We start from the raw sequence: 57,671 nt of genomic DNA on the forward strand, positions 1-57,671 counted from the left end.
TCCAGAGACTTCAGCGCCATGTCACGCCGCTGCGGTATCGATCAGGGAACGTATTCCACCGACTCGGTGGCGCCGATCTGCGCCTTGGCGATTTCGGTGTAGTACTGCGCGGCTGCGGTCCTGTCGAGGAACGCGTTCGGCGCCCAGATCATCACGCCCTGGTAGCCGCCGTTGGCGACGTTCTGGGCGATGGTGTGCGCCTGCGACGCCGAGCTGAACTCCGGCGAGATGCCGAGGAACAGGCTGGACTTGCTCATGCCGTAGCCGACGTACGGCGTCAGATAGCTGACGCTGCCGCCGTAGGTCATTTCATAGCCTTCGGTCAGCTGGTTGGCGGCGTTGTTGGGCGAGCGGAAGTACTGCGAGTCGGACCACAGCGCCTTGCTCAGGGTCTTGCCGGAAAAGTACGGGTTGCTGCGGATCGCCTTGAGCACCGAATAGAACGAGCTCGCGCTGCCCGAGCAACTGGAGTATTCGTCGTCGACGTTGATGCCGTCGAGGCCGTACTTCACCACGTCGGTCACCATCGCGTTGCCGAGGCGGGTCGCAGTCTTGGCGGTCATGTTGCACGACCAGCCCGCGTTCTGATGGTTGCCCAGATAAGAGATCTGGACCTTGATCCCGGCGTCCTGCAATTGGCGGACGGCGTCGATATTGTCCTTCAGGATCGCGCTCATCTCCGTGTTGTAGTACAGCACGGGCGTGTTGGGCGTGCTGCCGTTGATGTTGGCGGCGAACAACACGAGATCGGAGAAGAACGGCTGGCCGGTACTCTTGACCCGGTAGTGACCGACGTCCTTCACGTCCTGCGGCGATGGATTGTTCAAAAATACGACGTTGCGCGCGCAAGCTCCGAAGCTTGCGAGAAATGCGATTAGACCAGCAGCCAGAAGCGTAGATTTGCTAAGCATTGGCGAATCTCCTGTTCGGTTGTTTGGAATTTTCTTCGGTTTTTGCGGGCGCACGTGTCCTGCGTCGTTCGGGTTTCAGGCGCGTCCTGTCTAGAAACGAACGCGAGGGCCGCTCCCCTACATCGATCTTATGCGTCGGCTCGAACGCGAACCGTGAGCGAAGCGATATCGCGAACTTCCTCCGCCATGCGAGGCGTGCGCGAGAATGCGATTGCCGAGGGTCGGGATGAACGCCCAGCCGGCGTCGATCGCGTCGATGCGGCTTCGGTCGATGTTCGCGACATGATCGTCGAAGCCGCGATGACTGCGGTCACGATCTTCGGTTGCGCCGCTTCGATGAAGCAGGTGCGCGGCGAAGCCGACGGCGGCAGCGATGTGGATTGCGAAGCGGCAGGGTCGATCCGCAACAGGGTCGGTTGCGTGCCTGGACGGAGTGCGATTGCAGACTCCGGCCGCAAGACTGCCTTCGGCCGATATCGCCGCTACCCGCGGCTCAAGAATCGGGCAACACCATCGACACGCACAAGCCGCCGCCTTCGCGATTGAGCAGGGCGATGCGGCCGCCGTGCGCCTCGGCGATCTCGCGCGCCAGGGCCAGGCCCAGGCCGGTGCCGTTGCGCTTGGTCGAGTAGAACGGCAACAAGGCGTTGGACAGCACGGCGTCGTTCATGCCGCTGCCGCGGTCGAGCACGTCGATGCGCCAGGCATCCTGCACACGGCGCAGTTGCAGGCGTACTTCCTCGGGCTTGGAGCCGGATTCGTGGGCGTTCTTGAGCAGGTTGATCAGGCTCTGTTCGAGTTGCGCGGCGTCGACCCGCGCGATCGCTTCGCCCTGCACGCCGTCGTAGGCGAAATCGACCTGGCTGCGCAGTTGCTCGACGAAGCGCGACCACTCGATCGGCTGCAGGCGCGGCGAGGGCAGCTTGGCGAAGCGCGCGTAGTCGCGGATGAAGCCTTCGAGATGGCGCGCGCGTTCTTCGATCGTGGTCAACGCGGTCGGCAGACGCTCGTATTGGCCGCGGCGCAATAGCTCGGCGCCGGAGTGGGCGAGCGAGGCGATCGGCGCCAGCGAGTTGTTGAGCTCGTGGCTGATCACCCGGATCACCTTCTTCCAGGTCTGCACTTCCTGGCGCCGCAGCTCGGCGGTGAGCTGACGCAGCAGCACGAGTTCGTGGGCGCGGCCGTTGAGACGGAAGATGCGGCGCGAGAGGTGATAGATCTCTTCGTTCTCGATATCCCCGACCGAGAACATGCCGTCGCCGCCGCGCTCGAAGGCTTCCTGCATCGGCGTGGGCGCGCGCGACAACAGGTCGGCGAAACTCTGGCCCTCCAGGCGCCGGCCTTCGCCGAGCATTTTGCGCGCGGCGAGATTGCCGTGGACGATGCGTCGGGTCGGGTCGACCAGCATCATCGCCACCGGGGTGTTCTGGATCATGGTGTCGAGCAGCAGCTCGCGTTGCACCAGGCTCAGGCGTTGTTCGCGCAAGGCATCGCCGAGGCGATTGTGGCTGGCGACCAGGTCGCCGAGATCGCCCTGGCCGGTCCAGTTGAAGCTGATCGAATAGTCGCCGTCGCGATAGCTGGCGACCGAGCCGGCGAGGGCGCGGAACAACGAGTTCATCGGCGCGAAGGCACGATGGACGTGATAGATCAGCAGCGGCGCCAGCACCGCCACCACGATGGCGAGGGCAAGCCAGCGATTGGCGAGGTAGTCCGACAGCCACAGGGTCAGCGCCGCGCCGCCTGCGAGGTAGGCCAGGGCAATGACGCTGAAGACCAGACTCAGGGGAGGGCGGCGCATGATCGGACCTCAGTCGCGCTTGATGCCGAGCCGTTCGAGGCGGCGGTACAAGGCCTGCCGCGACAGGCCGAGTTCGCCGGCGGCTTGTGCGAGCACGCCGCCCGCGCGTTCGAGCGCGGCCTCGATGGCGATGCGGTCGGGCTCTTCGCCGCCGTTGGCCGCACTCGGCGGCGGCGCGACCGGCAGGCCGAGGTCGGCCGCGCCGATGCTGTCGCTGCGCGCGAGCAGGGCGGCGCGCTGCAAGGTGTTGCGCAGTTCGCGTACGTTGCCGGGCCAGGCATGCGCGTACAACGCGCTCTCGGCCCCTTCGCTAAGGCGCTTGCCTTGGGCGAGCGCGTTGTCGCGCAGGAAATGCCGCGCCAACGGCAGCACGTCGTCGCGGCGTTCGGCCAGCGGCGGAATATCGATCTGGATGGTGTTGAGGCGGTAGTACAGGTCTTCGCGGAAGCGGCCGTCGCGGATCATCGTCGGCAGGTCGGCGTTGGTGGCGCTGATCACCCGTACCTTGACCTGGCGCTCGCGGTTCGAGCCGAGCCGTTCGAAGCGCCCGGTTTCGAGCACGCGCAACAACTTCATTTGCCCCGCCGGCGGCAGGTTGCCGATTTCGTCGAGGAACAAGGTGCCGCCGTCGGCCGCCTCGAATTTGCCTTCGCGCATCTTGTTGGCGCCGGTGTAGGCGCCGGCATCGGCGCCGAACAGCTCGGCTTCGATCAGTTCGGTCGGCAGCGCGCCGCAGTTCAGAGTCACGAAGGGGCCGGACTTGACCGAGGAATTGGCCTGGATGATCTCGGCGATCTTTTCCTTGCCGGCGCCGTTGGGGCCGGTGATGAGCACGGGCACGTCGGCGCGCGCGACCTGGCCGGCGAGCTCGATCACCCGCGCCAGTTGTTCGGAACCGAACACCACCCCGCGCAGGTCGTAGCGCGCTTCGAGATCGCGTTGCAGCTTGCGCCGCTGTTCGTGCAGGCGCGACACCTCGCGGGTGCTGGCGCCGAGTTCGAGCAGGTTCTCGACGCTGGCGAGCAGCTTCTGGTCGTCCCATGGCTTGGCCAGGTAATCGGCGGCGCCGGCCTTGGCCAGGTCGACGGCGATGTCCAGGTGCGTCCACGCGGTCAGCAGGATGATCGGCAGGTCCGGATGGCGCGCGCGGATCGCGCGGAACAGCGCCACGCCTTCCTCGCCCGAGGTGGTGTCGGCAGTGAAGTTCATGTCCTGCAGGACCAGGCCGATGTCCTCGCGGGTCAGCAGTTCCAGGCCCTCCTCCGGCGACTGAGCGGTGACCACGCGGATCTCGCGCAGGCCGAACAGCAGGTCGAGCGCGGTGCCGACCGCCGGGTTGTCGTCGATGACCAGGACCGTGCGCATCAGGAATCCGTGTGGTTCGGGAGCGGGCGCCGGATCGCGGCGACTCGTTGTCGACGCAGTATACGGCGCGGGCTCGGCGGTGCAGGTCGGGCCGGCGAGGAACGGCCGGCGGCGTCGATGTTCGGCATGCGCCGATCGCGACAGCCCTTGGAAACGCCAAGTCCGCGAGCCGCGGATCGCCCCGGCTCCTCTCGCATGGCCGCGAGAGGAGCGGGGCCGGCCGTCGTCCGTCTGGGACGGGGTTCGCTTGCAGATGTTTACCGCGCGATGCTTACTTCGCGACCTTGGCCGGCGCCGCATCGGCCGGCACCGAGGCGATCCAGCGATCGATCCGTGTTTCCAGTTCGCGTAACGGCAAGGCGCCGCCGCCGAGGATCTGGTCGTGGAAGGCGCGGACGTCGAAGCGCGCGCCGAGCTTGGATTCGGCGCGGGCGCGCAACTCGCGGATCTTCAACTGCCCCATCTTGTAGGCCAGGGCCTGGCCCGGCCAGGCGATGTAGCGATCGGCTTCGGCCTGGATGATCGGGTCTTCCATATCGGAGTGGTCGCGCATCCATTGCACCATCTGCTCGCGGCTCCAGCGCTGGTGATGCACACCGGTATCGAGCACGAGACGGTTGGCGCGGATCAGTTCCTGCGAGAGGCGGCCGAAGTCGCTGTACGGATCCTGGTAGAGGCCGACTTCCTTGCCGAGATCCTCCGAGTACAGCCCCCAGCCCTCGATGTAGGCGAGCTGGCCGGTCAGGGTGCGGAACTTCGGCAAGGCCGGCAGGCCACGCGCGACCGACAATTGCAGGTGATGACCGGGCACGCCTTCGTGGTAGGCGATGGCCTCGACCGTGGTCAGCAGGCGCTTGTCGGGCTCGCCGGTGTTGACCGTGATCAGACCGGGGCGCTTGCCGTCCGGCGTGCCGGGCATGTACTGCGCCGACGAGGCTTCTTTTTCGCGCCAGGTTTCCACCGCCTGCACCTGCACCGCGGTGGTCGGCAAGGTGCCGAACAGGTCGGGCAAGCGCTTTTCCATGGTCGCGATGTACTGGCGATACAACTCGAGAATCTGTTCGCGCGATTGGGCGTGGCGGGCAGGATCGGCCGCTATCGCCTTGCGCGCGGTCTTCAGATCGGCATAGCCCAGGCGCCGGGCGATCTCGGTTTGGGCGCGTTCGATGCGTTCGACTTCGCTCAGGCCGAGGCGATGGATCTGCTCGGGCGTCATCGACGAGGAGGTGAACTGTTCGATCGCATAGCGGTACAGGCCATCGCCGTTCGGCACCGACCAGATGCCGTATTGCTCGCGGCCTTGCGGCGCGTATTCCTTGGCGACGAACTCGGCGAGGCGGCGATAGGCCGGTCGTATTTGCTGGTCGACGACTTCGAGGATCTGCTTGCGCAGGCGCTCGCGTTCTGCCGCCGGCACGCTGTCGGGAAACTTCTTCAGCGACGCGGCGAATACGCTGTCCTCGCCGGCGACGTCGGCGATGCCGTTGCATTGCGCGGCGACCTTGTCGAGCAGGTAGCGCGGCTGCATCAGGCCGTCCTTGGCGCCCTGGCGGGCGACCTCGGTGACCTGGTCGAGGATGCGCGGAATCCCGCGCAGACGGACGAGGTAGTCGTCGTACTGCTGGGTGTCGTTGAACGGGAACGCCTTGACCATGATGGTCAGGAACAGATGGGTGCCGTTGAACTGGTCCAGCGGCATCTGGTTGGTCTTGAGCTCGTAGCCCTGGATGTCGTTTTCGAGCCAGCGCACCAGCAGACGGTGATTGAGCAGATCGCTGTCGGCGAAGCCGGTGCTGTCGACCGCCTGGAGGCGGGCGAGCAAGCGGCGGGTCGCTTCGTTGTGGCGCTTGGCGCCGGCGAGGGAGAAATCGCTCCAGGCCGCGTTGTAGCGATAGTCGCCGAAGAAACTGGCCTGCTCCGGCAACTCGCGCATCAGGCCTTCCCAGTGCTCGTCGACCAGGGCGTTGAACTGGCGCGTGCGTGCGGCGACGTCGTTGGCCGCGGCCGGCGCGACGGTCGCGGCCCGGGCGGTCGCGGTGTTGCCGGCGGCATGAGCGGCGGGCAGGCAGATCGCGCCGACGAGCGCGGCCGACAGCGCGGCGATACGGAACGCGGAGCGCGAGCGGCGATAGGGGTACGCAAGAGTCATGGTGGGCTCCGTGGTGGCGAATGACGTTGGGGCGGGAAGCGAAGTCCCGGTCCCGTCCGGTGCCCGGACGGGGTTGATATCTACAGATACGGCCAAGGGCGGATCGGTGGCACGGCCGAGCGATTTTATTTTCCTGGCGGTGCGAGCGATCAGGCCGATCGCGTCGCCAGCGCCGGCGGCACCATCGCCGCGCGCCGGGCCGGGCCGTACACCGCGAGTTGCCCGAGCAGCCACAGGCACAGCGCGCCTAGCGGCAGATAAAACCCGGGCAGGCGCGGCAGTTCGTAATAGCGCATCAGGGCCAGGTTGATCGCGAACGCCAGCGCCATGCCCAGGCCGATGCCGATGCTGGTCAGCAGGAAGTTCTCGGTCTGGAAATAGCGCAGGATCTGGCCGCGGGTGGCGCCGAGCGCGCGGCGCACGCCGATCTGCTTGGTCCGTTGCTGCACCCAGAAGCTGGCCAGGCCGACGATGCCTAGCGCGGTCACGATCAGCAGGGCGATGCAGACCGAAGCGAGCAGCCAGACCATCGAGCGGTCGGTCTGATGGAACTTGTCGCTCATGTTCTCCAGGGTGTCGTTGTCGATGTCGAGGATGCGCACCGGGCCGTTCTTGCTCAGCGCTTCGGCGGCGCTCTTGAGCACTTCCTGGCGCCGCGACGGATCGGTACGGATCAGGTAGATGCCGCTGTTGTAGTCCACCTGGATCGGGAAGATCACCGAGTAGTCGGCGCTGGCCGGGCCGAAATGCTCGGTCGGGCGCAGCAGGTGTTCGACCACGCCGACCACGTGGGTCGGCGAGTCGCCCCAACCGTAGAACACCTTGCCGATCGGGTCCTGGCCGGGGAACAGCGCGTCGGCCAGCGAGCGGGTGACGATCGCCGAAGCGATCGGATAGTCCGAACCCGGCTCGCGGATCTTGCGGTAACTGAGCACTTCGTCGGCGTTGAAATCGCGGCCGGCGACCAGTTTGAGCCCCATGGTCTTGAGAAACTGCTCGTCGCCGAGATAGGTCGTGGCGTTGGCCGTCGGCACCGGTTGCCCGCGCTTGAGCTCCAGCCCGGTGTTCCACGACGAACTGCCGTAGCGTACCTGGTTGGTCACGGTCGCTGCCTTGACCCCTGGCAGCGAGCGCAGCACGGCCAGGTCCGACTGGGTCAACGAATCGGCGCCGTTTTTCTCGTTGATGCCGCTGATCGAGAACCGGATCAGTTCGTTCTCGACCATGCCACTGGGGCGCTGCATGCGGGCGATGCGGTTTTCGATCAGGAACACCGCATTGCAGATGATCGCGCAGGTCAAGGCGACTTCGAACACGATCAGCGCGGCGGCGGTCTTGTGCCGGCGCAGGGTGGACAGGATGGGGCGGATATCCATGGCGAGCCTCGACGGAAGATGGATCACTGACTCTTGAGCTGGATGGCCGGCGTCACCTGGCAGGCGCGCCAGGCCGGCAACAACCCGGCGAGCACGCTGGCGACGACGGCCAAAAGGAAGGTGACGAGCAACATGGTCGGGTCGAGGCGGGCGAGGGCGGCATAGCTGACCGGCTGCTGGCGCACCGCCCACAGGCCCAGTTGCGCCAAGAGCAGGCCGAGCAGGCCGCCGGCCAGGCCGACGGTGCCGGCTTCGACCAGGCATTGGGCGAAGATCGCCGTGCGGGTCGCGCCAAGCGCGCGGCGTACGCCGATCTCGCTGGAGCGGCGCAAGAACTTGGCCAGCAGCAGGCCGACCGTGTTGAGCAGGCAGACCAGCAGGAAGCCGAAGGCGAGCCAGGTCTGCAGGCGCACGTCGGCGGGCACGACGCGTTTGAAATCCAGCCACTGCATCAGGTCGTCGAGCTTCGGCGCGGTCGGGCGCTCGAAGCGCCCGGCGCTGCGTTGCTGGGCGACGTAATTCTGCAGGTACTGGCGATAGGCGGCGGCTTTTTCCGGCGTGGCCAATTCGACCCAGTACTGCACCCAGGCGCACTTGGCGTTGATGCTGCGGTTGCCTTCCTCGTCGACGTTGTTGTCGCCCCAGCAATCGATGTTGCCTTGCGAGCTCATGCGCAGGTCGCGGCTGGTGGAGAACGGCAGGAACAACGCCTCGGGTTCGCCGAAGCCTCCCGGGCCGGACAGCTCGTAGAAGGTCGGCTGCGGATGCCAGTCGCCGATCACGCCGACGATGCGGAATTCGCTCTTGTCGATCCACAGCGATTTGCCGACGCTGTTGCCGCCGCCGAACAGTTTCTCGTTGAGGGTATTGCTGATCACGGCGACGCGGGCGCGGCGCGCATCGTCTTCGCCCGGCCACGGGCCGCCGTACTGGAACGGCACGCCGAACATGGCGAAGAAGTCGGCCGAGGTGTAGCGCGAGATCTGGCGGAACGGCGGCAGGCCGTCGCGGCGCGGCTCGATGGCGACGTCGCCTCCGCTCATCAGCGCCTGGCGGTCGCCGCGCTTCTCGCGCAGCAGCGCCTCGGCATCGAAGCGGGTCATGTCCTCGTGCGGCTCGTCGCCGGGCGTGTAGCCGGCCATCGGGCGCGGATCCATGCGCGGATGGAACAGGTGCTCGCTCCTGCCCGGCAGCGGATCGCCGGACAGCACGTAGAACACGGTCAGGGTGGTCATCGCCGCGCCGATGCCGAGCGCGATGGCGACCACCATCAGCGCGGTCAGCACCTTGTTGCGCTTGAAGCTGCGCAGGGCGAGCTGGACGTAGTAGCCGAACTGGCTGTTTCCGGTCATGGCGACGGTCTCAGGCGAGGGTGGCGTCGGCATCGACGGAGGCCGTCGGCATCGGGGCGCGGATCAGGCTCGGCTCGGCCTTGAGGTCGGTGGCCATGCCGTCGACGATGTGGACGTTGCGCTGGGCGCGTGCGGCGAGTTCGGGGTCGTGGGTCACCATGATGATGGTCGTGCCCTGGGCGTTGATCTCTTCCAGCAACTCCATCACCCCGCGCGCCATCTGCGAATCGAGGTTGCCGGTGGGTTCGTCGGCGAGCAGCAGGCGCGGCGTGCCGGCGAGCGCGCGGGCGATCGCCGCGCGCTGTTGCTGGCCGCCGGACAGTTCGGCCGGGTAGTGCTTCATGCGCGAGCCCAGGCCGACCTGGGTCAGGGCCTGCTCGATGCGCTGGCGGCGCTCGGCGGCCGGCATCCGCCGATAGCGCAGCGGCACGTCGCAGTTGTCGAACAGGTTGAGGTCGGGAATCAGGTTGAAGCTCTGGAAGATGAAGCCGATCTTCTGGTTGCGCAGGCGCGAACGCGCATCGTCGGACAGGCCGCGCACGTCCTCGCCGTCGAGCCGGTACTCGCCGCCGCTGAAGGTCTCCAGCAGGCCGGCGATGTTGAGGAAGGTGGTCTTGCCCGAGCCCGAGGGGCCGGTCACCGCGACGAATTCGCCGTCCCGTACGTGCAGGTCCAGCGAGCGCAGGGCGTGGGTTTCGACGAGTTCGGTGCGGTAGACCTTGGTGACCTGGCGCATGTCGAGCATGACGTGTTTCCTTTGGCGGTGGGCTTCAGCGGATCGCGAACATCGGCAGCGCGCACGCGGCCAGGTAACGATGGATGCGGATCGGGCGGCGCGGTGCGGCTTGGTTGGCGCTGCGCGCGTCGCCGGCATCGCGGGCCTGATCGAAATCGATCAGCTGATGCAGGCGCAGCGGCACGGCGTCGGTCAGCTCTTGCGAGCTCCACTGCGGGGCGAACGGGAAGTCGGTGGCGTGGTGTTGGGTTTGCATGATCATTCTCCACTGATGCGGACGGTTTCGGCGTTTTCGAACTGGTCGCTGCCGGAGACGACGACACGCTCGCCCGGTTGCAGACCTTCGAGGATTTCCACGGCGTTGAGGCTGCTTACGCCGGTACGGATGCTGCGGCGGGTGGCGACGCCGTTGGCGACGACATAGGCGCTGTTGCCGCCGGCCTGCTCCAGGAACGGGCCGCGCTCGACCATCAGCGCGTTGCGGCGGGTGTCCAGGACGATGCGCGCGCTCAGGCGCTGGCTCTGGCGCAGGCCCGGCGGCTGCTTGCCGGTGAAACGCAGGCGGCTGACGACTTCGCCGTTGACGACTTCGGGCGAAACCGCGGAGATCTGCGCCGCGAACGGTTGGCCGTTGCCGCTGGTGACCTGCGCCGGAATGCCGATCGCCAGGTCGCGGGCGAAACTTTCCGGCACCTTGATCTCGACTTCGAACACGCTCAGGTCGACCACGCTCAACACCGGATCGTTGATCGCGACGTTGGCGCGCTGGGCGACCTGGACCTGGCCGACCTGACCGTCGAACGGCGCGCGCAGGGTCAGCGCTTCGACCTGGCGTTGCGCCTCGACCGCGATCGCGCGTTGGCGATCGGCGAGCAAGCGCTTGTTGCGGGTGTCCAGCGCGGCGCTGCGGCCCTGCCGGCCGAGGTCGCCCTGGGCGTGGCTCAGGCCGATGTCGGACTTTTTCAGGTCGTCCTGGGCCTTGGCGACGTCGACCTTGGCCACCGCGCCGCCTTCGAAGGCGCGCTGATAGCGTTCCAGATCGCGCAGGGCGGCGACGCGGGCAATCTGCGCTTGGTCGAGTTCCTTGCGTGCGGTCGAACGCGCCAGTTCGGCGTCGAGCTCGGCGCGGCTGGCCTCGGCTTCCAGGCTGGCCAGGGTGGCCTGTTCCTGGGCGAGCTTGCTGCGCAGTTCCGGACTGTCGATCTCGGCCAGCACCTGGCCTTTGCGGACCACGTCGCCGGCGACCACCTTCAGGTCGACCGAACCGCCGGCGATCGCATACAGGATCGGGCTGTTGGCGGCGATCACCCGGCCGTCGGCGGCGATGTCGCGGACCAGTTCGCCGCGCTTGACCTCGGCGATGCGCAAACGCTCGGCGTCGACCGAACGGCCACCCGCGCTCCAGCCCGACAGCAGCCACGCGCCCGCGCCCAGAGCGAGCACGCCGGCGCCGGCGCCGAGCAGCCAGCGGCGACGGTGCCGCCCCTGCACGGTGGCGGTGGCGACTCGGTGGTCCTGCGCAGAAGTGTCGCGGATGCTCATTTCGGTGGGACTCGGGCTTGGCGGTTTATCCATAACCCAAGCACAACGCGTGCCAACTGCAAGTTGTTGTTTTTTAAGGGCGGACACCGCCGTCCGGGTGTCCGTCCGGACGGACAATGCGTCCGCCGGACGTGTCCGCGACGGGGCGCGGATAGAATGCGGACATCCCCCAAGGAGTTGCCCCAGCATGTGCGGAATCGTAGGTGCGATCGCAGATCGTGACGTGGTACCGGTTTTGATCGATGGCTTGAAGCGACTGGAATACCGTGGCTATGACTCGGCCGGCATCGCCGTGTTCGACGGCGCCGACCTGCGCCGCGTGCGCCGGACCGGCCGCGTCGGCGAAATGGAAGCGGCCGCCCAGGCCGAAGGCTTCAACGCCTCGGTGGGCATCGGTCACACCCGTTGGGCGACCCACGGCGGCGTCACCGAAGCCAATGCGCATCCGCACATCAGCTTCGGCGAACTGGCCGTGGTCCATAACGGCATCATCGAAAACCACGACGAGCAGCGCGAGCGTTTGCGCGCGGCCGGCTACAGCTTCGAGTCGCAGACCGACACCGAAGTCATCGCCCATCTGATCCACTTCCACCAGTCGCAGGGGGGCGACTTGTTGGCGGCGGTGCAGAATGCGGTACGCGAGTTGGTCGGCGCCTATGCCATCGCCGTGGTCAGCAAGCGCGAACCCGATCGCATGATCGCCGCGCGCATGGGCTGCCCGCTGCTGATCGGCCTGGGCGAAGGCGAGAACTTCGTCGCCAGCGACGTCTCGGCGATCCTGCAGGCCACGCGCCGGGTGATCTTCCTGGAAGAAGGCGACACCGCCGACCTCACCCGCGCCCAGGTGCGCGTGTTCGACGGCAACGGCGCGGCGATCGAGCGCGAGGTGCACGTTTCCGACGTGTCGCTGGCCTCGCTCGAACTCGGCCCCTACCGCCACTTCATGCAGAAGGAAATCCACGAACAGCCGCGCGCCATCGCCGACACCATCGAGGCGGTAATGGACGACGGCAAGTTCTCGCCGGAGTTGTTCGGCGCCCAGGCCGAGTCGGTGTTCGCCGGCGTCGAGGGCGTGCAGATTCTCGCCTGCGGCACCAGCTATTACGCTGGCATGACCGCGCGCTACTGGATCGAAGCCATCGCCGGCCTGCCGTGCCAGGTCGAGATCGCCAGCGAGTATCGCTATCGCGCCGCGGTCGCTAATCCCAAGCAACTGATCGTGACGATTTCGCAGTCCGGCGAAACCCTCGACACGATGGAAGCGTTGAAGTACGCCAAGTCGCTCGGCCACGACAAGACCCTGTCGATCTGCAACGTGCCGGAAAGCGCGATCCCGCGGGCGAGCCAACTGGTGTACTACACCCGCGCCGGCGCCGAGATCGGCGTGGCCTCGACCAAGGCCTTCACCACCCAGCTGGTGGCGCTGTTCATCCTCACCGCGACCCTCGCCAAGCAGCACGGCAAGCTCTCGGCCGAGCAGGAAGCCGAGTTCATCGATGCGCTGCGCCACCTGCCGGGCAGCATCCAACACGCGCTCAACCTGGAACCGCAGATCACCGCTTGGGCTGACCGCTTCGCGCCGAAGCAGCACGCGTTGTTCCTCGGTCGCGGCGTGCATTACCCGATCGCCCTGGAAGGCGCGCTCAAGCTCAAGGAAATCTCCTACATCCACGCCGAGGCCTATCCGGCCGGCGAGCTCAAGCACGGCCCGCTGGCGCTGGTCGATGCCGACATGCCGGTGGTGGTGATCGCGCCGAAGGACAGCCTGTTGGAGAAGGTGAAGTCCAACATCCAGGAAGTGCGCGCGCGCGGCGGCGAGATGTTCGTGTTCGCCGACCTCGACAGCCACTTCGGCGAATCCGAGGCGGTGCACGTGATCCGCACCCCGCGCCACGTCGGCGTGCTGTCGCCGGTGGTGCACGCGATTCCGGTGCAGTTGCTGGCCTACCACGCCGCTCTCGCGCGCGGCACCGACGTCGACAAGCCGCGCAACCTGGCCAAGGCGGTCACGGTCGAGTAAGCGCGTCGTCGTCGCGCAGCGCCCAGGCTCACTTGGGCGCTGCGTCTTCGGATGCCGGCCGGTCGCGCCGGCGGCGACATCGAGGGGTCGGCCGGGTCGTGCCGCGGCCTTCCTCCGCTACGTGCCCTGGGCTGCCGGGGCGGGCTATCCCGGGCTGCAGGAAGCTGCTGAACTAGTAGCGCGTGGCGCGCAGTACCGGGGCGGCCGCGCGCCGCCGCTCGACGGCCATCGCCGGGCGGTGCGAACCTCAACCGGTCACCATCCCCGCCTCATCGGAGTCGATGCCAAGATGACCGATACCGAGATACAGACCGAACAGACTGCGACTGTCGCGGCGACGTCTGCCGCGGCGACCTCTGCGGCCTATCGCAACGATCGCGCCCATGTCGTGCATTCGTGGTCGGCGCAAGCCTCCCTGGATCCGGTGGTAGTCGCCGGAGGCAGCGGTTCCCGCTTCTGGGACGAGACCGGCAGGACGTGGCTGGATTTCTCCAGCCAATTGGTCAACGTCAATCTCGGCCACCAGCACCCCAAGCTGATCGCCGCGATCCAGGCTCAGGCCGAGCGTCTTTGCACGCTCGCGCCCTATCACGCGAACGAAGCCACGGCCGAAGCGGCGCGATTGATCGCGCAAGCGGCACCCGGCGATCTCGACAAGGTGTTCTTCACCAGCGGCGGCGCCGAAGCGGTGGAGAACGCGGTGCGCATCGCCAGGCATCACACCGGTCGCATCAAGGTCCTGTCGGCGTATCGCAGCTATCACGGCGCCACTGCCGGCGCGATATCGCTGACCGGCGATCCGCGCCGTTGGGGCGCCGAACCCGGCATGCCCGGGACGGTCAAGTTCTGGGGGCCGTACGCGTATCGCTCGGCCTTCTATTCCGACTCCGAGGCGCAGGAGTGCGAGCGCGCGCTGGCTCACCTGGCCGATGTGCTCAGGGTCGAGGGCCCGCATACCGTGGCGGCCGTCGTACTGGAGTCCGTCGTCGGCGGCAACGGCGTCCTGGTTCCGCCGGACGGCTACCTGCGCGGCGTACGCGAGCTGTGCGACCGGCACGGCATCGTCATGGTGGCCGACGAAGTCATGGCGGGGTTCGGGCGCTGCGGCGAGTGGTTCGCGATCGATCGCTGGGGCGTGGTCCCGGACCTGATCACCTTCGCCAAGGGCGTCAACTGCGGTTATGTCCCTCTGGGCGGCGTGATCATCAGCGAGCGTATCGCCCAGATCTTCGCTCACCGCGTATTCCCGGGAGGCCTGACCTATTCGGGCCACCCCTTGGCCTGTGCGGCCGCCGTCGCCTGCCTGAACGTGTATCGGGAGGAAGGCATCATCGAGCGCGTTCGCCGCCTCGGCGAGGAGCTGGTGCGGCCCGAGCTGGAAGCACTCAAGAGCCGGCATCCGTCCGTCGGCGAGGTGCGAGGCCTCGGCATGTTCTGGGCCTTGGAGCTGGTGCGCGATCCGGTCAGCCGCGAGCCGTTGGTTCCGTACAACGCGGCCGGCGCCGACAACCGGCCCATGGCCGAGTTCGCAGCGGCGTGCAAGGACAAGGGGCTGTGGCCTTTCGTCCACTTCAACCGAGTGCACATCGCTCCGCCGCTCAACATCGGCGAAGCCGATCTGCGGACGGGGTTGGCCATCATCGACGATGCATTGCACGTCGCCGACCGTTATCTGGCCCAATAACCGAGCCTTGGCCAAGCCGCTCCTCGCTTCGTGCAGCGCCTGAATCAGAGGCGTCCTGCCGCAGTGGAAGGAAGCCCGAAGATACCGGGCTTCCTTCCATGCCGCATCAGGCGGTGGCGGCTTTCTCCACCAGCGCATCCAGGCCGAAGATGTCGCGGGTGCTGTCGGAGAAGATCACCGAGAACACTTCATCATGGTTGCGGAAGGCCTTGAACTCGAGCGAGTTGCCGCTCGGGTCGCTCAGGAACATGGTCGCGTGTTCGCCGGGCAGGTCGCGCATGCGCACGTGCGGCGGATCGATGAACGCATGCCCCCGCGACTTGATGCGGTCGGCCAACGAACTCCAATCCTTCCAGTCGAGGTTCACTCCGAAGTGCGGCACCCGTACGGTCTCGCCGTAGAACGCAGACCCGAACGAGGTCGCGGCGCCTTCGCTGCCGCCCGGCGTCTGGTGGATGACCAGGTGATGGCCGTAGAAGTCGAGGTCGATCAGATTCCTGGTCGACCGGCCCTGTTTCGCGCCGAGCACATCGCAATAGAACTGGCGGGCTTGTTCCAGGTCGTGCACGCCGATGGCCAGATGGAATTGACGGATGGCGCCGCCGCCGCGGTCGCCGGCCGGTCCGAGAATGATTTCGCCGACCGCGGCGCGTTCGGCGGCGTCATGGCCGTCGGGCATCGTCGCTGCGTCCTGGATGTTCTGCCAGAACGAGGTCCAGGCCGCCATGCTGTCGCAGAAACCGTCCTGCAGGGCCTCGACGCTGCCGTTGTCCATGGACGCGATCTCGTCGCTGATGAGCTTGCGCAGGTTCTCGCGATGGACGATGTCGTGCTCGCCGACGTGCAGCTCCCAGAACTTCCAGGCGATCGTGTCCTTGTGTTGTCGGATGTACGGATTGAGCAGCAAATGCTGGTACAGGCGAGCGAGATAGATCTGGCATACGCACTCGCCGCCCATGCCGCGCAAGCCGATGCCGTAGGCCGTGCTGTAAGCGGGGTCGATCAGGTTGGAACGGGCGTTGTCCAACAACGCGATGTTGCCGGCCAGCGCCATGCTGTCCAGCGGCGGATGAGCGATCCCGAGGCTGCCCAGGAACTCGTCGTACAACTCCGGATGCGCTTGGGTGTGGTCGCCTTCGCCCAACTCGTCGAGGAGAATGTCGGCGAGGAAACTGCGCATCCGTCCGGGCTGCAGCCTGGCGATCAACAGCGCGATGTCGGTGATGTAATAAACGGTGAAGTAGCGGTACTGCGCCAGTAACGAGAACAGGCGATCCGGGCTGGCGGTTTCGACGAAGGAGAACATGTCCTTCGCCTGTTCGACGGTTGCATCCTGCAGAGCGTCGGCGAGTTTCCAGAACTGGTCGATGTCGACGACTTTGGTCGAACACGGCTGTGGTGGCGAAACAGTCTTCATCTTTTGGTCCGTCCTGTGATGACGAGAGTGGATGACTTGGATTGCCCGGGCCGCGCCGATCCCCGTGTTCGCCGTGGCCCGCTCGATCGCGTGCCTGCGGCGTGGGGCCGCCGTGCACGCGCTTTGCTTCGATAGCCTTCGCCTGTGCCAGAAGGCCGATCCTGATCGCGATGCAAGTCACGCGATTGGCCGGAACTGATGCGAGGCAAGTCACGTTATCAATCCGTCGCAGCACGTTCTGCGACGCCGGGAGCGTTCGATGAGGGCGCAGCAAGCCAGCCGAACGGCTGCGGTGCCGGGAGTCGTCGACACCAGACTGGTCGTCTATCGAAGCGTCAGCCTGTCGCAGTAGCTGTGACCCGCGAGGCCGCCCGTTGTCGGGTGAGCTGAACAGGGACGATGCGTTTCGACGAAGCGTTTCGACCCGGCCGGGGCCGCGCCGGGCGTGGAGCAGGCGCGATCGCCGCGATACGCAGAGTCTTCGGAGCAGCGCACGCAGCGCTATGCGGGCCCCGCGTCTGCAGCGACTGCGGCGCCGCCGCCGTTTGCCGGGTTTGTGATGCGGTGGCTAACGCCGCTGTGACCTGCGCAACTGCATCGCTCGCGCGGATGGGGTTAGCTGGGCGCGTCCGTCGAATGTACTCATCCGACGACATTCGCGACGGACCGCGACCGCGCCTAAGCGCGCGGCTGGATGTTTCAAACCAAAGGAGATGGGTATGTCGATCGTTCGAGACTGGCTGGACCGGACCGGTGCCGGCGTTGTGGTGTCGACCTTGCTTTGCTGCGTCGCGTTTACCGCCGGGGCATCGCAGATGAAGGTCAATTCGCAGATGCTAGGCGCCGCTCAGCGCGATCTGGATTTATCCGCGACCCAGGCCGCCCGCTGGCTGCAGTTGCAAGGCCAGGCGCCGGCGACGGCGGCGATTGCGCAGCGGCGCCTCGGCGCGCATTACGCGGGCACTTGGATCGAGCACGGGGATAACGATGAGGTGCGATTGGTCGTCGCTTCGTCCGATCCGCGCGCCCGGCTTACGCTCGAGGGCGTGCAACTGCGCAAGGTGCGTTACAGCCTGGTCGAATTGGAAGCGGCGAAAGCGCGGCTCGATCGCAGCGCGCGGGCGCGAGTGCCCGGCATCAGCCGGCCGCTCGACGGCGTGCACGCCTGGCATGTCGACCCGGCCAGCAACTCGGTGCTGATCAGCGTGGCGCCGGAGCAGATGGAGCGTGCGATCGATTTCGTAGCCCACAGCGGCGCCGGCAGCGGTTTGCTGCGTTTCACCGCCATGGAGGGCGTGCCGCAACCGACTGCGTCGGTCTACGCCGGCCGCGCTTACCAGAAGGGCGGCGGGTCTTCGTGCTCGGTCGGCTTCGCGGTGCGGCAAGGCGCGACCAAGGGCTTCGTCACCGCCGGCCATTGCGGCACGGTCGGCGAATCGATCTGGCTCGATGGCGCGCCAGCCGGTCACATCGCGGCGTCGGAGTTTCCCGGCGCCGACCGGGCCTGGGTGGCTCTCGGCGCGCAGCACGACGTGTTGCCGTGGGTGAGCAATTACGCCGGTGCATATTTCTACGTGCGCGGCAGTAACGAGGCCTTCCATGGCGCGATCGTCTGCCGGTCGGGTTGGAAGACCGGCTATCAATGCGGTTTCATCACCGCCAAGAACGTCACCGTGAACACGACCGGCGGCACCGTCTATGGCCTGACCCAGACCAATGCCTGCGCCGGTTACGGCGACTCCGGCGGCGGTTGGATCGACGTTTACGAGCACGCTCAGGGCGTGACCTCGGCGTCCAACATTCTCCCCGGTTTCGACCACAATTGCGGCCAGTTCACCGCGACGACCTGGTTCCAGCCGGTGAATCCGATTCTCGAGCTGTACGGGCTCAGCCTGGTCACGCTGTAGGCGGGTACTCGCAGTTCGCCGCCGCGCGCGGCGGCGCCATCGCAAGTCGTCGCAAGTCGCGACAGGAAACGGGAGCGCCTGGCGCTCCCGTTTTCTTTTTGCGCCCGCATCCGTATCGCTGCGCCGATCGGGCCATTGGATTAGCCGTCGCCAGGCGCGTCGCCGGTGCTGAATGCGCGATGCGCCGAATCCGTTTCATCCATGCAACGTCCTACGCCGCGCGGGCGTCGCGTTGTATTGCAGGTGATGGGCGCCGTGGGCGCACTCAATCGATACCCAGGACCCGACGAGGCCGGAACGCCTCGCCGGACAGCGTTCCGACGCTGATTTCAAGGAGAACCGCATGCCCCCGGGCCGTCTGCTCAATCTCAACCAGATCGTCGCCGGCGTGCGTCCGGCCGTCGCGGTCGCCCCCGCCAAGTCCATCAAGATCGCCATGCCCGTCGCGGCGCCCGCGGTGGTGGCGCCTGCCGTGATAGCACCTGCCGTGTTGGCGCCCGCAGCGCCCGCCGAAGTCGTCGCGCGTCCAGCGGTCATGCCGGCGATGCGGATCAACCCGGCGATGCTGCGCGCGCAACCGGCGATCATCGCTCAACTCGAAGGTCGGACGGTGCGGCCGCGCTTGAACGATCTGCGCCCGGGCTTGTTTCCGATCAAGGCCGATGCCGGTTTCGTACGTTCGCAGTCGCCGCATCCGATCAGCCCGAGCGCGACGCCCGACGACCGCTGTCTGTTCGAGGATCCGCATAACCCGCAGCAGCGCTATTGGCTGCCGCGCTATCGCGTGCGCAACGAGGGCGGCCGTTACGAGATCAAGGTCGCGCAGGCCCAGGACGGCCTGTGGGCGGTCAGCGTGGCGATGGAAACCTATCCGGCCGCGGAGATCGGCGACGCCGCGCGCAGCGCGCAGATGCTGCCGGTCGCGCGCAGCGCGGTGATCAGCTACCGCGCCGCCGGCACCGCAATCGAGCAACGCCTCCCGGTCGGCGAGTTGATCGACGACCCGCGCGGCGGCTGCGTGGCGATGCTGCGCCTGAGCCTGGCCGAACGCGATGCCTTGCTGCGTGCGTTCATGTCGAGCGAGTCGCAGGCGCGCCTGCTGATCTCGCGCGGCTACACCGTGGCGGTGCCGTTGCCGGCCAGCCCGGCGCCGGATGCGCCCAAGCGCCAGTTGATGATGATCAAGGGCCAGATGCTGCTGTCGCGGGCGCCGCAGGCGAGCGTGTCGGCGGCGGCCTTGTCGCGCGCTTCGGCGGCGAGCCTGCGGGTGGCTCCGGCGGCGATGGTCAAGCCGGCGATGGGCAAGCCCGAGATGAGCAAGCCGGCGATGATGGCGCGCGGCGCGGCGATGCCGGGCATGCGCATGCACATCAAGCGCCGCGGTTTCGACGGCGAGCCGATCATCGTCCAGCCCGAGCCGGAGCCGCTACCGCAGCCCGAGCCGCAACCCGAGCCGGCGCCGGAGCCGCGCTACGACGCATCCAACCAGTCGCAGGACTGGGCGATCCCGCTGTTCTTCGAGCCGGTGCTGCATCCCTATCTGTATCCGTCAGGCGCCCAGCCCGGCCCGGCGGCGCCGCGTTGGGTGGTGCATTCGCTGCGCTATCCGGCCGGCGGCGGCCGCAGCCATGCCTATTTCCAGGACATGAGCGACCCGGCGCGCATCTATTACCTGCCGGATGCTTTCAAGCTCGCGCGCCGCAGCGAAGCGCCGCATGCGCCGTCGCTGGCGTTCCGCATCGACCAGGGCGCGGACGCCGACGACGCCAAGGTCGACCTGACCTGCGAAGTGCGCCCGGTCACCGACGGCGAGCGCCTGCTCGCCGCGCGCCGCGAACTGGCCAGCAAGGTGCCGGCCAGCGCCGACAACCCGCAGCGAGAGTTCGACCTGCGCCTGCTGCGCGCCAGCTCGACTTTGCAGTTGGCGCTGATGCGCGACGGTGCGATCCGCTTCGAGACGGTGCCGGCCGCGATCGACTGGGACAACGGTTTCACCGTCAACGAGCGTTTCGAGTTCGACGACTTCCAGGAAGTGTTCGCGGTGCTGATGTCGCTGTCGAACTCCAACCTGTTGCAAGGCAGCGTGGTGGTGTCGACCGGCATCAACGAGAACGTGATGGTGCCGGTCAAGCTCAACTTCGCCGACATGGAAGGCGAGCTGTTCCAGTCGATCGAAACTCCCGACCCGCAGACCGGCGCGGTGGCGGTGCGCTTGCTCAACGCCACCGAGAGCAAGTTGCGCATCGCCCGCCTGCCGACCTGGATCACGCGCGGCGAAGGCCTGGTCGAAGGTCGCATCGAAGGCCTGGACCTGAGCCAGCCGGTCGAGATCGCCCCGGAGCAGGGCGTCGATTTCGTGGTCCAGCCGACCGCCGCCCTGAGCGGCAGCGCGCCGGCCGATGCGATTTTCAACACCGCCTCGGTGCGCAGCATTCCCGACGGCGAGGCGATCATGAAATACACCTTGGACGAGACCATCGACCAGCAAACGGTGCGTCCAGTGCGGCTCATGACCACGCCCGAGGTCTTGCTTAACGCCGGCCACGCCGCGGGCGAGATCGCCAGCATCATCGTCGAGTTCCGCGGCAACAAACGCGTCGTGCTCGACGCCGCCAACCTCGCCGTCGACGTCGACGTGCCGGTGCCGTTGATGGACATCCTGTTGCGCCGCGACAGCGAAGGCTTTTACGAGTACCGGCAGACGGTGATGTACAAATCGGGCCAGAGCCTGCCGAGCACGCCCTGGTGCCGCACCGACGAACCCGCCGTGTTGATCGCGGGGGCTTGAGCGATGTCGTTCTCGGGCCGCCCCGATTGGCGCATGCCGATGCAAGTCGGCGAACGTATCGCATTCGCCGCCTACGAGCGCCCCGGCGCGTTCCAGTTGCCGCCGGTGCTGCTCGCGGCGCACGGCGCCGGCAGCGAGCCGCCGATGAGGCTCGACATCTTCCAGCAGGATCGCGGCAACGCCGGGCTGGAGCGCTTCTCGATCCTGTCGATCGCCTTCGCCGCCGAGTTTGGTCTCGACGAGGCCCGCCGCGCCGTTTTCGATGCCGGCCAGAACCTCGCCTTGTCGGCGTTGCCGAACGAAGGCGGCTGGTTGCGCCTGAGTGCGGTGGAGGCATTGGATCTGCCGCCGTCGCTCGGCGAGTTGTTGCCGCTCGACAGTGCCAGCCTGGGGTCGACGGGGCTGGCGGTACGCCTGGACGGCGCCGCCACCGATCTGTTCGTCGCCGCCTTGCAGCGCGGCCTGCTCGCGGTCGGCGGGCAGGCCTGGCTGCGCGTGCGCGGCGTCGCCGATCGCCTGCCGCTGACGGTGAACTTCGATCCGGCCGCGTTGTTGGCGGCGGTCAGGACCCTAGGCGGCGGCACCACCACATTGGACCTGGCGCTGTTGCGGCAGCGCTTGATCGAGGCGCCGCAGAGCATGGGCCTCGGCCTCGCGGCGAGCTCCGGCGATCTGCTCAAGGAGCCGCTCGCCGATGCGCTGATCGATCGCCTCGTCGTGCGCTATGCCAACCTGCTGCCGTCGCCGGCCGACGCCGCCACCGGCGTGCGCGTGGTCTTCGATGCCGCGGCGATGGCGACCGGTTCGGTGCGCTGGAATCTGTCCGAGCCGGTGCTGGCGCCGCGCCTGTTCGCGGTCGAAGCCGACCCGCTCGGCCCGCTGCGCACTTTGCCGGCGGCGAGCCTGCACGACACGGTGGTGCGCCGTCACGACGTGCGCAGCCTGAGCAGCGGCTGGCGTGCGATCACGGTGCGGCCGAACTTGCCGGAGCGGCGTATCGGCATCGTCCAGGCGCAGGTCGACGTGCAAGTGCCGGCCAAGCCGCCGGCGCGCATGTTCACGATCAAGGCCTCGGCGCGACTCGCAGCGGCGGATCGCCCGACCACCCTGGACCTGCGCCTGTCGCCGAAGGAAGAGCTCAATTACGCCTGGCAGGCTACGGCCCTGCTGCTGTCGGACGGGCGCGCCGAAACCATCAAGGGCCCGCTGCGCACCTCGAGCCGCGAGCATCTGTTGGTCGCGCCGGACGACTTCGGCCTGCGTTTCGTGCCGGTGGAGGCCGAGCCGGTGTTCGTCGAGCAGGCCGACATCGAAGTCGAGTGCAAAGGCCTGCGCAAAGGCAAGCCGTGGTCGGCGCGCGCGAACCTGGACCGCGGCTCGGCCAGCTTCGCCTTCGCCATTCCGGCCGACGTCGAGCAGGCGACCATCCGCGCCAACGCGCGTGCGCGCAGCGACGGCACCCAGCGGGCGATGGCGCCGGTCGACGCCGAAGCTTTGCGCCTGGATGCCTTCAGCTTCGAAGGCAGCGGCTCGCGCGAGTTGGCCCTGCATTGCGAATTCGACGACGACGCGCCGCAGCGGGTGATCGAAATCGCGCCCGAAGACGCCGTCGACCAGCCTGCACGACGCAGGCAGGTGAGATTCACCCGCAGCGCACCGCAGGCGCAGTGGACCTGGCTGTCGCTGTCGCCGTTCCGTTCCGGCTATCGCTGGCGCTGGTCGGCGCAGTCGCCCTGGTCCGAGGTGCTGCAACCCGACACGCCGCTGCAGTTGCACAGCAGCGACGCCCCAAGGACGACGATCGGAGAACGCACATGAGTGCCGGCGACAGCAGCGACAATTACGAAGACATTCTCGGCGTGTGGGTGGCGCCGGCCGACGAAGCGGCGACCTGGCATTACCGCGCCCGTTCGCCGGGACTGGCCAGCGGCGCCGACGGCCGGCCGCAGTTCAATCTGATGAGCGTCGGCAGCGTGGTCATGCTGGCCTTGACCAGCGCCTGGGGCGTGTCGGCGGCGACCTTGGATGCGATCCGGGTCGAACTGGCGGGGCGCGCGCAACTGCCGCTGGAGCGGGTGACGCTGCGGCAGGCACCGGTGACGGTCGACGGCGCAAGCCTGATGCTCGGCGACGGCCAAGGCGCTTATGTCGCGCTGGCCCACAGCAAATCGTCTGGCGTGCCGCCTTACCACGCTGCCTTCAACGTCATGCTCGACGGCGAGCAGGCGGCGAAGGTGCGCAAGGCACTGCAAGGCGAGCACGGTTGGATGGCGGTGCGCTACGCCGTCACCGATGCCGCGCCGATGCGGCGCAGTGCGTCGGCCTATCAGAGCGAATCGGTCGAGGTCGATCTGTCGTTGCGCTCGCGCCAGGGCGATGAGGCGATGAGCGCCGGCTTATACCGGCAAAGCCAGGTCGACACCGACGACGGCGGCGATGCCGACGGAACACAGCAGTACACGGCCGATGCCGCCGATTGGGGTCTGCCGCGTAGCTAGAGTTGCGGGTCGGTCGCCGTCGTGCGCGGCGGCCGGCCCGGTTGGATCGTCTCGCGACCGCGAACGCGCTGGCATACGCCGTTCGCGGAGCGGTTCGGGTCCGTGGGTGACGCGCATTGCGTCGGCGGCGATGCCGCCAGGGAAAAACGACGAGAGCCGCGCGCGATGTCGAATCGCGTCGATGCCCTTCGTCTTCGATACACCGATTCGCGCCCGCAAGCGCGCATCGATGGGGGCGCGTGCGCGCTCGAAACGTCGCTGAAAACAGTTGGAAAAAAAGTGTGATCGTTGTCCGGTGCGAAGCGTCGTCGGCGTTTGAATCATTCGTACCGAACTACGTTGCGTCGCGAAGCACGGTCGTGACATCGCACGGAAAGGGCACGCAGGACAGTCGCGGAACAGGCAGGCGCGCAACAGGAACGCGCGCATTTCAGACATCGGATAAGGAGCAGGTCCATGCTTAAGATCGACAACGTAGATACGCTTCACGACCATGTGGTCTATGGCGACGACGCCAACGACTTCACCTATTACATCATGCCGAACGCGCCGAACTTCGCGAAGATGGCCAGCGGCGGTCTGGCGCTGCGCTTCGTCGAGTACGGCCAGATCCGCGAGGACGGGGGCAAGAAGTTCGGCGGTTTCATCGCCTTCGACACCGAGCTGTCGGTTCCCGCCGACGTGCAGACCAAGATCGCCGCCGAGCTGCAGAAGAAGCTCGCCGAGAAGTACAAGGGCAAGACGCCACCCAAGGTGGCGATCGCGCCGGTGACCTGGACCGACGGCACCGTCGAGCTGCTGCTGACCGAGGGCGGCGCCCTGGTCGAGAAGATCCGCGGCGCCGGCAAGCCTTCGATCTACGGCAAGAACGTGGCCTCGTTCATGGTCGAGCTGTCCGAGCTGGGCACGGCGATTTTCAAGGAAACCCTGAGCACCGGTTCGGCTTCGGCGGTGCAGGTCGTCTATAAGATGAACCTGTACATGCGACTGCCGGAAATGAAAGCCTGGGGTACCTGGAACGCCTCGGAGTTCTACAGTTTCGTACAGACCATCGACACCGAAGACAACTGGTACAGCGAGGACAGCTACACCGAGGCGGTCAGCTCCAGCCGCTGGAAGAACGATGTCACCAAGAGCCACTTCGAGTTCGTGCAGGCGCCGAACCTCAGTGCAGAGGACAACGCCAAGCTCGAGGCCGACATCCGCGCGATCATCAACAAGCAACTGGAAGCGGCGGTGCAGCGCAACCTGCTCAAGGAAATCGCCGAGGTCGACCCGAACACCAAGGAGCTGCAGGAAGGCCAGGACATCGAGGACATCCGTCGCAGCATCAACAAGACCCAGATGGCCAACGTGCGGGTGGAGTGGAGCGAGGCCAAGGCGGTCATCGTCAACCGCAACCCGCAGGGCATGTTGCCGACCATCACCTCGCTCAAGGACGACAAGAACAAGCCGCTGAAGTGGGAGGACTACTACTCCAAGATCAACCTGGACGAGTTCCTCAAGACCGTGCAGGTAGTGATGCGGGTCAACGCAGACTTCGCCAACCTGCCGATCCACAGCGTCGAGGTCAAGATCCGCTACCCCTACGGCCCGAACAAGAAGGTGCAGGAATTCGTCTTTACCAAGCCCGACGACGTGGCCAAGTTCGAGGCCTTCGTGCACGAGGGTAAGCGCGACTTCACCTACCAGGTGACGGTCAACTACAAGGGCGCGACGTTCAAGCAGGTGTCGGAGGAGATCAAGACCGACGACACCAACCTGACCATCAACGTCGACGACCTCGGCGTGCTCGCGCTCGACATCGGCCCCGGCGACATCGACTTCGCCCAGGTGCCGCGCACCCAGGTCACGGTGCGCTACAAGGGCGGCAAGCAGCCGGTCGAAGCCAAGTTCAACATGACCAAGGACACGCCGACCTTCCAGCTGCGCAAGATCATCGGTGCGCCGCGCACCAACGACATCGACCTGGAGTTCCTGTACACGCTCGCCGACGGCCGCCAGGTCAAGAAGACGGCGAAGCAGCAGGCCAAGGAGCTGTACGTCGACGACCCGTTCTCGGCATCGAAGACCATCAGCTTCCGCGCCGCCGGCGATCTGGCCGGGGAAATCGCTTCGATCACCGTCGATGCCAGCTATACCGATACCGTCAACAAGTACGCGCAGAAGAGCATCGTCACGTTGTCGAGCGAGATGACTTCGTTCGACTGGACCTTCCCGGTCGTCGACGAAGCCCTGGGCGAGGTCAAGTACTCGGTCACCACCTTGTTCGCCGACGGCACCAGCAAGGAAGAGGCCGAAAAGGTCGCGACGCGCTCGACCATCCTGGTCGGCAAGAAGCTCGAAGCGCTGGAAGTGGCGGTGGTGCCGGACTTGCTCAATTGGGATGAGCTGAAGATGGTCAGCGTGGCCTTGTCGCACGGGCCCAAGCGCATCGACCTGCGCTTCAAGCCCGGCGACGAGGAGAAGAGCTGGAAGTTGCCGCTCAACGACGGCGACGCGCCGGAGTACAAGGCCACGGTCACCTACTTCCTCAGCGACGGCAAACGCAAGGTGGTGGGCCCGGAGACCAAGACCGACCTGACGGTCTTCCTCGAGCTTCCGGCCGCCTGATCGCACGCAGCCCGGCCACACGCTGGCCGGGCCCTGCGACGGCCGACGCGTCACCCGAACGTTCCATCACGCCTGACTCGGAAGGAGTCCGATCATGCTTCTCCTCGACAGCCGCACTCGCGAGATCAACGGCATCTCGGTCTTCCCCGACCATGCCGATCCCGAGCAGTGGTACTACATGCCGACCACGCCGCACCTGACCACGGTGCGCGACAACACCCTCGGCATGGACGTGCCGCAGTTTCTCCTGATCGGTTTCCGCGGCGACGCGGGCACCGGCGGGTTCCTCAATTTCGACTGCAACATCGGCGCCAGCCAGAAACAGCTCGACGATCTCGCCCGCGAGATCGCCAACAGCGAGAACCTGCGCAACAAGCCGCGCATCGCGCCGGTGCCGCTGGAAGACGGCACGGTGAAGCTGCTGATGCTGGGCAAGGCCAGCGGCGACGTCGCGCCCACGCCCGGCGCCGGCCCGCAGTTCGTGCTCAAGATCGACCAGTCGGCGAAACCGGCCCTGTACGGCTCCAACCAGGCCGCGTTCTCGGTGCGCCTGGACCAGGACGGCTACACGGTCATGGAGCAGTGCCTGGAAGGCGAGATCCTGCCGGTGGCGGTGATCTACTCGTTGGATTTCCTCGGCCTGCGCCCGGCCTACAACATCAGCCTGAAGGTCGATTGGGAGCGGGTCCAGAAGCACATGGACGAAAGCTTCTCCGGCGGCAACATGTTCTTCTCCACCGAGATCGGCAAGGCGGTCGACGAATTGGTCGATAACCGCGCGATCGTGCTGGAGGCCGACACCTTCGTCGCCGAGGGCGACGACACCCGCGGCATCATCGACCGCCGCGACGCCGCCCTGGCACAGGTGCGCAACATGATCACCGACGCCTTCTTCCAGGTCAGCCTGCCGCCGTGGACGCCGGAGAAGAAATCCGACTTCGAGCGCGGCCTGGATGCGATCGGCAAGTTCGCCGCGCAGTCTTCGGCCCAGGCAGCCGGCGGGCCGATCGGCGCGCTGATGCCGAGCTTCAGCTACAAGCGCATGGACTACAAGCGCGTCGACAAGAAGAAGCTCAACGTCAACTTCTCCGAACGCGTCGCGATCAAGCGTTCGATCTATCCGCAGGGCCATCTGGCGGCCTTGTTCAAGACCATCCGCGAGGGCAGCGTGCCGCGCGAGCGCCTGGTCAAGCAGATCAGTCTGGACAACGACTTCTTCAAGAAGCGCCGGGTCAAGGTGATTTCGCGCGCCGACCTGGCCGCCGACGACATCGGCAGCATCAACGTGCGCGTGCGTTATGGCGACAAGCCTATGAACGCCTTGCTCGGCGCGAACGTCGGCGAGGCCAGTTTCGAGTGGCTGAGCCAGCTCGAACGCGGCTCGATGAAACGCGACGTGCAGGTCGAGTACGAAGTCAGCTTCAAGGGCGTGGACGCGGCCGAACGGCCGACCAAGCTCAAGTCCAAGCCGCAGATCTACGACGTCGAGAACATCGAGATCATCCCGCGCGACCTGTACACGATCAACACCGTGCCGGTGCTGGCCGAGAACTTCCCGTGGGAGCGCTACAGCTCGATCGATGTGTTCCTGCGCTACCGCGACCCGGCCAACAAGATCAACCAGAGCGACCTGGTGCGGCTGACCAAGGATGCCCCGGGCGGCAGCTGGAAGATGTTCATGCTCGACCCGGCCAAGGTCAACTACGAGGTGCGCACCGTGTTCCATGCCATCGCCGGCGGCGATGTGGTGCGCGACTGGACCACCCAGGACGAGCCGCAAGTAACGGTACGCAACCCGTTCCCGACCCGGCGCGTGGTGCAGGTGGTGCCGAACTTCAACTGGAGCGAGGTGCAGGAGGCCTTCGTCGACCTGCGTTACGTCGATCGCGCCAACGACCTGCTGGAGGAAAAGCAGATGTCGTTCCAGGAAGGCTCCGCCGCGCAGACCTTCGCCGTGGACCTGCGCAACCCCGAGGTCAAGGGCGTGTTCTACAGCGTCAGCATCCTCTACAAGGACGGCCGCGACATCGAGGAAATCCCCGAGTCGGTGACCAACGGCAACCGGGTGATGCTGAAGTCCGGCATGAAGGGCCGGCGCATCGTCACGGTCAAGCCGCCGGCCGATTTCGCCAAGCGCAAGATGCGCCGCACCAAGGTGTCGCTGCGTTTCGAGGACTTCGCCGGCGGCCTGTCGTTCGCCGAGGACTTCGAGTTCGACAGCGCCCAGGCCACCGGCGAGTTCGAGTACGACTACCTCGACCCGGCGCGCATGCGCTACGAGTACAAGGCCAGTTATCTGCTCGAAAACGGCACCAACAAGACCACCAACTGGGCCGCGACCGACGCGACCGATCTGGTGTTGAAGATGCCTTGAGGTTCGCGGTGGCTGTCCGTCCCCGCGGAGGCGGGGATCCGGTGGCGATGGAGTCGTTGGATTCGATCTCTATGCATGTCCGCTCGTCGCGGCGCGCCCGAGGTCGGCGACGACTTCGCGGTCTCGGGCTGCGGCGCGCAGCGAACGCGCCAGGTCGCCGCACCGCCGCGGGTTACGCCCCGCGGCGGTGAGGTCCCCACGTACAAGGATCGTTCCGCCGCGCGCATGCCGCCGCGAGGAACTCTCGAATTCTGGAGTTCGTCATGCTCAGCCTCGAAAAGCCGATCACCGTCGACGGCATTACCGTGTTCCGCGATCACGCCGACAAGAACCAATTCTGGGTCTTACCGGGTCCGCCGCAGTTGGCCGTGCGCGCGGCCGACAAGCGCAAGGAATTCAGTTTCCTCAAGTACCGCGTCGCCGACGCCACCGCGGCCGACAAAGGCGGCGGTTTCGTGATGTTCGTGACCACCCTGCAGCTGTCGCCGCAGATGGAATCGAAGATCATGGGCCGGCTCAATTCCGAACCCGGCGTGTCGCCGCCGGTGCGCCTGACCACCGCGACCTTCGAGGAAGGCTCGGTGCAGTGCATCGCCTTGAACGTGCAGGGCAGCGGCGGCACCTCGGCGCAACCTGCAGCGCCCGGCACCTTCAACGCGGTCGAGCACATCCTCGGCGCATCGGTGCCGTCGATGGACGCGGCCAACCGCGCTGCCTTCAGCCTCAGCCTGTCGGCCGAGGGCGCGACGATACTGGAGCAGGCGCTCAGCGACGGCATGACCCCGATCGGGGTGATCTACGACCTCAAGTACCTGGCGATGCGGCCGGCCTTGCGGGTCACCATCACCGCCGACTTCGAGCGCATCTTCAATCATTTCAGCGCCAGCCTCGAAGGCCAATACGCCTGGTTCAAGGCCGGCATCGACGCGGCGTTCGAGTCGCTGGTGCAGAACGGCGTCATCGACATCCAGGTCGAAGCCTTCACCGACGCCGAAGACCGCCGCGACCAGGAAAAGTGGGCGCTGGATTTCTTCAAGGACGATCTGCTGAGCAAGTGGTTCGAGCCGACCCTGACTCCGGGGCAATTGGCGACCGATGCGGCGCGTGCCGGCCCGGGCACGGGAACCGGCAGCAATACCGGTGGCACCGGCGGCACGGGTGGCGGTACCGGCGGCACTGGCGGTGGTACGGGAGGAACCGGTGGAGGCACCGGTGGCACCGGCGGCGGTACAGGAGGTACCGGCGGGGGAGGAACCGGTGGCGGTACGGGCGGCACTGGTGGCGGCACTGGCGGTACGGGCGGCGGAACGGGTGGAACCGGCGGCGGCACCGGTGGTTCAGGTGGCGGCACCGGAGGAACCGGAGGTACAGGCGGCACTGGCGGTGGTACGGGCGGTGGTACGGGTGGTACCGCGCCCGGTGGCGGCTTCAACGGCACCAGCGGCACTACGACCGGCACCGGCGGCGGCACCGGCGGCACAGCGCCGACCGCGCCGCAGATCCAGCCGGCCGCGCTCGCGGTCGAATTGCAGGAACCCACGCCCTTGCCCGCGGGACAGTCGGTCACCCACACGCCGGCCGCGAACGGCTTAGCCGAAACCATCACCGTGACCGGCGCCGGCGCGGTGGTGAAAGTCGAGAGCCAAGTGGTGACGCCGGATGCGCAGGGGCGCATCTCCGTCACTGTCAATCCCGACTCGAGCAAACTCATCGAAGTCGAATGGCCGGCGGCGACGCAGGAGCAGACCTTCGGCCTGTTCTTCGACTTCGACAAGCCGGCCGCTGCCGGCTGGCGGCTCAATCCGCCGTCGCAGCAATACCGCGCCTATGTGGAAAACACCACGACCGATCCGCGCTACCGCGATGCTTCCGGCACCTTGCGCATCGAGGGCGACGGCAACTGGAGCGGCCCCGAACGCGGCGCCGCACGCCTGGAGGCCTGGGTGCGCAGCCTGCCCGCGCCGCGTAACGTGCGTCTGGAAGCGTACGCCAGCCACGAGCACGTGAGCGGCGCGAACGAAACGCAGCGCAATGCGCACAACCAGGCGCTGTCGCAGCGGCGGCTGGAAGTCGCTGCCGCGGTGGTGCGCCGCGGCGGCGGCAACTTCACCATCACCCCGGCCAACGCGCACGGCGACAGCCCGGCCAGCGGACGTCCGGGCTCGCATTCGGCGATGGGCGGCGACCCGGACAATCGCGTCGTCCATGTCATCGGCCGGGTCGCCGGCACCACGCCGAGCCGCTGGCGCGGACGTCTGGCCCGGCCGGCTTCGATCACGCCACAACCGCAACCGCAGCCCCAGCCGCAACCGCAACCCCAGCCTCAGCCTCAGCCTCAGCCGCAACCGCAACCGCAACCGCAACCGCAACCGCAACCGCAACCGCAACCGCAACCGACGGTGCCGACGCCGCCGACCGCGATGAGCCTGTCGCTGAAGCTCAAGTTCGTGCGCCAGGAAGAGCGCAAGAAACTGACCCTGCGCTACAACCGCGCTGAGGCCACGCGCCGCACGTATGCCCCGCAAGGCTTCTTCGGCTTGATGCTCGGCGATCTCAGCGACAAGTCGAAGTACTTCAAGGAAATCGACCTCGACGATCCGTTCTTCCGCCAGTTCGCGGTCGAAGCCAGCATGCCGATCGCGTTCGAGCCGATCAATTTGTTGTCGGCGCAGGTGGCGCTGGATTACGGCGACAAGAGCAAGCCGCGCGATCACAAGCATGCCGACTTCGTGTTCGGGCCGGGCGAAACCGGGGTCAAGCGCTTCGAGGTGTTCATGAACGCCACGCGCGACATCGACTACGACGCGTCGTATCAGTACCACTTCGACCCGCAGTCCGACTGGGCCGCCGACCGAACCTCGTACACGATCCCGGCCGCCTCGACCGAAGACCGGACCATGTTCGTGAACCCCTACGAGCACGTCGAGTTCCGCCATATCGAAGCGATCCCGGGCGATATCGACTGGGACGTGGTCGACTCGATCGACGTCAAGCTGCAGGCGCGCGGTTACTCGCAGCCCGAGCCGAAGACCACCTTGAAGCTGACCAAGGAGTCCGGCCCCAAGACCTGGCGCCTGCGCGGCGCCAAGCCAGGCCCGGCCAACCGCGGCGTGACCTATCAGCTGGTGCAGCGGCGCAAGGGCGTGGCCAATCCGGACCCGGCGACGCCGCCGGTCGAGCTCGACGTGCCGCAGCTGATCGTCCACGACAGCTTCGAGGATGCCTTGCAGCTCGAGTTCATCCCGGTGTTCGACCCGGCGATGGTCAAGCGCGTCTATATCGACGTGAAGTACGAGGACGGCGCCTACAAGCGCAACGAACGCATCGAGATGGCCGGCAGCCAGACCGACCCGGTCAAGCTGCGCATCGCCCTGAAGAACAAGGACCTGCGCAATTATCGGCGGCGCTTCACCTTCGTCGGCATGCAAGGACAGTTCGATCAGCGCGCCTGGGTCGCCGAGACCGAAGAACTGGTCGCGGTGCAGTGACATGCGCAGCGATACCGTCATCGACACGCGCGGCGATACCGGAGCGGCCTGGCTCGCGCCGTTGCAGCAAAGCCTCGGTGCCGACATCGCCGGCCCGGTCGCCGCCACCTTGCGGCGACTCGGCACGGTGCTGCCGGCGCAGGCCGCCGCCGCCGCTGGCCTGCTGGGCGGCGTACTCGCGCCGCTCGGCCGTTCGGTCTGGCCGGAAGTGGCCGGCAGTTTCAGCAGCCTGACCAATACCGGCATGCCGGTCGAATTCTCCTGGAGCTCGCGCGAGCCGGTGGTGCGGTGGGCGACCGAAGTCGCCGCGCCGGAAGTGGCGGATCGCGAGCGGCTCCTGCTTGCGGCACAGGCCTTGGATTGGCAAGGCGATTTGGGGCCTTGGTTGGACCTGCAGCGCGAAGGTGCGATGAGCTTCGGGGCGTGGGCGGCGGCGCGCCATGGCGAAGGCACGGCGACCAAGCTCTACGTCGACCTGCCCGATGGGCGTTTACCCGCGGCCTGGCGCGACAAGCATGTGTTGTTCCGCTCGAACCTGATGAGCTGGCGTCTGAGCGGAGTGAACTGCGACGGCAGCGTCGAGTTCTACGCGCGCGCACAGGAACTCGATTGGCGTGCCTTGCAAGGGATGGCAGGTGCGGTGCTCGGCGACAGCGCCGCGATGATGGCCATGCTTGCCCGGGTCGTGCCGGGTTCGGAGTTGCCGCGGCCGAGCGGTATCAGCCTGTCGTTCTCGGCCGACGGTTCGCCGCGTGCGTTGAGTTGGTTCGTCGTGGCCAAGGCGATGTTCCGCGACGATGCCGAAGTGACGGCCAAGCTGCGCAGTCTCGCCGACGGCGTGCCGGCGCAGCTTTACGAGGCCTTGGCGGCCGGGCCGGAGGACGGGCGCTGGCGCCACGGCATGATCGGCGTGGTCGCCGACATCGCCGGCCGCAGTTGGGTGCAATGCGGGCTGCGGCCGACCTGAGCCTGCGTTCGTCGGTCGTGGGTGTTTCTGCGCCAAAAACAAAAAGCCCGGCGATGCCGGGCTTTTTGTCGACGCTCGACGATCCGCAGATCGGTCGACCGCTCAGTTGACCGGTGCGTAGCGCAGGGTCAGGAACCACTCGCGGCCGGGCTGATTGAAGTACGAAGAGGTTTCGTACTCGCGGTCGAACACGTTGGCCACGCGCGCCTGCAGACTCAGCGCGGGGGTGATCGCGTACTCGGCGCGCAGGTCGAGGGTGCCGTAGCCGCCCAGGCGGGTGCTGTTGGCGACGTCGTCGTAGCGCGAACCCGAGCCGACCGCGGTCGCACCGAAGCGGAACTTGCCGAAGCTGCGGTCCAGGTCGATGCGGGCGCTGTGCTTGGCGCGGCGCGGCAGGTCGTTGCCGCGGTAGAAGCCGACGCGGTTCTCGGTGTCGAGGACGCTGGCGCTCGCCGCCAAGGTCCATTGCGCGAACGTGGTGTCGATGCCGATCTCGGCGCCGCGCATGCGCGCGCGGTCGATGTTGTTGGGCAGGTTGATCGACGAGTCGTAGGTGATCAGGTCGTCGGCGCGGGTGTCGAAGCCGTCGATGCGGGCGTTGAAACGCTCGCCGCGATAGGCCAGGCCGAGCTCCCAGGTCTTGGACTCTTCCGGACGCAGGGTCGCGTTGCCGAAGAACGGGTAATACAGCTCGTTGAAGGTCGGCGCCTTGAACGCGGTGCCGTAGCCGACGGTGACGCGCCAGCGCTCGGCGAAGTTCAGGCCCCAGGCCGCGCCGCCGGTGGTGTGGCCGCCGAACTGTTCGTTGTCGTCGCGGCGCAGGCTGGCCTCGAACGACTGCGCGCCGAAGCGGCCCTGGTACTGGACGAAGCCGGCCTTGTTGTCGCGCTCGCTTTCGTCGTACGCGGTGTCGCTGTCGACACGGTCGCGCAACCAATCGAAGCCCGCGGTCAGCACGTGGCCTTCGGCCAGGGTGAAGTCGCCCTGCAAGGTCGCACTGTCGCGATCGGTCTTGAAGAACCCCATCGGCACTTCGCCGAGGAAATTATCCGAGCTGTCGACGTTGCGGCCGGCCAGCAACTGCAGGTGGATGGTTTCCGACGGACGCCATTGCAGCTTGCCGCCGATCACCTGCTGCACGGTCTCGGAGCGGTTGACGAAGCTGCCGTCGTAATCGTTCTCGCCTTCCGCGCGCAGCGCCTGGCCTTCGATGCTCCACTGTTCGTTGAACTCGAGGCCGCCGCGCAGCGACAGGGCGTGGTTTTCGTAACCGTCGCGGTCGGGCTCGTCGGTGAAGCAGCCGGCGAACACCGGGAAGCCGGCGCCGCGGCAGGCGTTGATGCCCTCGGTCTTGCGGAAGCTGTAGTCGGCGCCGAACCAGCCGCGCTCGCTGCGACCGCCGAAGCCGGTGCCGAATTCGAGGCTGTCGTTGCTGCCGCCGCCGACGTGCACGCGCGGGGCGAAGCCCTGCTTCTCGCGGCGGGTGAACACCTGGATCACGCCGCCGATGGCGTCGGCGCCGTACAGGCTCGAACGCGGGCCGCGCACGATCTCGATGCGGTCGATCAGTGCCAGCGGCAGGTCTTGCAGCGCGGCCAGGCCCGAGGTCGGCGAGCCGACGCGGATGCCGTCGACCAGCACCAACACGTGGTCGGACTCGCTGCCGCGCAGGAACAGGGTGGTGAGCTTGCCGGCGCCGCCCTGGTTGGAAATGCTGATGCCGGCGCGGCCGCGCAGCAGGTCGTTGAGGTCGCGCGCCTGGCTGCGCTGGATGGTCTCGCGGTCGAGCACGTCGACCGGGGTCAGGGTGTCGTTGACGCTGACCGCGGTGCGGTTGGCGGTGACCACCACCTCGTCGAGGTCGGTGGCGTCGCCCGCCGGAGCGGCGAGGGCGGCGGCGGGCAACGCCAGCGCACAGGCGATGGCGAGCGACAGATTCAGGGCGTACGTGTTCGGGGCGGACATGGGTAAAGCTCCAGCGCGCGCACCCGGAGGCGCGCGACGACGACGGCGGAAGGCGGTTGCGAGGAGGCAGCGGGCCGTGCAGACAGCCGGATAGCAGCCGCCGCGACGCCCTCCGCATCGCAACCTGTGGCGCCTCAAGGCCGGTCTCCGGACTCGCAAGCGCAGCGCCGACGCGGGGTCGGGCTGCCGATCGCGGCGCCTTCCCGTGCCGAGCACAGTGGCGGTTGCCGCGATCTGTCTTGCTTACCGTTGCGGGGGCAGTGCCGGACTGGCGCCGATCCTCCCGCAGGAGAGGGCGCGTCACCGGCTTCCCGTTTCAACCCGGCGATGGAGAAAGCCGCCGGGTCACCTTGAAGCGGTGCGCAGTCTACGCGAAGCCGGCGCCCGGGGCCAAAGCCGCGGGCGGGCGGAGCGGCCGGCCGGAGGGGGCGCAGCGGCGCCGACGGGCTCACTCGCGCCCGTCGTCCTCGTCGTGGCCGCCGGGGCGGTCGTCGTCGTCCAGGCCGTTGCCGTCCAGACCGCCGCCCTCGAATGCGTCGTGGCGTTCTTCGGCGTGCACGGTGGTGTGCACCGGCGCGGCGGCCGGCTTGTTGCGCGGCGGCGGCAGCAGCGCGGTCGCGGCTTCGGCGGCCTGGATCAGCTGTTGTCGGCGTTCGTCGCTGATCTCCTGCCAATGGCAGTCCAGCAGCGCGCCTTCGATCGCGTACAGCAGGTTGAGCGTCGGCTTGAAGCCGGCGCGCTTGACGCGCATGAAGGCCTCGACCGTGCCGATCGCGGAGATGTCCTCGTGTGTGCGCAGGCCGACCTGGCGCAGCCAGGCCGCGCTCTTGGGGCCGATGTTGCGCATCTTCGGCGCGGTCATGCCAGCGCCTCCACGTACACGCGCGCCAGCGCTTCCAGGCCGGCCTGGTCGTCGGCATCGAAGCGGTCCGGGACCGGGCTGTCGAGGTCGAACACGCCGATCAGGGAATCGCCGTGGACCAGCGGCACCACCACTTCCGAACGCGAGGCGGCATCGCAGGCGATGTGGCCGGGGAAGGCGTGCACGTCGGCGACGCGTTGGGTCTGGCGGGTCGAGGCGGCCGCGCCGCACACGCCCTTGTCGAGCGGAATGCGCACGCACGCCGGCAAGCCCTGGAACGGGCCGACCACGAGTTCTTCGCCGTCGTAGAAATAGAAGCCGACCCAGTTGAGTTCCGGCAGGGCATGGCTGACCAACGCCGACAGGTTGGCGGCATTGGCGATACGGTCGCGTTCGCCGTCGAGCAAACCGCGCGCCTGGGCGAGCAGCTGCGCGTATTGCTCGGGCTTGTCGCCCGATAGTGCGGAGGTTTTAAACATCATCGGAGTGTAACAGCGGCATCCGCCGCCACTACCATGGTGGACTCCACGCCCCAGGGAAAAGCGCGAGATGAGTCACACCCAGCCCCCGGTGGAGGCCGGCTCCCGACCAACGGCCGCGTCCGCGGTGTTTCCGCGCGGCGTGTTCGTCACCGGCACCGACACCGGCATCGGCAAGTCGGTGGCCAGCGCGAGCTTGTTGCACGCCTTGCGCGCGCGCGGCCTGCGCGCGGTCGGCATGAAGCCGGTGGCGAGCGGTTGCGAACTCACCTCCGAGGGTTGGCGCAACGAGGACGCCTTGCTGTTGCAAGCGGCCAGTGCGCCGAGACCGCACTACGACGACGTCAATCCCTACGCCTTGCCGCAGCCGTTGGCGCCGGAACTCGCCGCCGCGCAGGCCGGCGTCGAGATCGCGCTGGCGACGATCCTCGCCGCGCATGCGCGCTTGGCGGCGCAGTCGGACACGGTGGTGGTCGAAGGCGTCGGCGGTTGGGCCGCGCCGATCAGCGCCACGCTCGACCAGATCGACCTGGTGCGCGCGCTGGACCTGCCGGTGGTGTTGGTGGTCGGCCTGCGCCTGGGCGCGATCAATCACGCGCGTTTGAGTGCGCGCGCGATCCAGGCCGACGGCGCCCGCCTGGTCGGCTGGATCGCCAACGACATCGACCCGCAGATGGCGCGCGCCGACGACAACTTCGAGATCCTGTGCCGGCGTCTGCCGGTGCCGTGCTGGGGGCGTTTGCCGTATCTCGCTTCGCCCGATCCGCAGGCCCTGGCGGGGCGCTTGCAGCCGTTGTCCTAGCGCGGCGATCGCTCTGCAGTCCGCCTGCGATCCGTGGCGACGGCGAAGGCCGAATCGCGGGCAACAAAAAACCCGGCAGCCGAAGCTGCCGGGTTTTTCGTATCCGCCATGACGGCCGGAGAGAGGGACGGTGCGCTTACTTGGTCGCGGCAGCAGCCGGAGCCGTCGCCTTCGCCGCGGCCTTGGCGGCCTTCTCGACGTTGGCCTGGGTGGCCTTGGCAGCGGTTTCGATCTGCGACTTGGCCAACTCGGCGATCGCTTCGTTGGTCTTCACGGTGCGGCCGAAGGCTTCCTGGCCGGTGCTGACAGCGCGCTCGACGTTTTCGCGAGCGATCTGCGCGCCCTTCGGCCACAGGGTCTTGAAGGCTTCCAGGTCGCGGGCTTCGGCGGCTTCACCGAAGAAAGCGAAAGTGGCGTTGACGCGGTCTTCGATGGCAGCGACCTGCAGGCCGAACACGGCCTCGGCGTTGTCGAGGGCCAGACGGTTGACCTGAGCGGCCGTGTCCGCGAACTGGCGCGTAGCGGCGGCGAACTGTTCGTTGAATTGCTGGTACATGGCTGAGCTCCTGAAAGGTCCAGACGGAGAACGACTGGATTGTGCGGTGCAGCATAGGCGGGGTTTTGTTGCGATGCAACATCGAGCCGACGAGCGGTCGAAAGCCGTTCAGAAAGCCTGCCTGTTCAGGTAGTTAGCGACCAAGCAGCCGTTCAGGCAAAGCCTAATCCGGGGCCATGACCACGGCGTTGCCGGCGTCTGATAAGGCGCCGGCCGGGCCGATGATCGGGAGGGGAAGGGCGAGTGCCCCTGGCTCAGCCGCGGTAGCGGCAGCCGGCGGTGCAGGTCTCGTGGACCACGATTTCGCTCAACAGCGGCAGCACCGGCTTGAGCTGGTCCCAGATCCACACCGCGAGGCGTTCGCTGGTCGGGTTTTCCAGGCCGGGGATGTCGTTGAGGTAATGATGATCGAGGCGGTCGTAAGTCGGCTGGAACGCCTTCTTGACGTCGGCATAGTCCATCACCCAGCCGGTGTGCTCGCCCAGTTCGCCGGTCAGGTGCACCTCGATGCGGAACGAATGCCCGTGCAAACGCGCGCATTTGTGGCCTTCCGGCACGTTCGGCAGCCGGTGGGCGGCTTCGAGAGTGAAGACCTTGAAGATGTTCACAGCAGTCATAGTGCGGTACCGGGTCGGGCGGTGGCGCGTCGCGCGATGGCGCGGCGTGGCGCGTGATCTGGAACGATCTGGAATCCTGGGCCGGCGCGCATCCTGGCGACGGATACGAAAAAGCCCGCTGCGCTGGCGGGCCCTGGGTCTTGCTGCGCGGCGATTCTATGGTGGCTATGGGTGGACTCGAACCACCGACCCCAGCATTATGAGTGCTGTGCTCTAACCGGCTGAGCTACATAGCCACGGGGAACCGCGAATTCTTCATGCCGGACGGGCTCTTGTCAATCGTCTGAGCGCATCGCGACCGACTTGTTTACCCGACTTGTCGTCCCGGCCACCCCGTGGCAGAGTCGGACACAGTGAATTTGGAGTCCGCATCGTGATCGATCCGGACGGCTACAGGCCCAATGTCGGCATCGTGTTGATGCACCCGGACGGCCGCTTGTTCTGGGCCCGCCGCGTGCATCGCGATGGCTGGCAATTCCCGCAGGGCGGGATGAATACCGACGAGACGCCGCTCGAGGCGATGTATCGCGAGTTGCGCGAGGAAACCGGTCTGCTCCCGCAACATGTCGAAGTGCTCGGCGCCACCCCGGGCTGGCTGCGCTATCGCCTGCCGCGGCGGGCGATCCGCCGCAACGACCGCCTGGTCTGCATCGGCCAAAAACAAGTGTGGTTCCTGCTGCGCCTGACCGGCGAGGAGTCGGACCTGCGCCTGGATCTGACCGACAAGCCCGAGTTCGATCACTGGCGCTGGGTCGATTTCTGGTACCCGGTCGAGCACGTGGTGATGTTCAAGCGCGGCGTCTATGCCAGCGCCCTGCGCCATCTGGCCCCGTTCGCGCGTCTGGTCGCCGGCCAGCAGGCCGTGCCCGCGCCCGGTCCGGATGCCCGGTCGCACGAGGCCTACCTGTCGGGCTGCAACCACCCGCGGTCGCGGGCCTGCGGCGGGCCCGGCAATCCGGTGCGCGGCAGCGGCTCCGAATCGGGCAGCTGAACCTCCCGGACCGGGCGGGGGGCCGAGCCGGCTAGGCCTACCCGCCGGGCCCGTCCGGCCGGGGCCGCACGGCATTCCAGCACTTGGTTGCTTGCTGTTAATTGACAATCATTCGCATCCGTGGCGGAATGGCCCTGCAGCCATCCGGCTGCATGACCGACAGCCCACGCCCGTGTACGTCTGCATCTGCAACGGAGTCACCGACCGCGACATTCGCCAGGCCGCCGAAGCCGGTTGCCGCAGCGTGCCCGAGCTGACCATGCGCACCGGTGCCGGCGCCAATTGCGGCAGTTGCCTGGAGCTGGCCACCTCGCTGCTCGAACAGGCCCGCAACGTGCGCGAGCTGCCGCTGGACGTGCTGCAACAAGCCGCCTGAGCCGCATTGCCTGCAGGCCGATCCGGCCCGCCGTTCGTCCGTACCATCCCGCCGATCCGCTCACACCGCGCCGCCCTGGCGCTGGGCTGGACCTGTCCGTTCCTGGCGTGTCGCGTCACCGGCTCGGACGATTGCCGCGACCGTTCGTCGACGGCCCCGAACGACAGTGATTCTCGACTCCCGTTGCGCACGATTCGCGTTCCGTCATGGCGTTCGCGAAAGGGCTAAAGTGCCGCCCATTGCAACGTCGGAGCACGGCCATGAAAGGCGATCCCAAGGTCATCGAATATCTCAACAAGGCGCTCTACAACGAGCTGACCGCGATCAACCAGTACTTCCTGCACGCCAAGATGCTGAAGAACTGGGGCCTGAAAGAATTGGCCGAACACGAGTACCACGAGTCCATCGACGAGATGAAGCATGCCGACAAGCTGTCGGACCGCATCCTCTTCCTCGACGGTCTGCCGAACTTCCAGGCCCTGGGTAAGCTGCGCATCGGCGAAAACCCGCGCGAACTGCTGGCTTGCGACCTCGCGCTCGAACTCGAAGCGATCCCGCTGCTGCGCGAAGCGATCAAGTACTGCGAGACGGTCAGCGACTACGTCAGCCGCAAGCTGTTCGCCGACATCCTCGATTCCGAGGAAGAACATGTCGATTGGATCGAGACTCAGCTCGCCCTGATCGAGCGTCTCGGCGAGCAGAACTATCTGCTGACCAAGATCGAGGAAGGCTGAGGGCGGTTTAGTAACGAGTGGCAAGGAGCGAGGAGCGAGCAACGAGTAAGGCGTTCGCTGCCGCTGCACTGTTCCAGCAGCTATCCAGCCAGCCGCGCGCAAGGCGCGCCGCCAGCCAGACAACAGAAAGCCGCCGGCTTGCGCCGGCGGCTTTTTTTGTGGGCGATCATGGCGGGGCCGCGTTAGCGCGCTTTGTCTTTGCCTTCGCCCCCACTCACTCCTCACTCCTCTCAACTCATTTCCAGCTCTTTCGGTTTGCGCCGGAACAGCTTGCGCCAGATCCACCACAGCACCGTCGCGATCAGCACGCTGATCAGCACGACGATGCCGAGGGTCACCCAGGGGTAGGCGAAGACCAGGGCGAGGCCGCCGAGCACCGCGGCGTCCTCGGTGACCGAGGCGGTCCAGTTGCTGATCGGCTCGGGCGAGGTGTTGAGCAGGGCACGCGAGCCGGACTTCAGCAGGTGGCTGGTCAGGGCCACGCCGGCGCCGGCGGCGAGCGCGCCCGCGCCGAGCTCGCCGTCGGGCGACATGGTTGCCGCGGCCAGGAAGGCGCCGACCGGCACCCGCAACAGGGTATGCAGCAGGTCCCAGCCCGAATCGACGCCGGGGATCTTGTCGGCGAAGAACTCGCCGGCGGCGAGCAGGCCGCAGACCCCGAGCACCCACGGCGACTGGGTCGCCTGCAGGGCCTGCGGCAGGTCCAGCCAGCCTAGCCAGCCGGCCAGGCCGACGCCGAACACGGTCAGGTAGACCCGAACCCCCGACAGCCAGGCGAGAACTACGCCAACTGCGAACAGGTGCGCATCGGACATCGTGGCATTCCCGTTAAGATTTAAGGTTGAGTATAGGTAAAGCCGGCGGTGTGAGCCGTCGTCGTCGAGCATGGCCAAAGTACCGCCGCCCCGTTTCGTCATCGTCCAGCAGCAGCCCGACAAGCGTCCTTATATCTGGAGCGCCGTGGGCGTGGCGTGGTTGGTGTCGCTGCTGGTGGCCTGGTTCTGGTCGCAGTCGCTGGCCGCGCCGCGGCTGCCCAAGCTGGTCGCCGAGCTGGAAACCACCCAGCGCGAGCTGCGCGACCGCCAGAACCAGCTCGACCGGCTGGCCCAGCGCGAAGCCACCCTGCAGCGCTCCGACCAGATCAGCCGCGCCGCCAACAAGCAGGTGCAGGGCTCGCTGGCCCAGCGCGATGCCGAGATCTCCGACCTGCGCGCCGACATCGCCTTCTACGAGCGCCTGGTCGGCGCGACCGCGCCGGCCAAGGGCCTCAACGTGCATTCGGTCGAGTTCCAGCCCGAGACCGGCGGCACCTGGCGTTACCAGATCGTGCTGACCCAGAACCTCAACCGGGGCGCGGTCAGCAACGGCGGCCTGCAGTTCCAGGTCGAGGGGGTGCGAGGGGGCAAGCTCGCATCGATCGGTTGGGACGAGTTGCACCAGAAGCCCAAGGCACCGATCCAGGACTATTCATTCCGTTACTTCCAGCAACTCGGTGGCAGCGTCATGTTGCCGGCCGGATTCACCCCCCAACGCGTGCGCGTCTCGCTGCGTGGGGAGAATGCGGCGATCGAGCAGCATTTCGCCTGGAAGAGCGGCGTTACCGTAACCGGGGAAACTTAAGCGATGTTCAAGACCAACAAACCGACCCAGATCCGCGAAGGCCAGGTCGACACCATGATCGGGCCGCAGGTGGTGATTCGGGGCGACCTGCATTTCAGCGGCGGGCTGTACATCGAAGGCCGGGTGATCGGCAAGCTGGTGGCCCAGGAAGGCCAGCCGGCCAGCCTGACCCTGGCCGAGAACGGCAGCATCGAGGGCGAGGTGCGGGCGCCGATCGTCGTGCTCAACGGCGAGCTCAACGGCGACGTCTACGCCAGCGAGCGGGTGGAACTCGCCGCCAAGGCCCGGGTCCAAGGCAACGTCCACTACAAGGTCGTCGAGATGACGGCCGGTTCGATGCTCACCGGCCGTTTGATTCATGTCGATGCCCACACCGCGGCGTTGCCCGCGCCTGAAGCCCTGATTACCGCGGATGCCCTGATGGATTGAGGGGCGCCGCCCCAACCCCCAAGACGGAACGGATGAGCGACGAACCCTCCAAGCCCGTTCCGTCTCCCGCCGATCCGGCCCCGGCTCCGGCTCCGGCCGGACCCGCCGCAACGGCTGCGCCGCCCACCGGTTCCGCCTCGCCCAGCGCCGCGACGCCCGTCCACGGGCATCGTGGCCGGCTGTTGGCCGGGCTGGCCCTCGCCGTGGCCCTGGCCTTCGGCGGCTGGGGCCTGTGGGGTGCGATCACCGGTTCCGACGAGCCGGTGCCGCCGCCCACGGCGGGGGGCGCGACGATGACGTCGCGGCAGATGCAGGCCGAACTGGAAGGCCTGCGCCAGCGCGTCACCACGCTCGGCCGCTCCGACGGCATCAGCCGCCAGGCCAATCGCGACCTGCAGAGCGCCCTGGCCGAGCGCGACGAGGAAATCGCCGGCCTGCGCGCCGACGTCGCCTTCTACGAACGCCTGGTCGGCGCCACCGGGCAGCGCCGCGGCCTGACCGTGCATGCGCTGAAGATGCAGCCGCAGCAAGGCGCACCGTCGGCCTGGCACTTCACCACCACCCTGACCCAGAACCTCAATCGCGGCGCCGTCAGCGCCGGCCGCGTCACCCTCGCGCTGGAGGGCACCCGCGCCGGCAAGCTCGAAAAACTGCTCTGGGCCGACCTGCGCCAGCAGCCCGAGGCGCCCGGCACGCCGTATTCGTTCAAGTACTTCGAGCAAGTCGAGGGCGACGTGTTCCTGCCGCCCGGCCTGACCCCGGTGCGGGTAACGGTGCGCCTGACCCCGCAGAAGGGCGCGGTGATCGAACAATCCTTCAGCTGGGCCGACGCCACCCGCGACAACGGCGGCACCGGTGCAGGCGGCTGATCCGCAGTGTTCGCCCGGTGCGCTTGAATGCGCGCCGCGCGGCCCTCATCCTTTCACCATGGAAACCACCCTTCTTTCCGCCGCGCCGGGCTATCAATCGCTGGAGCGGCCTCTGCAATTCTCGTCTTCGGCCGCGAACAAGGTTCGCGAACTGATCGCCGAGGAAGGCAACGACGCCCTCAAGCTGCGCGTTTACATCCAGGGCGGCGGCTGCTCGGGCTTCCAGTACGGCTTCGAGTTCGACGAGCAGCAGGGCGAGGACGACCTCGCCGTGCAGACCGACGGCGTGACCCTGCTGGTGGATCCGTTGAGCCTGCAATACCTGATGGGCGCCGAAGTCGACTACACCGAAAGCCTGCACGGTTCGCAGTTCGTGATCCGCAATCCGAACGCCAAGACCACCTGCGGCTGCGGGTCGTCGTTCGGCGTTTGAGCGGCGCCGCGATGCACCGGGCCGCGTCTCGCGCGGCCTGGCCTTTGCACCGCCCTTCCTGAAACAGCCTTCTGGGGCGCTGGATGAGACCGTTCGCATTCGTGGAAGCCGATTCGGCCTGGCGCGCGTCGCTGGACCGCGCCGACCATCTGCGCGACCAAGCCGATGCCTTGACCGCCCTGTGGCCGCAGGCGCGGGTGATCGTGCTCGACAACGCCGGCAGCGCTCTGGCCAACGCCGACGGCAGTTTGTGTGCGCCCTTGGGCCCGGAACTCACCGATGGCCCCGGCGGCGTCGGCGCTTCGATCTTCCTGGGGCTGGCGCCGGACGGACAGGGCTGGTTCGCGCTCGATGCCGAGCTGGTCGCGTTCGAGGCGCCGCGCCGGGTCGACCTGCGCAGCGCCGCCGCGCATTGGCCGATGCTCGAAGCCAGCGTGTTCGCCCAGGCCCGCGCCCTGCAGCACTGGCGCAGCCGCAATCGCCATTGCGGCGTGTGCGGCGGCGAGATCGCCTTTTCGCGCGCCGGCTGGCTCGGCCGTTGCGGCCAATGCGGCAGCGAACACTACCCGCGCACCGACCCGGCGGTGATCGTCGCGGTCAGCGACGGTGCGCGTTTGTTGCTCGGTCGTCAGACCGGTTGGCCGGCGCGGCGCTATTCGGTGATCGCCGGCTTCGTCGAACCCGGCGAATCGCTGGAGCAGACCGTCGCCCGCGAAGTGCTGGAAGAAACCGGCGTGCGCGTGCGCAGCTGCCGTTACCTGGGTTCGCAGCCGTGGCCGTTCCCGGGTGCGCTGATGCTCGGCTTCGCTGCGTTGGCCGAGGCCGACGAACCGCAGGTCGGCGACGAACTCGAAGAAGCGCGCTGGTTCACCCTCGACGAGATTCGTGCCGCATCCGCGCGCGGCGAACGCGCTGCGGCGCCCACGCTCGGCGAACGCGATGCCGCGTCGGCGCCGGGCGAACGCGATGCCGCGTCCGTGCTAGGCGAGCGCGATGCCGCACTCGAGGACGACGGCCCGCTGTTGTCGCCGAGCATCTCGATCTCGCGCTGGCTGATCGACCAATGGCGCCTGGCCGCCGAGGCGGACGCCGGGCGTTGATCCCGGCAAGGGATGCGTTCGCGAAAGACGCCGCCCGCGCGCTCGCGACATGCGCGGCGGTACGGAGCCGATGCATCGCCGTTACGGTCGCCCACAGTCGCGGTGTCGCGCGGTCGCGCTAGAATCCCAGGCAGATCGGACCGGGATTTTTTCGCCATGCCAGGAGCGTTGCCGCAATGTCAGTCACGCTGATCGCCGCCGTCGTCGCACTCGTGCTCGGCCATCTTGCTCAGTCGCTGGCCGCGTCGGTGCGTCACTACGGCTGGTACAGCGACTGGCTGCGCTGGATCGACAGCCGCTTTCCGGAAGACAGTTTCTGGCGCGGACGCTGGGGCCTGGTCATGGCCGTGGTGCCGCCGCTGCTTGCGGTGACCCTGTTCCAACTGGCCCTCGACGAACCCTTGATCGGGCTCGGCGGGCTGCTGTTCGGCATCATCGTGCTGTTCTACGCCTGGGGCCCGCGCGACCTCGACCAGGACGTCGAAGCCCTGGCCTCGGCGCGCGACCTCAACAGCCGGCGCGAAGCCGCGGCGCGGTTCTGGCCCGAAGGCGGCACGCCGTCGCTCGATGGCGGCTCCCTGGTCGAGGCGGTGTTCCGCAACGCCCTGCGGCGCTGGTTCGGGGTGTTGTTCTGGTTCCTCCTGCTCGGCCCGGTCGGCGCGCTCGGTTACCGCCTGGTGGCCTTGGCCGCCGAAGGCGAGGCCTCGCGCCATCTGCCCGGCGAAACCCTGGCCGGCGCGCGCACTGCCTTGGCGTTGCTGGATTGGCCGGTGGCCCAGTTGTTGACCCTGGCGCTGGCCCTGGTCGGCAATTTCGACACCGTGCTCGGCGCCTGGCGCGAATCGGGCGGGGCGCGTTTCAGTCTCGACAACCGCTTCCTCGGCGCCGTCGCCCGCGCCAGCGTGAAGTGCGAGCTGGCCGAAGAAGCCGCCGACTACGTCGACGAATCCGGCGTGGCGAGCACCGCCGTCGCCCTGGCCGCGTCCGAGGCGCCCGAGCTGCGCGACGCGATGAGCCTGGTCTGGCGCAGCCTGCTGGTCTGGCTGGCGGTGCTGGCGCTGTTCGTGATCGCCGGTTTCGTCGCCTGAGGCGAGCCCCGCCGGTTTGCCGTTTGAGACCGTTTAGCCGAAACCGACGCCCCCGCATGGATGGGGGTAGGGGGGCGCCGCTCGGCCTGCGTTTGTACGGACAGGTTTCCAGGAATCCTGCGAGCCGCGCGAGTAGCGCGTTCCCCCCGGCCGGGCCGGCGGGCCGAACGCCGGTCCTGCCTTGGGGGCGGACGGACCCGCGCGCCGCCGGCGCATTGGTGACCGGCCGCGCTGCTCAGCGCGGTTGCGACAAACAGCACGGTTCCGGCGACAGAGCGATGCAATACCCGTTACGCGACACAGGAGTCCGGTGGTCACGATCTGAACCCCTGTAAGGCGAGCGGTCCCGCATCGCGCCTGCGCGCCCTCACGTTTGCGGAGGACTCGATCTGGTGAATCGCTTCACGTCCATCATCCACGCCGGTTTCGCGCCTGGCATCGCCGCGCACGACGGCCAGGGCTTCGTTCACCCGGCCGACGCGCCTGGGCTAGTATCGAAGCAATTTCCTGGAGCGTGGACGAAGGTGGACGTGGGTCAGGATTCTCCAGCGGCGAACCAACCCGCTTCGACGCGTCAGGACGATGATCACTTCATCGTGTTCCTGCGCGAGCATCGCGAGCCGTTGATCGCGTTTCTGCGCAAATCCGCGGCGACGCACGAGGATGCGCAGGACATCGCCCAGGAAACGATGATGCGCATGCTGCGTTATCGCGACCAGCCGGCCGAAGCGCTGAAGATCCTGATGTACCGCATCGCGATCAACGCGCTCAACGACCGCGGGCGGCGCCAGAAAACCCGGCATGCGCCCGAGCACGTCAGCCTCGACGAGGACTATCACGCGCTGCCTTCGCAGGAACCCACGCACGATCAGCGCGTGGCGACCGAGCAGGAACTGGCACTGGTGCGTGCAGCGATCATGCAATTACCGATGCGCAGTCGACAGATCTATCTACTCAATCGCATCAACGGCATGAGTTACACACAGATCGCGCGTCATTGCGGTATTTCTGTAAAGGCAGTGGAGAAGAATATCGGCCGGGCGCTCGCGCTTTTGCGCGCACGCATGAAGGACAGCGGCTTCGAGACCTTACAAGCACCATGAAGACATCAACTTCCGCATCGATGGATCCGAACACGGCGCTTTCCGGCGAAGGCCGCGCCGAAGCGTGGGTCGCGCGGCTCGCGTCGCCCGAGTGCACGGCGCAGGAACGCGCCGAGTTCGATCGCTGGCTCGACGAGTCGCCGCAACACGTCGACGAGTACGTGCAGGCCGAGCGCACCCATCAACTGGCCGCGGCCTTGGCCAACGACGAGATGCTGCAGGCGGCCGCGCGCATCGCCTGGCGCACCACCGGCCGCGAAGCGACGCGTTCGCGCTGGTGGGCGCCGACCGCGCTGGCCGCGTCCTTGCTGGTCGCGACCGTGGTCGGCGTGACCTGGCTGCGCACCGCGCCGGCGCCGGTCCCCGACGAACGCCATGCCACCGCGGTCGGCGAGCAGCGTTCGCTGCGCCTGGCCGACGGCACCCGGGTATTGCTCGACACCGATTCGGCGATCGTCGCGCGCTTCAGCGAGCGCGGCCGCGAAGTCGTGCTCGACCGCGGCCGGGTCCGGTTCGAGGTCGCCGCCGATCCGGCGCGTCCGTTCCTGGTCAAGGCGGGTCGCGGCGAGATCCGCGACATCGGCACCACCTTCCAGGTCGAGAAGACCGATGCCGTGGTCAGCGTCGGCCTGATCGAGGGCTCGGTGATCGTCTCCGGCGGCGTCGCCCAGGCTTCGAGCACCCTGCAACCCGGCCAGCAGCTCAGCTACGACGACAGCGGCCGCCTCGGCGCCGCCGAACCCCTGGACATCAAGGCCGCCCAGGCCTGGCCGGCCGGCAACCTGGTGTTCAAGAACCGCCGCCTGGACGCCCTGCTGCTGGAAATGAACCGGTATTCGGCCACCAAGCTGCGCCTGGCCGAGCCCGGCCTGGGCGCGATCCCGGTCAGCGGCGTGTTCCACATCGGCGACCAGGCCTCGCTGCTGGAGGTCCTGGAACGCGGTTGGTCGCTGAAGGGCGAACCGAACGACGACGGCGACATCGTCCTGCGCCGCAAATCCGGCTGACCCGGCCTCTGTGGGCCGCGTCGATGCTATGGTTGGACAGCGCCGTCAACAGGGGGCGCCGAGTTCCGCTCTGGTCTGATCGATGCGGTTGGTGGATGGTCAAGATTTCCTATGCGTTCATCGTTTCCGTCGCGCTGACATTCGCGCCTGAAGTCGGGGCCCATCAGGCTCCCAAAGGCGATTTCACTGCAGATGGCTACCGCATCCAGGCCGGCGCGCTGGATGATGCACTCAATGCCTTCGCGGCCCAAAGCCGCGTACAGATCCTCTATTCCCCGTCGTTGGTCGCGAACCGCCGCAGCAGCGGCCTGAACGCCCATGTCTCGGCGCGCGACGCGCTGGCCCGTTTGCTGCAGGGCACCGGCCTCACGGCGGTAGCCGTAAACGCCAATACCTACTTGCTGCAGGTCGTGCCGCGCCCGCGACCGGTCGCGGCGCCTCGTGCGACCGTGCGGCGGGACACCTCCGGTCCGGGTTCGCCGACCCAGCTCGACACCGTGCACGTCACCGGCACGCGCATCCCGCGTTCGGCCTTCCAGACCTCGACCCCGCTGACCATCATCACCCGCGAGCAGATCCGCTCGAGCGGGCACCAGACCCTGTTCGACCTGTTGCGGCTGATGCCTGGCATGACCGGCCACCACCCGCGCGACGTCGCCACCGCCGGCGGCGCCTCGCAGGTGCCCTCGGCCGCGGCGGCCTCGTCGAGCCTGTACTCGCTGGGCCCGCGTGCGACCTTGTTCCTGGTGGACGGCCGGCGCATCGCGAACTACGGCCTGGTCTCCACCGACATGGGCGCACTCAGCGATCTCAACGGCATCCCGTTGAGCATGATCGACCGCATCGAGATCCTGCACGGCGGCGCCTCGGCCATTTACGGCGCCGACGCGATGGCCGGCGTGGTCAACATCATCCTCAAGAAGGACTACAGCGGCGGCGAAGTCACCGCCAATTTCGGCGTGTCCGAGCGCGGCGACGCCGAGCAGCAGCGCTTGTCGGTCAATCTCGGCCTGCAGACCCGCGGCGGCGGCAACGTCTTCCTCAGCGCCGATCACTTCACCCGCAACCCCCTGGTCGGCAGCCAGCGCGACTGGAGTACGGTCAATCAGGAAGACACCGGGTTGCAGGATGCGCGTATTCCGTTCGGCTACTACTTCGGCAATTACTACATTCCCATCAAGGGTTGCGAAGACCTCGACGTCGGCAGCGAGGGCCAGGCCTGCAGCCTCGACCGCGCCCGCTACGTCAGCCTGCAGCCGGGCATCACCAGCAACGCCTTCTACGGCCACTACCGCCAGCCGGTCGGCAGCCACAGCGAAATCTACGCCGACGTGCGAGCGACCCGGGTGGTCCTGGAGATGCAGAACGCGCCGTTCTTCGGCCTGGTGAACCTGCCCGACGACAGCCCCGACGCGTTCGCGCCGATGCCGATCCTGCCCCTGGCCTACGCTTTCTCCGAGGTCGGGCCGGTGCGCAACCGCACCACCACCACCACCCGCGACTCGACCCTGGGTTTCCGCGGCTACCGCGGGCGCTGGGAGTGGGATGTCAGCCTGGCCCAGCGCCGCAACAAAGTGCTTAACCGCATCGACGGCCTGATCGACGAGCCCAAGCTCGAAGAAGCGGTCGAGGCGGAAAAATTCAGCTTCACCAAGAAAGGCAACACCGAAGAAGTGATCGAGGAAATCTCGCCGCAGAACACCCTCGGCGGCGAAGTCATCCTCGACAGCGTGGTCGCCAACTTCGACGGCCCGTTGTTCGCGATGCCCGCCGGCGACGCCACCGTCGCGGTCGGCGCCGAGGCGCGCCGCGAACGCCTGCGCAGCCGCCCCGGCGGGGCGTTCATGCGCGGCGAGGTGGCCTTGGCGCAAAAGATGGATGCGCGCAATTCGCACCGCTACGACTCCGCGCTGTACGCCGAGATGAACCTGCCGCTGCACGAGAGCCTGTCGATCGACGCCGCCTGGCGCGTCGACCACAACGGCGGCCATGGCAGCCGGGTCTCGCCGAAGGCGGGGTTCAAATGGTCGCCGCTGCAAAGCCTGACCTTGCGCGGCTCGGTCGGCGAAGGCTATCGCGCACCGACCCTGTTCGAGATGCGCCGGCCGATGACTTTCGGCGACACCGCTATCGTGCCGTGGAACTCGGCCACCGACCCCTGCCTGATCCAACTCAGCGAAACCAGTTGCCAGGTCGACAAGCACGCCACCGTCAATTCCAAGCTCAAGCCGGAAACCTCGCACAGCCGCACGCTCGGCATGATCTGGTCGCCGACCGACGCTTTCAGCCTGAGCGTCAACCACTACCGCATCCGCCGCAACAACGAGATCCTGGTGATCAACTCGCTGCAGCGGCCGGAGTTGTACCCGGAAGCCCTGGTGCGCGATTCCGACGGTTACCTGATCGGCGTCAACATGTACCTCGACAACGTCGGCAGCACCGACGTGCGCGGTTGGGAGTTCGATGCCGACTACCGCTTCGAGACCGCGCGCCTGGGCAAGTTCGCGCTGCGCCTCAACGGCCACTACCTCGATCACCTGATCCGGCGCTCGCACCCGAAAGTCGACGCGCTCGACTATGCCGGCTACACCACGCCGAACCGCAGTGCGCTCGGCAGCGTGCAGTGGAGCTACCGCAACTGGATCACGACCCTCAACCTGCGCTACATGGGGCCGGCCAAGGTCGATTTCGGCGACCCCACCAAGAGCTGTTACAAGACCTGGCAGGTCAGCGGCAAATGCCGCACGCCGAGCGCGACGGTGACCGATCTCAACATCGCCTACGGCGGCTTCGAGCACTGGCTGCTGAGCCTCAACGTCAGCAATCTGAGCGACCACACGCCGGTCAATTACGACGAAAGCCCGGGCGGTTACAGCATCGTCGACGACGATCCGGTCGGGCGCTATTACCTGGTCAGCGCGACGTATCGTTTTTGAGCGGCCAGGCGGCGCGCGATCAGCCCGGTGCGAGCCAGGCGAACGGCCACCACGGCAGGTTGCGCAGCAACCAGAAGCCCAACAGCAGGCCGATCCAGAATTTCGCGCTGATCAGCGTGGCGACGACGGCCTTCGGCAGCGGCAGCCGATAACCGAAGCCCTGCAGCGCCAGCAAGGGCACCGCGATCATCAACAAGGGCAGCAGCGGGTTCATCGCCATCATCTGGGCGAAGTCGCCGTGCACCAGCGCGTGCAAGGCGCGGGTCATGCCGCAGCCGGGGCAGTACAGGCCGGTGAACTCGTAGAACAGACAACCCGGCAGCGGGCTGCCTGCGGCGCTGGGATCGAAGCGCCGTAATACCCATACGCCGGCGGCCGCCGCGGCCGTGGAGGCTGCGGCGGTCGCGGCGAGCGCGAGATGGCGCGATCCGGGTTTCATGGTGTCGCTGCGGCGCTGCCTGAAGCGATCAGCGCGTCTGCATGCGCTGGAATTCCTGCAGCGCATCGCCGTACAGGAAGGAGGCGCCGTTGATGAAGAACGACACGATCATCCAGATCAGGCCGAGCACGGCCAGGCCGGTGCAGACCCAGGTCCAGATCTTCGCGTTCTCCGAAGCGCGGCGCGCGCCGGCTTCGTCGCCGGAAGCGAACTTGCCGTTGACCTGGCTGCCGTAGACGATCGCGACGATGCCGGGGATCGAGCCGACCATGCAGCACAGGCAGAACGTCAGCACGGTGACCGTGATCGACCAGGCGAGGTAATTCGGATACGGCGAAACCGGTGCTCCGGCGGACGGCTGATTCATGAGATCCCCTTTCTCGAACGATGGATGCCGCGACGCGGCGGTCGGGGCATCCTATCAGCGCGCCTTGCGGCCCGGCACTCCCGGCCGGGCGTTCGCGGCCCGATCTCCAGCCCGATATACCGCTGGACCGGCGGCGCTCAGGCGCGGTCGCCGCGCAGCGCGCGCACCTGGGCTTCCAGCGACTCGGCGCTGACCGTTTCTGCCTGCAATGGCGGATCGGCGACCACTTCGACATGGGCGCGGAAACGCCGCGGCACCCGCATCCGCGCCAGACGACCGCCTTCGGCGCGCGCATTGCGCCGGCTCCACATGCTCGACCACATGCCGCGCAGCGCCATCGGGATCACCGGCACCGGCCGCTTGTCGAGGATGTGTTCGACGCCGGACTTGAATTTGGCGATCTCGCCGTCCTTGGTCAGGGCGCCCTCGGGGAAGATGCCGACCAGTTGGCCGTCGTCGAGCGCGGCCTCGATTTCCTCGAACGCGCGCCGCATCACCTCCGGGTTTTCCTTCGCGCCGGCGATCGGGATCGCCTTGGCGGTGCGGAAAATCCAGCTCATCACCGGGATGTTGAAGATCTTGTAGTACATAACGAAGCGCACCGGCCGCGGGATGCTCGCGCTGAGGATCAACGCGTCCATGTAGCTGACGTGGTTGCACACCACCAGCGCCGCGCCTTCGTCGGGAATGCGTTCGGTGCCCGACACCCGCAACCGGTACAGGGTGCGCACCAGCACCCAGCTCAGGAAGCGCATCAGGAACTCGGGCACGATCGTGAAGATGTAGATCGCGACCACCGCATTGGCGATCGCCAGGGCCAGGAAGATCTGCGGGATGGTCCAGTGGAAGAACTTCTGCACGATCACGCCGAGCGCGGCGGCCAGGACGATGAAGGCCGCGTTCTGGATGTTAATGCCGGCGATCACGCGCGACAGCTCGTTCTTCGGCGTGCGGTTCTGGATCAGCGCGAACAACGGCACGACGAAGAAACCGGCGAACACGCCGATGCCGACCAGGTCCATCATGATCCGCCAAGCGCCTGGCTGGGCGACGAAGCCGGCGACTTCCAGGCCGCTGACCGTGGCCGGACCGCTGCGGGCGAAGAACAGGTCGACCATGAAGGCGCTCATGCCGAACGCGCCGAGCGGCACCAGGCCGATCTCGACGGTGCGCGCCGACAGCCGTTCGCACAGCATCGAGCCCACGCCGGTGCCGACCGAGAACAGCGCCAGGGCGAAGATGTACAGCGTCTCGGCGCCGCCGAGGTTGTCGACGGCGTAGGTCGGCAACTGCGAGGTCAGCACCGTGCCGACGAACCAGAACCACGACACCCCGAGCACGGAGTTGCGCACTGCCGGCTGGCGCCGGGTCATGCGCAGCACCTTGACCGACTCGGGGATCGGGTTCCAGTTGATCTTGAGCCCCGGCTCGCCGGCGTCGGCGCGCGGGATCAGGCGGCTGACGATGTTGCCGGTGATCGCCAGGGCGACGATGGCGCTGGCCGCGACCACCGGGCCGTGGCTGCCGGCGAGCTTGAAGATCAGGCCGCCGAAGATCATCCCGACCAGGATCGAGATCGAGGTGCCCATCTCGACCAGGCCGTTGCCGCCGGTGAGTTCCTCGGGCTTGAGCACCGAGGGCAGGATCGAATACTTGACCGGGCCGAACAGCGTCGACTGCAGGCCGGTGCCGAACAGCGCGATCAACAGCAGCGGCAGGTTCTGGGTCAGGAACCCGACCGCGGCCAGCGACATGATCGCGATCTCCATGGTCGTGGTGATGCGGATCAGCTTGTGCTTCTCGAGCTTCTCGGCGATCTGGCCCGCGGTCGCCGAAAACAGGAAATAGGGCAGGATGAACAACGCCGGCGCGAGATTGGTATAGAGCGTGCGTTGCTCGGGACTGACGCCGAGATAGAACAACAGGCCGATGATCGCCTGCCGATAGACGTTGTCGTTGAAGGCGCCCAGGGCCTGGGTCAGGAAGAACGGCAGGAAGCGCCGTTGGGTGAGCAACGCGAACTGGTTGTGCGCCATGCCGTCCTGCTTGTCCGATCAAACCCGCACGTCGATGTGCGGCTCGCGCGAAGGATTCGCCGGGCGAGCCTAACAAACCCATCCCCGCGCCGTGTAGCGGGAATGGGCGGAGTAGCGGAAAAGTAGACTCCGAAGCTACGGCGCCAAACCGCAACGCCTTTACCAAGGCGGTCCCGCCACGCTGCGATGGCCGTTCCTCTCGACCCGCCTTTGCGGTTCCGCCCAAGAACCGTCTTGCCGTTCCCCCTTCGAGAAGGGGGCATGGGGCCGTTCTCGCTCCAGAGAACCGCGCTCCATGCCCTCCCCGCGTTCGAAGCCACGCCCCCGCCGTCTTTGTGTATCCCAATGTATCCGCGCCCGTTCCCGCCCGGCTTGCATACAAAACCCGGTGGCCGCGGACACGCGCCGGATACCCCGTCACGGTCGAATGCCCTGGTCCGCCCACCGCGCCAGGAGCCCGCCATGATCGCCGTATCGACCGACCGCCCACACGACCCGCAACGCCGCAGCCTGCTCGGCGGCGCCGTCTTGGCTCTGCTCGCCGCTCCGCTCGGCGCTGTCGGTTCCGTCTTTGCCGAGCCCGCCAGCAGCGCCGGCCCTCGCCGTGCCGCCACTGCGGCCGTCTGGGGCCCGCTCAAGCAAATCGACGCCGGCGTGCTGCGCGTCAGTTACGCCGAACTCGGCCCGCGCCATGGTCCGCCGGTGCTGCTGCTGCACGGCTGGCCCTACGACATCCACACCTACGCCGAGGTCGCGCCGCGTCTGGCTGCGCGCGGCTACCGCGTCATCGTCCCCTATCTGCGGGGCTACGGCGCCACCGTCTTCCTCTCCGCCGACACCCCGCGCAACGGCCAACAGGCCGCGCTCGCCGCCGATGCCATCGCCTTGCTCGACGCGCTCGGCATCGACTCGGCGATCGTCGGCGGCTGCGACTGGGGCGCGCGCACCGCCGGCATCCTGGCCGCGCTGTGGCCGCAGCGCTGCCGGGGCCTGGTCTCGGTCAGCGGCTACCTGATCGGCAGCCAGCAGGCCAACCAGGCGCCCTTGCCGCCGAAGGCCGAGCTGCAGTGGTGGTACCAGTTCTACTTCGCCACCGAACGCGGCGAGCGCGGCTATGCGCAGAACCGGCGCGAATTCTCGCGCCTGATCTGGGAACTGGCCTCGCCGCAATGGCGCTTCGACGACGCGACGTTCGAGCGCAGCGCCGCCGCGTTCGACAACCCCGACCATGTCGCGGTGGTGATCCACAACTACCGTTGGCGTCTCGGCCTGGCCCAAGGCGAACCGCAATTCGACGAGCTCGAAGCGCGCCTGGCCCAGGCGCCGGCCATCGCCGTGCCCACCATCACCCTGGAAGGCGATGCCAACGGCGCCCCGCACCCGCCGGCGGCGGCCTATGCGCGCAAGTTCACCGGCCCCTACGCGCACCGCGAACTGCGGGGCGGCATCGGCCACAACCTGCCGCAGGAAGCGCCGGAGGCATTCGCGCAGGCCATCGTCGAGGTGAACGCGCTATGAGCCGACCGTTCGCAGCGGTGCGTCACGGCTCTGCTCTTGCCGTTCCTCTTTGAAAAAGAGGAGGAATGGAGGCCTTGCTCCAACCCAGCGCAACCGCAACCGCAACCACAACAGCAACAGCGCAAATCCCGCGCCCCTGCTGCACAGGCGCCGCCCCCTCTCCAAAGGGGGGGCAACGGCAAACGGCGTTGTCTACCAAGCCGCGCAAGTGCCAAGCCATCGCTCTTGCCGTTACCACTGAATCGCATTGGTGGTTTTCCGTCCTGCCGCTGAGGGTTTTGCCGGGTGCCGGACGCCGGCGGCAATGTCGACATTGGCCGCATCCGTCGTAGGAGCCCGGTCCATGCACGTCCGTCATTGCCGCTTCATTGCCGTCCTGCTCGCCGCTCTCGCCATTCCGGCGGTATCCGCCCTGGATCTCGGCACCCTGCCTGTCGACACGCCGCAGGTGACGCCGTCGGCGCCCGTGTCGAGCTACCTGCACGACGTGTCGCAGCCGATTCCCGGGGTGAGCTGGATGACCGGCATCACCGAGCATCACCGCATCACCATGGCCGACGGCGTGGAACTCGATGCCTGGATCGTGCGGCCGGACGTGGCCGGTCCGGTGCCGCTGGTGCTCGAACTCACCCCGTATTACGGCGGTGGCGATCCGACCGTGACCAAGCCGGTCAGCAACGCCGCGAGCTACCCGTACAACATCGCCATTGCCGCGCCGTTCCAGGAGCTGATCAAGCGCGGCTACGCCTTCGGCATCCTGTCGATGCGCGGCACCGGCGCGTCCGGCGGCTGCTTCAGCATCGGCGGGCCGCAGGAGGCCAAGGACATGGCGACCGCGATCGAATATTTAGCCGCCCAGCCCTGGTCCAACCAGGCGGTCGGCGCGATGGGCGTGAGCTACGACGGCACCGCGCCACAGGACCTGTGGGTGGAAGCGCCGCCGCACCTGAAGACGATCGTGCCGATCAGCGGCATTTCCGACATGTACAAGTACAACTACGTCAACGGCGTGACGATCGAAGACACCCGGGGCTTCAATACCTACTACTGGCTGCTCGACGGCATGGTCCCGGCCGGTCTGGAAGGCGGCAGCCAGCTGCTCGATCCGGTCACTGCTCCCGATGCGGTGACCGGCGAGGTCTGCAAGGAGCGCATCGACGTTACCGCGGAAGGCTTCACTTCCCTCATCGCCGGCGACAAGACCCCGTACTGGCAGGCGCGCGACCATCTCGCCGCACTCAAGGCCGACCCGTCGAAGAAGCGCGCCAGCGTGTTCTACATCCACGGCCTGCAGGACTGGAACGTCAAGCCGCACAACATGGAGGGCTGGATTGAAGCCTTGCAGGGCAGCAACGTGCCGTTCAAGGCCTGGCTCGGCCAATGGGATCACGCCTGGCCGGACCGCAGCGACTGGATCACGGTAATGACGGCGTGGTTCGACCAGTTCCTCAAGAATCGCAACACCGGCATCCTCGATGCGCCCAGGGTGCAAGTGAAAGACGACGCCGGGAAGTGGCGCAACGAGCCGCGGTGGCCCGCTACCGGCAAGAAAGTGACGCTGTACCCGCAGGTGACCGGAACGCTCGGCACCACCCAGAGCGTGGGCTTTGCGGACTACAACGATTACTCCGGTCAGGACGTCAACGAAACGGCGCCGCTGCCCGACGATCGCGTCGCGTTCGTCACCGCGCCGCTGGCCAACGATTTGCACCTGTCCGGCATGCCGCGTTTCGAGGGCATCGTCGCCTCCACCGGCGCGCGCGCCAACCTGATGCTGACCCTCGCCGAACAATTGCCGGACGGCACGCTGCGTCCGTTCAACTTCGCCTCGCTCAGCCTGAACCACGCCGAGAGTCTGGCGCACGGCAAGCCGAGCGTGGCCGGCGAACCGCAATACGTCGGGGTGAACTTCTATCCGCAGGAAGACGTGGTGCATGCCGGCAACCGGCTGGTGCTGCTCGCCGCGGGCGATCTGATGTTCTATGGGCAACCGGGCCCGGCGATGGCGCCGTTGGCCACGGGCTCGCAGATCATCCTCGACCTGGCGAGCAGCAAGCTGGTGCTGCCGAACGACACGACCTTGAGTTACGAAATGCCCTGAGCTGCGGCGCCCTTTTCAAAACGGGACAACAGCAAACTGCCGCCTATCCCCTCCACAGTCTCAAGGCGCCGCTTTCGCCGTTCCCCCTTTGAAAAAGGGGGGCGGGGGGATTTGCTTTTGCGCTGACGCAAAGCGATAGCAAAAGCTCGAATCCCCGCGTCTGCCGCGCAGACACCGTCTACTTTCCTAACGGGGGGCAACAACGGCCGCTGTCGCTTAGCACCCGCCCGCTCAACGCCCCGCCGCATCCTGCCA

The 57,671-nt window shown here is 67.2% G+C and carries 46 protein-coding genes, 1 tRNA gene and 1 riboswitch (1 of these 48 running past the window's edge); of the genes, 26 read left to right on the top strand and 21 right to left on the bottom strand.

The annotated features are described in order from the left end of the window. Nucleotides 1-41 precede the first annotated feature (41 nt). The gene (locus EX88_RS0106180) at nucleotides 42-827 is read right to left on the bottom strand and encodes a hypothetical protein (RefSeq protein WP_031371129.1); all 786 of its coding nucleotides are present in this window, start codon (nucleotides 825-827) and stop codon (nucleotides 42-44) included. Between the two features lie 237 nt (nucleotides 828-1,064). Here EX88_RS0106180 and EX88_RS25780 point away from each other — a divergent pair, with 237 nt between their 5' ends. Next, complete coding sequence (locus EX88_RS25780; RefSeq protein ID WP_152566120.1) at nucleotides 1,065-1,457, top strand: hypothetical protein; 393 nt, start codon at nucleotides 1,065-1,067, stop codon at nucleotides 1,455-1,457. On the opposite strand, the gene EX88_RS0106185 is transcribed toward EX88_RS25780, so the two are convergent. From EX88_RS0106185 to EX88_RS0106220, 8 genes are all read right to left on the bottom strand, one after another. Continuing rightward, entirely contained in the window at nucleotides 1,405-2,712 is a 1,308-nt protein-coding gene (locus tag EX88_RS0106185) for a sensor histidine kinase (protein ID WP_051884600.1), read from the bottom strand. The genes EX88_RS25780 and EX88_RS0106185 overlap by 53 nt on opposite strands. Before the next feature lie 9 nt (nucleotides 2,713-2,721). After that, complete coding sequence (locus tag EX88_RS0106190) at nucleotides 2,722-4,077, bottom strand: sigma-54-dependent transcriptional regulator (protein ID WP_031371131.1); 1,356 nt, start codon at nucleotides 4,075-4,077, stop codon at nucleotides 2,722-2,724. Nucleotides 4,078-4,348: 271 nt separating this feature from the next. Then, a complete protein-coding gene (locus EX88_RS0106195) occupies nucleotides 4,349-6,226 on the bottom strand; it encodes a DUF885 domain-containing protein (protein ID WP_081930658.1) in 1,878 nt (625 codons plus the stop codon). Nucleotides 6,227-6,375: 149 nt separating this feature from the next. Continuing rightward, nucleotides 6,376-7,602 carry an ABC transporter permease gene (locus tag EX88_RS0106200; RefSeq protein WP_031371133.1) on the bottom strand — a complete coding sequence of 409 codons (1,227 nt, stop codon included), beginning with the start codon at nucleotides 7,600-7,602 and terminating at the stop codon, nucleotides 6,376-6,378. A gap of 23 nt (nucleotides 7,603-7,625) precedes the next feature. Beyond that, on the bottom strand, nucleotides 7,626-8,954 hold the full coding sequence (locus tag EX88_RS0106205) for an ABC transporter permease (RefSeq protein WP_031371134.1): 1,329 nt from the start codon (nucleotides 8,952-8,954) through the stop codon (nucleotides 7,626-7,628). 10 nt (nucleotides 8,955-8,964) lie between these two features. Further along, nucleotides 8,965-9,699, bottom strand: a complete 735-nt coding sequence (locus EX88_RS0106210; protein WP_031371135.1) for an ABC transporter ATP-binding protein — start codon at nucleotides 9,697-9,699, stop codon at nucleotides 8,965-8,967. Nucleotides 9,700-9,724: 25 nt separating this feature from the next. After that, complete coding sequence (locus EX88_RS0106215; RefSeq protein ID WP_152566121.1) at nucleotides 9,725-9,946, bottom strand: hypothetical protein; 222 nt, start codon at nucleotides 9,944-9,946, stop codon at nucleotides 9,725-9,727. A gap of 2 nt (nucleotides 9,947-9,948) precedes the next feature. Then, entirely contained in the window at nucleotides 9,949-11,232 is a 1,284-nt protein-coding gene (locus tag EX88_RS0106220; protein WP_031371137.1) for an efflux RND transporter periplasmic adaptor subunit, read from the bottom strand. Between the two features lie 187 nt (nucleotides 11,233-11,419). Between EX88_RS0106220 and glmS the strand changes: the two genes are divergently transcribed. Continuing rightward, nucleotides 11,420-13,252, top strand: a complete 1,833-nt coding sequence (glmS, locus tag EX88_RS0106225; protein WP_031371138.1) for a glutamine--fructose-6-phosphate transaminase (isomerizing) — start codon at nucleotides 11,420-11,422, stop codon at nucleotides 13,250-13,252. A 121-nt stretch (nucleotides 13,253-13,373) separates the two neighbouring features. Then, the gene (locus tag EX88_RS0106230; RefSeq protein ID WP_200875803.1) at nucleotides 13,374-14,936 is read left to right on the top strand and encodes an aspartate aminotransferase family protein; all 1,563 of its coding nucleotides are present in this window, start codon (nucleotides 13,374-13,376) and stop codon (nucleotides 14,934-14,936) included. 106 nt (nucleotides 14,937-15,042) lie between these two features. Here the strand turns inward: EX88_RS0106230 and EX88_RS25120 are convergent, their stop codons facing one another. Then, nucleotides 15,043-16,353 carry an iron-containing redox enzyme family protein gene (locus EX88_RS25120; RefSeq protein ID WP_081930659.1) on the bottom strand — a complete coding sequence of 437 codons (1,311 nt, stop codon included), beginning with the start codon at nucleotides 16,351-16,353 and terminating at the stop codon, nucleotides 15,043-15,045. 719 nt (nucleotides 16,354-17,072) lie between these two features. Between EX88_RS25120 and EX88_RS0106240 the strand changes: the two genes are divergently transcribed. From EX88_RS0106240 to EX88_RS0106275, 8 genes are all read left to right on the top strand, one after another. Continuing rightward, nucleotides 17,073-18,260 (top strand): S1 family peptidase, encoded by a 1,188-nt coding sequence (locus tag EX88_RS0106240; protein ID WP_161786080.1) that lies wholly within the window; start codon nucleotides 17,073-17,075, stop codon nucleotides 18,258-18,260. A 343-nt stretch (nucleotides 18,261-18,603) separates the two neighbouring features. Then, nucleotides 18,604-21,048 (top strand): hypothetical protein, encoded by a 2,445-nt coding sequence (locus tag EX88_RS0106245; protein WP_031371142.1) that lies wholly within the window; start codon nucleotides 18,604-18,606, stop codon nucleotides 21,046-21,048. Nucleotides 21,049-21,081: 33 nt separating this feature from the next. Then, entirely contained in the window at nucleotides 21,082-22,866 is a 1,785-nt protein-coding gene (locus tag EX88_RS0106250) for a hypothetical protein (RefSeq protein WP_152566122.1), read from the top strand. Further along, a complete protein-coding gene (locus tag EX88_RS0106255) occupies nucleotides 22,863-23,546 on the top strand; it encodes a hypothetical protein (protein ID WP_031371144.1) in 684 nt (227 codons plus the stop codon). Before EX88_RS0106250 ends, EX88_RS0106255 begins: the two co-directional genes overlap by 4 nt. Before the next feature lie 456 nt (nucleotides 23,547-24,002). Next, nucleotides 24,003-26,159 carry a hypothetical protein gene (locus tag EX88_RS0106260; RefSeq protein WP_031371145.1) on the top strand — a complete coding sequence of 719 codons (2,157 nt, stop codon included), beginning with the start codon at nucleotides 24,003-24,005 and terminating at the stop codon, nucleotides 26,157-26,159. A 94-nt stretch (nucleotides 26,160-26,253) separates the two neighbouring features. Beyond that, complete coding sequence (locus EX88_RS0106265; protein WP_031371146.1) at nucleotides 26,254-28,533, top strand: hypothetical protein; 2,280 nt, start codon at nucleotides 26,254-26,256, stop codon at nucleotides 28,531-28,533. Nucleotides 28,534-28,796: 263 nt separating this feature from the next. After that, complete coding sequence (locus EX88_RS26760) at nucleotides 28,797-32,021, top strand: hypothetical protein (RefSeq protein ID WP_200875805.1); 3,225 nt, start codon at nucleotides 28,797-28,799, stop codon at nucleotides 32,019-32,021. Between the two features lies 1 nt (nucleotide 32,022). After that, complete coding sequence (locus EX88_RS0106275; RefSeq protein WP_031371148.1) at nucleotides 32,023-32,988, top strand: hypothetical protein; 966 nt, start codon at nucleotides 32,023-32,025, stop codon at nucleotides 32,986-32,988. Nucleotides 32,989-33,090: 102 nt separating this feature from the next. On the opposite strand, the gene btuB is transcribed toward EX88_RS0106275, so the two are convergent. The 3 genes from btuB to EX88_RS0106290 form a co-directional block, all read right to left on the bottom strand. After that, nucleotides 33,091-34,953, bottom strand: coding sequence for a TonB-dependent vitamin B12 receptor (btuB, locus tag EX88_RS0106280; RefSeq protein ID WP_031371149.1), 1,863 nt, complete (start codon nucleotides 34,951-34,953; stop codon nucleotides 33,091-33,093). Between the two features lie 121 nt (nucleotides 34,954-35,074). After that, nucleotides 35,075-35,321: riboswitch (cobalamin riboswitch) on the bottom strand. Between the two features lie 80 nt (nucleotides 35,322-35,401). Beyond that, nucleotides 35,402-35,815 (bottom strand): TfoX/Sxy family protein, encoded by a 414-nt coding sequence (locus EX88_RS0106285; RefSeq protein ID WP_051884606.1) that lies wholly within the window; start codon nucleotides 35,813-35,815, stop codon nucleotides 35,402-35,404. After that, nucleotides 35,812-36,294, bottom strand: a complete 483-nt coding sequence (locus EX88_RS0106290; protein WP_031371151.1) for a GAF domain-containing protein — start codon at nucleotides 36,292-36,294, stop codon at nucleotides 35,812-35,814. The genes EX88_RS0106285 and EX88_RS0106290 overlap by 4 nt, the downstream gene beginning before the upstream one ends. Nucleotides 36,295-36,364: 70 nt before the next feature. Between EX88_RS0106290 and bioD the strand changes: the two genes are divergently transcribed. Further along, nucleotides 36,365-37,096 carry a dethiobiotin synthase gene (gene bioD, locus EX88_RS0106295; protein ID WP_081930661.1) on the top strand — a complete coding sequence of 244 codons (732 nt, stop codon included), beginning with the start codon at nucleotides 36,365-36,367 and terminating at the stop codon, nucleotides 37,094-37,096. Nucleotides 37,097-37,232: 136 nt separating this feature from the next. Here bioD and EX88_RS0106300 read toward each other — a convergent pair whose 3' ends face one another. The 3 genes from EX88_RS0106300 to EX88_RS0106310 all read right to left on the bottom strand — a co-directional run bounded on the left by EX88_RS0106300 (nucleotide 37,233) and on the right by EX88_RS0106310 (nucleotide 38,505). Continuing rightward, on the bottom strand, nucleotides 37,233-37,652 hold the full coding sequence (locus EX88_RS0106300) for a phasin family protein (protein ID WP_031371153.1): 420 nt from the start codon (nucleotides 37,650-37,652) through the stop codon (nucleotides 37,233-37,235). 254 nt (nucleotides 37,653-37,906) lie between these two features. Then, on the bottom strand, nucleotides 37,907-38,260 hold the full coding sequence (gene queD / locus EX88_RS0106305; RefSeq protein ID WP_031371154.1) for a 6-carboxytetrahydropterin synthase QueD: 354 nt from the start codon (nucleotides 38,258-38,260) through the stop codon (nucleotides 37,907-37,909). Between the two features lie 168 nt (nucleotides 38,261-38,428). After that, a tRNA-Met gene (locus tag EX88_RS0106310) sits at nucleotides 38,429-38,505 on the bottom strand. A 137-nt stretch (nucleotides 38,506-38,642) separates the two neighbouring features. On the opposite strand from EX88_RS0106310, the gene EX88_RS0106315 reads away from it, so the two are divergent. From EX88_RS0106315 to bfr, 3 genes are all read left to right on the top strand, one after another. Next, nucleotides 38,643-39,260: an RNA pyrophosphohydrolase gene (locus EX88_RS0106315; protein WP_051884608.1), complete on the top strand. Its 618-nt coding sequence runs from the start codon at nucleotides 38,643-38,645 to the stop codon at nucleotides 39,258-39,260. 172 nt (nucleotides 39,261-39,432) lie between these two features. Then, complete coding sequence (locus EX88_RS0106320; RefSeq protein WP_031371156.1) at nucleotides 39,433-39,636, top strand: (2Fe-2S)-binding protein; 204 nt, start codon at nucleotides 39,433-39,435, stop codon at nucleotides 39,634-39,636. Between the two features lie 260 nt (nucleotides 39,637-39,896). Next, nucleotides 39,897-40,370 (top strand): bacterioferritin, encoded by a 474-nt coding sequence (gene bfr, locus EX88_RS0106325; RefSeq protein WP_031371157.1) that lies wholly within the window; start codon nucleotides 39,897-39,899, stop codon nucleotides 40,368-40,370. Between the two features lie 230 nt (nucleotides 40,371-40,600). On the opposite strand, the gene EX88_RS0106330 is transcribed toward bfr, so the two are convergent. Then, nucleotides 40,601-41,185 carry a DUF4126 domain-containing protein gene (locus EX88_RS0106330; RefSeq protein ID WP_031371158.1) on the bottom strand — a complete coding sequence of 195 codons (585 nt, stop codon included), beginning with the start codon at nucleotides 41,183-41,185 and terminating at the stop codon, nucleotides 40,601-40,603. Nucleotides 41,186-41,255: 70 nt separating this feature from the next. On the opposite strand from EX88_RS0106330, the gene EX88_RS0106335 reads away from it, so the two are divergent. The 9 genes from EX88_RS0106335 (at nucleotide 41,256) to EX88_RS0106375 (ending at nucleotide 50,955) form a co-directional block, all read left to right on the top strand. Further along, nucleotides 41,256-41,990, top strand: a complete 735-nt coding sequence (locus tag EX88_RS0106335; RefSeq protein ID WP_031371159.1) for a DUF6776 family protein — start codon at nucleotides 41,256-41,258, stop codon at nucleotides 41,988-41,990. Between the two features lie 3 nt (nucleotides 41,991-41,993). After that, nucleotides 41,994-42,419, top strand: coding sequence for a bactofilin family protein (locus tag EX88_RS0106340; protein ID WP_031371160.1), 426 nt, complete (start codon nucleotides 41,994-41,996; stop codon nucleotides 42,417-42,419). A 32-nt stretch (nucleotides 42,420-42,451) separates the two neighbouring features. Continuing rightward, nucleotides 42,452-43,288 carry a DUF6776 family protein gene (locus EX88_RS0106345; RefSeq protein WP_235186206.1) on the top strand — a complete coding sequence of 279 codons (837 nt, stop codon included), beginning with the start codon at nucleotides 42,452-42,454 and terminating at the stop codon, nucleotides 43,286-43,288. Between the two features lie 58 nt (nucleotides 43,289-43,346). After that, a complete protein-coding gene (gene erpA, locus EX88_RS0106350) occupies nucleotides 43,347-43,721 on the top strand; it encodes an iron-sulfur cluster insertion protein ErpA (RefSeq protein ID WP_031371162.1) in 375 nt (124 codons plus the stop codon). A gap of 83 nt (nucleotides 43,722-43,804) precedes the next feature. Further along, nucleotides 43,805-44,821, top strand: a complete 1,017-nt coding sequence (nudC, locus tag EX88_RS0106355) for an NAD(+) diphosphatase (protein WP_031371163.1) — start codon at nucleotides 43,805-43,807, stop codon at nucleotides 44,819-44,821. Between the two features lie 176 nt (nucleotides 44,822-44,997). Then, the gene (gene ampE / locus EX88_RS0106360) at nucleotides 44,998-45,909 is read left to right on the top strand and encodes a regulatory signaling modulator protein AmpE (protein WP_031371164.1); all 912 of its coding nucleotides are present in this window, start codon (nucleotides 44,998-45,000) and stop codon (nucleotides 45,907-45,909) included. A gap of 392 nt (nucleotides 45,910-46,301) precedes the next feature. Continuing rightward, nucleotides 46,302-47,012: an RNA polymerase sigma factor gene (locus EX88_RS23555; RefSeq protein WP_318025797.1), complete on the top strand. Its 711-nt coding sequence runs from the start codon at nucleotides 46,302-46,304 to the stop codon at nucleotides 47,010-47,012. Between the two features lie 20 nt (nucleotides 47,013-47,032). Next, nucleotides 47,033-48,019 (top strand): FecR family protein, encoded by a 987-nt coding sequence (locus EX88_RS0106370; protein ID WP_031371166.1) that lies wholly within the window; start codon nucleotides 47,033-47,035, stop codon nucleotides 48,017-48,019. A 95-nt stretch (nucleotides 48,020-48,114) separates the two neighbouring features. Continuing rightward, on the top strand, nucleotides 48,115-50,955 hold the full coding sequence (locus EX88_RS0106375; RefSeq protein ID WP_031371167.1) for a TonB-dependent receptor: 2,841 nt from the start codon (nucleotides 48,115-48,117) through the stop codon (nucleotides 50,953-50,955). Nucleotides 50,956-50,974: 19 nt separating this feature from the next. Here the strand turns inward: EX88_RS0106375 and EX88_RS0106380 are convergent, their stop codons facing one another. The 3 genes from EX88_RS0106380 to EX88_RS0106390 all read right to left on the bottom strand — a co-directional run bounded on the left by EX88_RS0106380 (nucleotide 50,975) and on the right by EX88_RS0106390 (nucleotide 53,797). Then, nucleotides 50,975-51,394, bottom strand: a complete 420-nt coding sequence (locus EX88_RS0106380) for a DUF2752 domain-containing protein (protein WP_031371168.1) — start codon at nucleotides 51,392-51,394, stop codon at nucleotides 50,975-50,977. Between the two features lie 28 nt (nucleotides 51,395-51,422). Beyond that, nucleotides 51,423-51,761 (bottom strand): CD225/dispanin family protein, encoded by a 339-nt coding sequence (locus tag EX88_RS0106385; protein WP_031371169.1) that lies wholly within the window; start codon nucleotides 51,759-51,761, stop codon nucleotides 51,423-51,425. 137 nt (nucleotides 51,762-51,898) lie between these two features. Then, complete coding sequence (locus tag EX88_RS0106390; RefSeq protein WP_031371170.1) at nucleotides 51,899-53,797, bottom strand: MFS transporter; 1,899 nt, start codon at nucleotides 53,795-53,797, stop codon at nucleotides 51,899-51,901. A gap of 462 nt (nucleotides 53,798-54,259) precedes the next feature. Here EX88_RS0106390 and EX88_RS0106395 point away from each other — a divergent pair, with 462 nt between their 5' ends. Next, entirely contained in the window at nucleotides 54,260-55,315 is a 1,056-nt protein-coding gene (locus tag EX88_RS0106395) for an alpha/beta fold hydrolase (RefSeq protein WP_031371171.1), read from the top strand. A 343-nt stretch (nucleotides 55,316-55,658) separates the two neighbouring features. Continuing rightward, on the top strand, nucleotides 55,659-57,416 hold the full coding sequence (locus EX88_RS0106400; protein WP_031371172.1) for a CocE/NonD family hydrolase: 1,758 nt from the start codon (nucleotides 55,659-55,661) through the stop codon (nucleotides 57,414-57,416). Nucleotides 57,417-57,647: 231 nt separating this feature from the next. Here the strand turns inward: EX88_RS0106400 and EX88_RS0106405 are convergent, their stop codons facing one another. Further along, nucleotides 57,648-57,671 carry the end of a mechanosensitive ion channel family protein gene (locus tag EX88_RS0106405; RefSeq protein ID WP_051884612.1) on the bottom strand. The gene runs 582 nt beyond the window's last position, so the window shows 24 of its 606 coding nt (coding positions 583-606); the start codon falls outside the window, past its right edge; the stop codon is at nucleotides 57,648-57,650.

Origin of the sequence: Lysobacter antibioticus (assembly GCF_000731095.1) — a bacterium.
In the GTDB taxonomy this organism is placed as follows: domain Bacteria; phylum Pseudomonadota; class Gammaproteobacteria; order Xanthomonadales; family Xanthomonadaceae; genus Lysobacter; species Lysobacter antibioticus_B.

Bases quoted from the DNA above. Each gene is read 5' to 3' on its own strand.
- EX88_RS0106185 (WP_051884600.1), bottom strand. From the start codon at position 2,712: ATGCGCCGCCCTCCCCTGAGTCTGGTCTTCAGCGTCATTGCCCTGGCC.
- EX88_RS0106190 (WP_031371131.1), bottom strand. From the start codon at position 4,077: ATGCGCACGGTCCTGGTCATCGACGACAACCCGGCGGTCGGCACCGCG.
- EX88_RS0106195 (WP_081930658.1), bottom strand. From the start codon at position 6,226: ATGACTCTTGCGTACCCCTATCGCCGCTCGCGCTCCGCGTTCCGTATC.
- EX88_RS0106200 (WP_031371133.1), bottom strand. From the start codon at position 7,602: ATGGATATCCGCCCCATCCTGTCCACCCTGCGCCGGCACAAGACCGCC.
- EX88_RS0106205 (WP_031371134.1), bottom strand. From the start codon at position 8,954: ATGACCGGAAACAGCCAGTTCGGCTACTACGTCCAGCTCGCCCTGCGC.
- EX88_RS0106210 (WP_031371135.1), bottom strand. From the start codon at position 9,699: ATGCTCGACATGCGCCAGGTCACCAAGGTCTACCGCACCGAACTCGTC.
- EX88_RS0106215 (WP_152566121.1), bottom strand. From the start codon at position 9,946: ATGCAAACCCAACACCACGCCACCGACTTCCCGTTCGCCCCGCAGTGG.
- EX88_RS0106220 (WP_031371137.1), bottom strand. From the start codon at position 11,232: ATGAGCATCCGCGACACTTCTGCGCAGGACCACCGAGTCGCCACCGCC.
- glmS (WP_031371138.1), top strand. From the start codon at position 11,420: ATGTGCGGAATCGTAGGTGCGATCGCAGATCGTGACGTGGTACCGGTT.
- EX88_RS25120 (WP_081930659.1), bottom strand. From the start codon at position 16,353: ATGAAGACTGTTTCGCCACCACAGCCGTGTTCGACCAAAGTCGTCGAC.
- EX88_RS0106240 (WP_161786080.1), top strand. From the start codon at position 17,073: ATGTCGATCGTTCGAGACTGGCTGGACCGGACCGGTGCCGGCGTTGTG.
- EX88_RS0106245 (WP_031371142.1), top strand. From the start codon at position 18,604: ATGCCCCCGGGCCGTCTGCTCAATCTCAACCAGATCGTCGCCGGCGTG.
- EX88_RS0106250 (WP_152566122.1), top strand. From the start codon at position 21,082: ATGCCGATGCAAGTCGGCGAACGTATCGCATTCGCCGCCTACGAGCGC.
- EX88_RS0106255 (WP_031371144.1), top strand. From the start codon at position 22,863: ATGAGTGCCGGCGACAGCAGCGACAATTACGAAGACATTCTCGGCGTG.
- EX88_RS0106260 (WP_031371145.1), top strand. From the start codon at position 24,003: ATGCTTAAGATCGACAACGTAGATACGCTTCACGACCATGTGGTCTAT.
- EX88_RS0106265 (WP_031371146.1), top strand. From the start codon at position 26,254: ATGCTTCTCCTCGACAGCCGCACTCGCGAGATCAACGGCATCTCGGTC.
- EX88_RS26760 (WP_200875805.1), top strand. From the start codon at position 28,797: ATGCTCAGCCTCGAAAAGCCGATCACCGTCGACGGCATTACCGTGTTC.
- EX88_RS0106275 (WP_031371148.1), top strand. From the start codon at position 32,023: ATGCGCAGCGATACCGTCATCGACACGCGCGGCGATACCGGAGCGGCC.
- btuB (WP_031371149.1), bottom strand. From the start codon at position 34,953: ATGTCCGCCCCGAACACGTACGCCCTGAATCTGTCGCTCGCCATCGCC.
- EX88_RS0106285 (WP_051884606.1), bottom strand. From the start codon at position 35,815: ATGACCGCGCCGAAGATGCGCAACATCGGCCCCAAGAGCGCGGCCTGG.
- EX88_RS0106290 (WP_031371151.1), bottom strand. From the start codon at position 36,294: ATGTTTAAAACCTCCGCACTATCGGGCGACAAGCCCGAGCAATACGCG.
- bioD (WP_081930661.1), top strand. From the start codon at position 36,365: ATGAGTCACACCCAGCCCCCGGTGGAGGCCGGCTCCCGACCAACGGCC.
- EX88_RS0106300 (WP_031371153.1), bottom strand. From the start codon at position 37,652: ATGTACCAGCAATTCAACGAACAGTTCGCCGCCGCTACGCGCCAGTTC.
- bfr (WP_031371157.1), top strand. From the start codon at position 39,897: ATGAAAGGCGATCCCAAGGTCATCGAATATCTCAACAAGGCGCTCTAC.
- EX88_RS0106330 (WP_031371158.1), bottom strand. From the start codon at position 41,185: ATGTCCGATGCGCACCTGTTCGCAGTTGGCGTAGTTCTCGCCTGGCTG.
- EX88_RS0106335 (WP_031371159.1), top strand. From the start codon at position 41,256: ATGGCCAAAGTACCGCCGCCCCGTTTCGTCATCGTCCAGCAGCAGCCC.
- EX88_RS0106340 (WP_031371160.1), top strand. From the start codon at position 41,994: ATGTTCAAGACCAACAAACCGACCCAGATCCGCGAAGGCCAGGTCGAC.
- EX88_RS0106345 (WP_235186206.1), top strand. From the start codon at position 42,452: ATGAGCGACGAACCCTCCAAGCCCGTTCCGTCTCCCGCCGATCCGGCC.
- erpA (WP_031371162.1), top strand. From the start codon at position 43,347: ATGGAAACCACCCTTCTTTCCGCCGCGCCGGGCTATCAATCGCTGGAG.
- nudC (WP_031371163.1), top strand. From the start codon at position 43,805: ATGAGACCGTTCGCATTCGTGGAAGCCGATTCGGCCTGGCGCGCGTCG.
- ampE (WP_031371164.1), top strand. From the start codon at position 44,998: ATGTCAGTCACGCTGATCGCCGCCGTCGTCGCACTCGTGCTCGGCCAT.
- EX88_RS0106370 (WP_031371166.1), top strand. From the start codon at position 47,033: ATGGATCCGAACACGGCGCTTTCCGGCGAAGGCCGCGCCGAAGCGTGG.
- EX88_RS0106375 (WP_031371167.1), top strand. From the start codon at position 48,115: ATGGTCAAGATTTCCTATGCGTTCATCGTTTCCGTCGCGCTGACATTC.
- EX88_RS0106380 (WP_031371168.1), bottom strand. From the start codon at position 51,394: ATGAAACCCGGATCGCGCCATCTCGCGCTCGCCGCGACCGCCGCAGCC.
- EX88_RS0106385 (WP_031371169.1), bottom strand. From the start codon at position 51,761: ATGAATCAGCCGTCCGCCGGAGCACCGGTTTCGCCGTATCCGAATTAC.
- EX88_RS0106390 (WP_031371170.1), bottom strand. From the start codon at position 53,797: ATGGCGCACAACCAGTTCGCGTTGCTCACCCAACGGCGCTTCCTGCCG.
- EX88_RS0106395 (WP_031371171.1), top strand. From the start codon at position 54,260: ATGATCGCCGTATCGACCGACCGCCCACACGACCCGCAACGCCGCAGC.
- EX88_RS0106400 (WP_031371172.1), top strand. From the start codon at position 55,659: ATGCACGTCCGTCATTGCCGCTTCATTGCCGTCCTGCTCGCCGCTCTC.